66 protein-coding genes and 1 tRNA gene (2 of these 67 running past the window's edge) are annotated in these 54,564 nt (G+C 56.6%); 21 read left to right on the top strand and 46 right to left on the bottom strand.

Annotation, left to right across the window (positions count from 1 at the left end; translation table 11 throughout):
* The 8 genes from QMG15_RS01190 to QMG15_RS01155 form a co-directional block, all read right to left on the bottom strand.
* On the bottom strand, window positions 1-431 hold the start of the coding sequence (locus QMG15_RS01190) for a tripartite tricarboxylate transporter substrate-binding protein (protein WP_281789102.1). Its footprint begins 550 nt before the window's first position; only the first 431 of its 981 coding nucleotides appear in the window; its start codon is at window positions 429-431; its stop codon lies beyond the left edge, outside the window.
* A 107-nt stretch (window positions 432-538) separates the two neighbouring features.
* Window positions 539-1,783 (bottom strand): AMP-binding protein, encoded by a 1,245-nt coding sequence (locus QMG15_RS01185; RefSeq protein ID WP_281789101.1) that lies wholly within the window; start codon window positions 1,781-1,783, stop codon window positions 539-541.
* 14 nt (window positions 1,784-1,797) lie between these two features.
* Complete coding sequence (locus QMG15_RS01180; protein WP_108360223.1) at window positions 1,798-2,607, bottom strand: ABC transporter ATP-binding protein; 810 nt, start codon at window positions 2,605-2,607, stop codon at window positions 1,798-1,800.
* Between the two features lie 116 nt (window positions 2,608-2,723).
* Window positions 2,724-4,061: an ABC transporter substrate-binding protein gene (locus QMG15_RS01175; protein WP_108402162.1), complete on the bottom strand. Its 1,338-nt coding sequence runs from the start codon at window positions 4,059-4,061 to the stop codon at window positions 2,724-2,726.
* Between the two features lie 41 nt (window positions 4,062-4,102).
* Window positions 4,103-5,179, bottom strand: a complete 1,077-nt coding sequence (locus tag QMG15_RS01170; protein WP_281789100.1) for a branched-chain amino acid ABC transporter permease — start codon at window positions 5,177-5,179, stop codon at window positions 4,103-4,105.
* Between the two features lie 12 nt (window positions 5,180-5,191).
* On the bottom strand, window positions 5,192-6,121 hold the full coding sequence (locus QMG15_RS01165) for a branched-chain amino acid ABC transporter permease (protein WP_281789099.1): 930 nt from the start codon (window positions 6,119-6,121) through the stop codon (window positions 5,192-5,194).
* A 10-nt stretch (window positions 6,122-6,131) separates the two neighbouring features.
* Window positions 6,132-6,914, bottom strand: coding sequence for an ABC transporter ATP-binding protein (locus tag QMG15_RS01160; protein WP_108360227.1), 783 nt, complete (start codon window positions 6,912-6,914; stop codon window positions 6,132-6,134).
* On the bottom strand, window positions 6,911-8,857 hold the full coding sequence (locus QMG15_RS01155; protein ID WP_108360228.1) for an AMP-binding protein: 1,947 nt from the start codon (window positions 8,855-8,857) through the stop codon (window positions 6,911-6,913). Before QMG15_RS01155 ends, QMG15_RS01160 begins: the two co-directional genes overlap by 4 nt.
* Window positions 8,858-9,030: 173 nt before the next feature.
* Between QMG15_RS01155 and QMG15_RS01150 the strand changes: the two genes are divergently transcribed.
* The 4 genes from QMG15_RS01150 (at window position 9,031) to QMG15_RS01135 (ending at window position 13,440) form a co-directional block, all read left to right on the top strand.
* Window positions 9,031-9,738 carry a Crp/Fnr family transcriptional regulator gene (locus tag QMG15_RS01150; RefSeq protein WP_281789098.1) on the top strand — a complete coding sequence of 236 codons (708 nt, stop codon included), beginning with the start codon at window positions 9,031-9,033 and terminating at the stop codon, window positions 9,736-9,738.
* 12 nt (window positions 9,739-9,750) lie between these two features.
* Window positions 9,751-10,608, top strand: a complete 858-nt coding sequence (locus QMG15_RS01145) for a pseudouridine synthase (RefSeq protein WP_281789097.1) — start codon at window positions 9,751-9,753, stop codon at window positions 10,606-10,608.
* A 95-nt stretch (window positions 10,609-10,703) separates the two neighbouring features.
* Window positions 10,704-12,689 carry a molecular chaperone HtpG gene (gene htpG, locus QMG15_RS01140; RefSeq protein ID WP_281789096.1) on the top strand — a complete coding sequence of 662 codons (1,986 nt, stop codon included), beginning with the start codon at window positions 10,704-10,706 and terminating at the stop codon, window positions 12,687-12,689.
* Between the two features lie 19 nt (window positions 12,690-12,708).
* Entirely contained in the window at window positions 12,709-13,440 is a 732-nt protein-coding gene (locus QMG15_RS01135; RefSeq protein WP_281789095.1) for a haloacid dehalogenase type II, read from the top strand.
* Between the two features lie 6 nt (window positions 13,441-13,446).
* Here the strand turns inward: QMG15_RS01135 and QMG15_RS01130 are convergent, their stop codons facing one another.
* From QMG15_RS01130 to rplN, 21 genes are all read right to left on the bottom strand, one after another.
* Window positions 13,447-14,478 carry a serine/threonine protein kinase gene (locus QMG15_RS01130; protein WP_281789094.1) on the bottom strand — a complete coding sequence of 344 codons (1,032 nt, stop codon included), beginning with the start codon at window positions 14,476-14,478 and terminating at the stop codon, window positions 13,447-13,449.
* Window positions 14,444-14,785, bottom strand: coding sequence for a DUF1840 domain-containing protein (locus tag QMG15_RS01125; RefSeq protein WP_281789093.1), 342 nt, complete (start codon window positions 14,783-14,785; stop codon window positions 14,444-14,446). Before QMG15_RS01125 ends, QMG15_RS01130 begins: the two co-directional genes overlap by 35 nt.
* An 18-nt stretch (window positions 14,786-14,803) precedes the next feature.
* On the bottom strand, window positions 14,804-15,649 hold the full coding sequence (locus QMG15_RS01120) for an alpha/beta hydrolase (RefSeq protein WP_281789092.1): 846 nt from the start codon (window positions 15,647-15,649) through the stop codon (window positions 14,804-14,806).
* Window positions 15,650-15,703: 54 nt separating this feature from the next.
* Window positions 15,704-15,780: transfer RNA gene (locus tag QMG15_RS01115), tRNA-Met, on the bottom strand.
* Window positions 15,781-15,802: 22 nt separating this feature from the next.
* Window positions 15,803-16,198 carry a 50S ribosomal protein L17 gene (gene rplQ / locus QMG15_RS01110; protein ID WP_108360234.1) on the bottom strand — a complete coding sequence of 132 codons (396 nt, stop codon included), beginning with the start codon at window positions 16,196-16,198 and terminating at the stop codon, window positions 15,803-15,805.
* A gap of 77 nt (window positions 16,199-16,275) precedes the next feature.
* A complete protein-coding gene (rpoA, locus tag QMG15_RS01105; RefSeq protein ID WP_108360235.1) occupies window positions 16,276-17,268 on the bottom strand; it encodes a DNA-directed RNA polymerase subunit alpha in 993 nt (330 codons plus the stop codon).
* Between the two features lie 112 nt (window positions 17,269-17,380).
* On the bottom strand, window positions 17,381-18,004 hold the full coding sequence (gene rpsD / locus QMG15_RS01100) for a 30S ribosomal protein S4 (protein WP_281789091.1): 624 nt from the start codon (window positions 18,002-18,004) through the stop codon (window positions 17,381-17,383).
* Window positions 18,005-18,106: 102 nt separating this feature from the next.
* Window positions 18,107-18,508: a 30S ribosomal protein S11 gene (rpsK, locus tag QMG15_RS01095; protein ID WP_100133809.1), complete on the bottom strand. Its 402-nt coding sequence runs from the start codon at window positions 18,506-18,508 to the stop codon at window positions 18,107-18,109.
* 12 nt (window positions 18,509-18,520) lie between these two features.
* Window positions 18,521-18,886, bottom strand: a complete 366-nt coding sequence (gene rpsM, locus QMG15_RS01090) for a 30S ribosomal protein S13 (RefSeq protein WP_108360237.1) — start codon at window positions 18,884-18,886, stop codon at window positions 18,521-18,523.
* Window positions 18,887-18,911: 25 nt separating this feature from the next.
* Complete coding sequence (rpmJ, locus tag QMG15_RS01085) at window positions 18,912-19,025, bottom strand: 50S ribosomal protein L36 (RefSeq protein ID WP_011481465.1); 114 nt, start codon at window positions 19,023-19,025, stop codon at window positions 18,912-18,914.
* Window positions 19,026-19,094: 69 nt separating this feature from the next.
* Entirely contained in the window at window positions 19,095-20,408 is a 1,314-nt protein-coding gene (gene secY / locus QMG15_RS01080) for a preprotein translocase subunit SecY (RefSeq protein WP_108360238.1), read from the bottom strand.
* A gap of 28 nt (window positions 20,409-20,436) precedes the next feature.
* The gene (gene rplO, locus QMG15_RS01075; RefSeq protein ID WP_104796729.1) at window positions 20,437-20,868 is read right to left on the bottom strand and encodes a 50S ribosomal protein L15; all 432 of its coding nucleotides are present in this window, start codon (window positions 20,866-20,868) and stop codon (window positions 20,437-20,439) included.
* A 10-nt stretch (window positions 20,869-20,878) separates the two neighbouring features.
* Window positions 20,879-21,061 carry a 50S ribosomal protein L30 gene (gene rpmD, locus QMG15_RS01070; protein ID WP_104796730.1) on the bottom strand — a complete coding sequence of 61 codons (183 nt, stop codon included), beginning with the start codon at window positions 21,059-21,061 and terminating at the stop codon, window positions 20,879-20,881.
* A gap of 14 nt (window positions 21,062-21,075) precedes the next feature.
* Complete coding sequence (gene rpsE / locus QMG15_RS01065) at window positions 21,076-21,594, bottom strand: 30S ribosomal protein S5 (protein ID WP_108360239.1); 519 nt, start codon at window positions 21,592-21,594, stop codon at window positions 21,076-21,078.
* An 18-nt stretch (window positions 21,595-21,612) separates the two neighbouring features.
* Window positions 21,613-21,978, bottom strand: a complete 366-nt coding sequence (gene rplR, locus QMG15_RS01060) for a 50S ribosomal protein L18 (RefSeq protein WP_108360240.1) — start codon at window positions 21,976-21,978, stop codon at window positions 21,613-21,615.
* An 11-nt stretch (window positions 21,979-21,989) separates the two neighbouring features.
* Window positions 21,990-22,523: a 50S ribosomal protein L6 gene (gene rplF / locus QMG15_RS01055; RefSeq protein WP_108402155.1), complete on the bottom strand. Its 534-nt coding sequence runs from the start codon at window positions 22,521-22,523 to the stop codon at window positions 21,990-21,992.
* Between the two features lie 24 nt (window positions 22,524-22,547).
* Window positions 22,548-22,943, bottom strand: coding sequence for a 30S ribosomal protein S8 (gene rpsH, locus QMG15_RS01050; RefSeq protein WP_104796734.1), 396 nt, complete (start codon window positions 22,941-22,943; stop codon window positions 22,548-22,550).
* A gap of 17 nt (window positions 22,944-22,960) precedes the next feature.
* A complete protein-coding gene (gene rpsN, locus QMG15_RS01045; RefSeq protein ID WP_108360242.1) occupies window positions 22,961-23,266 on the bottom strand; it encodes a 30S ribosomal protein S14 in 306 nt (101 codons plus the stop codon).
* Window positions 23,259-23,813, bottom strand: a complete 555-nt coding sequence (gene rplE / locus QMG15_RS01040; protein ID WP_104796736.1) for a 50S ribosomal protein L5 — start codon at window positions 23,811-23,813, stop codon at window positions 23,259-23,261. The genes rpsN and rplE overlap by 8 nt, the downstream gene beginning before the upstream one ends.
* 2 nt (window positions 23,814-23,815) lie before the next feature.
* Window positions 23,816-24,136, bottom strand: coding sequence for a 50S ribosomal protein L24 (gene rplX / locus QMG15_RS01035; RefSeq protein ID WP_104796737.1), 321 nt, complete (start codon window positions 24,134-24,136; stop codon window positions 23,816-23,818).
* Window positions 24,137-24,145: 9 nt separating this feature from the next.
* Complete coding sequence (gene rplN / locus QMG15_RS01030) at window positions 24,146-24,514, bottom strand: 50S ribosomal protein L14 (protein WP_053172537.1); 369 nt, start codon at window positions 24,512-24,514, stop codon at window positions 24,146-24,148.
* A 218-nt stretch (window positions 24,515-24,732) separates the two neighbouring features.
* On the opposite strand from rplN, the gene proC reads away from it, so the two are divergent.
* Window positions 24,733-25,563 carry a pyrroline-5-carboxylate reductase gene (gene proC / locus QMG15_RS01025; protein ID WP_281789089.1) on the top strand — a complete coding sequence of 277 codons (831 nt, stop codon included), beginning with the start codon at window positions 24,733-24,735 and terminating at the stop codon, window positions 25,561-25,563.
* Window positions 25,564-25,622: 59 nt separating this feature from the next.
* On the top strand, window positions 25,623-25,844 hold the full coding sequence (locus QMG15_RS01020; RefSeq protein ID WP_281789088.1) for a hypothetical protein: 222 nt from the start codon (window positions 25,623-25,625) through the stop codon (window positions 25,842-25,844).
* 81 nt (window positions 25,845-25,925) lie between these two features.
* Here the strand turns inward: QMG15_RS01020 and QMG15_RS01015 are convergent, their stop codons facing one another.
* Genes QMG15_RS01015 through QMG15_RS01000 form a run of 4 tightly spaced genes read right to left on the bottom strand, consistent with a single transcriptional unit; the run spans window position 25,926 to window position 31,207 of the window.
* Complete coding sequence (locus tag QMG15_RS01015; RefSeq protein WP_281789087.1) at window positions 25,926-26,828, bottom strand: 4-hydroxybenzoate octaprenyltransferase; 903 nt, start codon at window positions 26,826-26,828, stop codon at window positions 25,926-25,928.
* 13 nt (window positions 26,829-26,841) lie between these two features.
* Window positions 26,842-27,807 carry a LysR substrate-binding domain-containing protein gene (locus QMG15_RS01010; protein WP_281789086.1) on the bottom strand — a complete coding sequence of 322 codons (966 nt, stop codon included), beginning with the start codon at window positions 27,805-27,807 and terminating at the stop codon, window positions 26,842-26,844.
* Window positions 27,808-27,821: 14 nt separating this feature from the next.
* Window positions 27,822-29,951 (bottom strand): ATP-dependent DNA helicase RecG, encoded by a 2,130-nt coding sequence (gene recG, locus QMG15_RS01005; protein WP_281789085.1) that lies wholly within the window; start codon window positions 29,949-29,951, stop codon window positions 27,822-27,824.
* 35 nt (window positions 29,952-29,986) lie between these two features.
* Window positions 29,987-31,207 carry a hypothetical protein gene (locus tag QMG15_RS01000; RefSeq protein WP_281789084.1) on the bottom strand — a complete coding sequence of 407 codons (1,221 nt, stop codon included), beginning with the start codon at window positions 31,205-31,207 and terminating at the stop codon, window positions 29,987-29,989.
* Between the two features lie 163 nt (window positions 31,208-31,370).
* Between QMG15_RS01000 and QMG15_RS00995 the strand changes: the two genes are divergently transcribed.
* Entirely contained in the window at window positions 31,371-32,072 is a 702-nt protein-coding gene (locus tag QMG15_RS00995; RefSeq protein ID WP_281789083.1) for a hypothetical protein, read from the top strand.
* 4 nt (window positions 32,073-32,076) lie between these two features.
* On the opposite strand, the gene QMG15_RS00990 is transcribed toward QMG15_RS00995, so the two are convergent.
* Window positions 32,077-32,322, bottom strand: a complete 246-nt coding sequence (locus tag QMG15_RS00990) for a helix-turn-helix transcriptional regulator (protein WP_281789082.1) — start codon at window positions 32,320-32,322, stop codon at window positions 32,077-32,079.
* Window positions 32,323-32,419: 97 nt separating this feature from the next.
* On the opposite strand from QMG15_RS00990, the gene QMG15_RS00985 reads away from it, so the two are divergent.
* From QMG15_RS00985 to QMG15_RS00970, 4 genes are all read left to right on the top strand, one after another.
* Window positions 32,420-33,190, top strand: a complete 771-nt coding sequence (locus tag QMG15_RS00985; RefSeq protein WP_281789081.1) for a hypothetical protein — start codon at window positions 32,420-32,422, stop codon at window positions 33,188-33,190.
* 88 nt (window positions 33,191-33,278) lie between these two features.
* The gene (queA, locus tag QMG15_RS00980; protein WP_281789080.1) at window positions 33,279-34,388 is read left to right on the top strand and encodes a tRNA preQ1(34) S-adenosylmethionine ribosyltransferase-isomerase QueA; all 1,110 of its coding nucleotides are present in this window, start codon (window positions 33,279-33,281) and stop codon (window positions 34,386-34,388) included.
* Window positions 34,375-35,565, top strand: coding sequence for a tRNA guanosine(34) transglycosylase Tgt (gene tgt / locus QMG15_RS00975; protein WP_281789079.1), 1,191 nt, complete (start codon window positions 34,375-34,377; stop codon window positions 35,563-35,565). Before queA ends, tgt begins: the two co-directional genes overlap by 14 nt.
* Window positions 35,566-35,648: 83 nt before the next feature.
* Window positions 35,649-36,986, top strand: a complete 1,338-nt coding sequence (locus QMG15_RS00970; RefSeq protein WP_281789078.1) for a dicarboxylate/amino acid:cation symporter — start codon at window positions 35,649-35,651, stop codon at window positions 36,984-36,986.
* A 25-nt stretch (window positions 36,987-37,011) separates the two neighbouring features.
* Here QMG15_RS00970 and QMG15_RS00965 read toward each other — a convergent pair whose 3' ends face one another.
* The 5 genes from QMG15_RS00965 to QMG15_RS00945 all read right to left on the bottom strand — a co-directional run bounded on the left by QMG15_RS00965 (window position 37,012) and on the right by QMG15_RS00945 (window position 40,611).
* A complete protein-coding gene (locus QMG15_RS00965; protein WP_281789077.1) occupies window positions 37,012-38,283 on the bottom strand; it encodes an FIST C-terminal domain-containing protein in 1,272 nt (423 codons plus the stop codon).
* Window positions 38,280-38,951 carry a PhaM family polyhydroxyalkanoate granule multifunctional regulatory protein gene (locus QMG15_RS00960; protein WP_281789075.1) on the bottom strand — a complete coding sequence of 224 codons (672 nt, stop codon included), beginning with the start codon at window positions 38,949-38,951 and terminating at the stop codon, window positions 38,280-38,282. Before QMG15_RS00960 ends, QMG15_RS00965 begins: the two co-directional genes overlap by 4 nt.
* Before the next feature lie 71 nt (window positions 38,952-39,022).
* The gene (locus QMG15_RS00955; RefSeq protein ID WP_281789074.1) at window positions 39,023-39,517 is read right to left on the bottom strand and encodes a copper chaperone PCu(A)C; all 495 of its coding nucleotides are present in this window, start codon (window positions 39,515-39,517) and stop codon (window positions 39,023-39,025) included.
* 17 nt (window positions 39,518-39,534) lie between these two features.
* Window positions 39,535-40,083: a YcnI family protein gene (locus QMG15_RS00950; protein ID WP_281789072.1), complete on the bottom strand. Its 549-nt coding sequence runs from the start codon at window positions 40,081-40,083 to the stop codon at window positions 39,535-39,537.
* Window positions 40,084-40,230: 147 nt separating this feature from the next.
* Complete coding sequence (locus QMG15_RS00945) at window positions 40,231-40,611, bottom strand: DUF2946 family protein (protein WP_348773320.1); 381 nt, start codon at window positions 40,609-40,611, stop codon at window positions 40,231-40,233.
* Between the two features lie 83 nt (window positions 40,612-40,694).
* Between QMG15_RS00945 and QMG15_RS00940 the strand changes: the two genes are divergently transcribed.
* Together QMG15_RS00940 and QMG15_RS00935 are read left to right on the top strand one after the other, a co-directional pair.
* Complete coding sequence (locus QMG15_RS00940) at window positions 40,695-41,060, top strand: TraR/DksA family transcriptional regulator (protein WP_281789071.1); 366 nt, start codon at window positions 40,695-40,697, stop codon at window positions 41,058-41,060.
* 16 nt (window positions 41,061-41,076) lie between these two features.
* Window positions 41,077-41,448, top strand: a complete 372-nt coding sequence (locus QMG15_RS00935) for a hypothetical protein (RefSeq protein ID WP_281789070.1) — start codon at window positions 41,077-41,079, stop codon at window positions 41,446-41,448.
* 76 nt (window positions 41,449-41,524) lie between these two features.
* On the opposite strand, the gene QMG15_RS00930 is transcribed toward QMG15_RS00935, so the two are convergent.
* Window positions 41,525-42,484, bottom strand: coding sequence for a fumarylacetoacetate hydrolase family protein (locus tag QMG15_RS00930; protein ID WP_281789069.1), 960 nt, complete (start codon window positions 42,482-42,484; stop codon window positions 41,525-41,527).
* Between the two features lie 11 nt (window positions 42,485-42,495).
* On the opposite strand from QMG15_RS00930, the gene QMG15_RS00925 reads away from it, so the two are divergent.
* The 5 genes from QMG15_RS00925 (at window position 42,496) to QMG15_RS00905 (ending at window position 47,386) form a co-directional block, all read left to right on the top strand.
* On the top strand, window positions 42,496-43,578 hold the full coding sequence (locus QMG15_RS00925; protein WP_281789068.1) for a DUF3108 domain-containing protein: 1,083 nt from the start codon (window positions 42,496-42,498) through the stop codon (window positions 43,576-43,578).
* Window positions 43,579-43,637: 59 nt separating this feature from the next.
* On the top strand, window positions 43,638-43,916 hold the full coding sequence (locus QMG15_RS00920; RefSeq protein ID WP_108360301.1) for a DUF3567 domain-containing protein: 279 nt from the start codon (window positions 43,638-43,640) through the stop codon (window positions 43,914-43,916).
* A 72-nt stretch (window positions 43,917-43,988) separates the two neighbouring features.
* Entirely contained in the window at window positions 43,989-44,834 is an 846-nt protein-coding gene (gene purU, locus QMG15_RS00915; protein WP_281789067.1) for a formyltetrahydrofolate deformylase, read from the top strand.
* 6 nt (window positions 44,835-44,840) lie between these two features.
* Window positions 44,841-45,716 carry a LysR substrate-binding domain-containing protein gene (locus tag QMG15_RS00910; protein WP_281789066.1) on the top strand — a complete coding sequence of 292 codons (876 nt, stop codon included), beginning with the start codon at window positions 44,841-44,843 and terminating at the stop codon, window positions 45,714-45,716.
* Window positions 45,717-45,883: 167 nt separating this feature from the next.
* The gene (locus QMG15_RS00905; RefSeq protein WP_281789065.1) at window positions 45,884-47,386 is read left to right on the top strand and encodes an FAD-linked oxidase C-terminal domain-containing protein; all 1,503 of its coding nucleotides are present in this window, start codon (window positions 45,884-45,886) and stop codon (window positions 47,384-47,386) included.
* A 12-nt stretch (window positions 47,387-47,398) separates the two neighbouring features.
* Here the strand turns inward: QMG15_RS00905 and QMG15_RS00900 are convergent, their stop codons facing one another.
* Window positions 47,399-48,115, bottom strand: coding sequence for a YggS family pyridoxal phosphate-dependent enzyme (locus QMG15_RS00900; protein ID WP_281789064.1), 717 nt, complete (start codon window positions 48,113-48,115; stop codon window positions 47,399-47,401).
* Window positions 48,116-48,160: 45 nt separating this feature from the next.
* Here QMG15_RS00900 and QMG15_RS00895 point away from each other — a divergent pair, with 45 nt between their 5' ends.
* The gene (locus tag QMG15_RS00895; protein WP_281790051.1) at window positions 48,161-49,165 is read left to right on the top strand and encodes a type IV pilus twitching motility protein PilT; all 1,005 of its coding nucleotides are present in this window, start codon (window positions 48,161-48,163) and stop codon (window positions 49,163-49,165) included.
* A gap of 85 nt (window positions 49,166-49,250) precedes the next feature.
* A complete protein-coding gene (locus QMG15_RS00890; protein ID WP_281789063.1) occupies window positions 49,251-50,165 on the top strand; it encodes an NAD(P)-dependent oxidoreductase in 915 nt (304 codons plus the stop codon).
* Between the two features lie 57 nt (window positions 50,166-50,222).
* Here QMG15_RS00890 and QMG15_RS00885 read toward each other — a convergent pair whose 3' ends face one another.
* From QMG15_RS00885 to QMG15_RS00875, 3 genes are read right to left on the bottom strand one after another with little or no spacing between them, the layout of a single operon-like run.
* Complete coding sequence (locus QMG15_RS00885; RefSeq protein ID WP_108360263.1) at window positions 50,223-50,903, bottom strand: BON domain-containing protein; 681 nt, start codon at window positions 50,901-50,903, stop codon at window positions 50,223-50,225.
* Complete coding sequence (locus tag QMG15_RS00880) at window positions 50,900-51,499, bottom strand: phosphoheptose isomerase (protein WP_108360264.1); 600 nt, start codon at window positions 51,497-51,499, stop codon at window positions 50,900-50,902. Before QMG15_RS00880 ends, QMG15_RS00885 begins: the two co-directional genes overlap by 4 nt.
* Window positions 51,500-51,514: 15 nt before the next feature.
* A complete protein-coding gene (locus QMG15_RS00875; protein WP_281789062.1) occupies window positions 51,515-51,925 on the bottom strand; it encodes a YraN family protein in 411 nt (136 codons plus the stop codon).
* Between the two features lie 12 nt (window positions 51,926-51,937).
* Between QMG15_RS00875 and rsmI the strand changes: the two genes are divergently transcribed.
* Window positions 51,938-52,849 (top strand): 16S rRNA (cytidine(1402)-2'-O)-methyltransferase, encoded by a 912-nt coding sequence (gene rsmI, locus QMG15_RS00870; protein ID WP_281789061.1) that lies wholly within the window; start codon window positions 51,938-51,940, stop codon window positions 52,847-52,849.
* A gap of 72 nt (window positions 52,850-52,921) precedes the next feature.
* Here rsmI and QMG15_RS00865 read toward each other — a convergent pair whose 3' ends face one another.
* Window positions 52,922-54,205, bottom strand: coding sequence for a TRAP transporter large permease (locus tag QMG15_RS00865; protein ID WP_108360266.1), 1,284 nt, complete (start codon window positions 54,203-54,205; stop codon window positions 52,922-52,924).
* On the bottom strand, window positions 54,202-54,564 hold the 3' portion of the coding sequence (locus QMG15_RS00860; RefSeq protein WP_281789060.1) for a TRAP transporter small permease. The gene runs 153 nt beyond the window's last position; only the last 363 of its 516 coding nucleotides appear in the window; its start codon lies off the right edge, out of view — the gene reads right to left on this strand; it ends in the stop codon at window positions 54,202-54,204. The genes QMG15_RS00865 and QMG15_RS00860 overlap by 4 nt, the downstream gene beginning before the upstream one ends.

The raw sequence follows: 54,564 nt of genomic DNA, 5'->3' as shown, positions 1-54,564 counted from the left end.
ATCCAAGCTTGCAACTCTTTGAAGTTGGTCGCAGGCAAGGTGGGACGACCGATCAAGGTCATGGGCACTTCGTTGACCATGCCCAAGTACTCAAAATCTTCGGTGGTGTTGTAAGGCATCTTGCGGTACAGGGCTGGCGATGTGGCCATGCCGATGTGGTGCAAAAGGATGGTGTGGCCGTCTTGTGGGGCTTTGGCAACCTTGTTGGCGCCAATCGTGCCACCTGCGCCAGCCACGTTTTCGACCACCACGTTGGCGCCCAAAGGCTTGCGCAACGCTTCAGCCAAATCACGCGCGACACGGTCAGTCGGGCCGCCAGCCGTGAACGGCACAACGATGGTGACAGGCTTGTCTTTGATCGGGAAATCGGCGGCGTTTGCGCCAGTCAAAGTGGCCACAGCCAGCAAACTCAAAGCGAATAGTTTTTTCATGAGGTCTCCTTTATGACAGACCATGATAGTAGCGCCCAAGATGCCTTAAAAAACAGCGGGAATTACGTAAGCCCATTGAGCTAGGTCAACCCCGCTGCAGAGGGGTGTCACTGGTAGGTGCGGGCGTCTTCGATGACCTTGCCGTCGTTGGGCAAACTGCCCAGCGCCACCAAGCTCACATCGGCACGCAGCTTGGTGATGTCGCGCACGGCATCCCCAATTTTTTGTGCCAAGCCTTCGGCCTCTGCAGCTTCCACCTTCAACGACATTTGGTCGTTGGCCATTTCGCCCGTCACCACCAAACGCGCACGTTTGATTTCGGGGAAACGTTTGACCACTTCAGCCACTTGGCCGGGGTGCACAAACATGCCGCGCACTTTGGTGGTTTGGTCGGCACGACCCATCCAGCCTTTGATACGCACGTTGGTGCGGCCTGTGGGGCATTGCCCCGGCAGCACAGCCGACAAGTCGCCAGTGCCAAAGCGAATGAGTGGGTAATCAGAATTCAGCGAGGTGATGACGAGCTCACCCACTTCGCCTTCGGGCACGGGATCACCCGTGCCAGGACGGACGATCTCGACGATCACACCTTCGTCCAGCACCAAGCCTTCACGGGCTTCGGTTTCATACGCAATCAAGCCGAGGTCGGCCGTGGCGTAGCACTGGTAACCCGCAATGCCGCGCTCGGCCAACCAATCGCGCAAGCTGGGAGGAAAGGCTTCGCCTGACACCAAGGCTTTGGTGACCGTGGGCAACTTCACGCCCATCTCGGCTGCTTTTTCCACAATGATTTTCAAGAAGCTGGGCGTACCGATGTAGCCCGCAGGCTTCAACTCGGCCATGGCGCCTACTTGCTGTTCGGTCTGGCCGGTGCCACCCGCAAACACGGTGCAACCAATGGCGTGTGCCCCCGTTTCCATCATCGAGCCCGCAGGCGTGAAGTGGTAGCTGAAGCAGTTGTGTGCGAGTTCACCGGCACGGAAACCTGCGGCGTAAATGGCACGGGCCATGCGCCAGTAATCTGGGCGAGCACCTTCAGGTTCATAAATGGTGCCAGGGCTGGCAAACACGCGCGGCATGGCTTTGCCAAAGCCAATGGCAGAGAAGCCGCCAAACACATTGGTGGCACGTTGTTCTTGCTGCTGCGCCAACAACTCGTATTTGCGAATCACGGGCAACTTGGCCAGCGCTTCACGGCTGGTGATGCTGGCAGCGTTCACACCGGCCAATGACTTGGCAAATGCGGGCGAGTTCTTTTGTGCATGCGCCACTTGCGCCGGCAGCGCGGCCATGAGGGCGGCCTCGCGCTCGACGGGGTTGCGGGTTTCGAGTGCGTCGTAGTGCTTGGACATGTGCGAGCCCCTTCTTATGCCAACCAACGCTTGCGGCGCTTGTAGCTCTTGGCGTCTTTGAAGCTCTTGCGTTCGCCACCGCCCATGCCGAGGTAGAACTCTTTCACGTCTTCGTTGTTGGCCAAGTCAGAGGCGGCACCGTCCATCACGATGCGGCCAGACTCCATGATGTAGCCGTAGTCGGCGTACTTCAAAGCCATGTTGGTGTTTTGCTCGGCAATGAGGAAGGTGACTTTTTCTTTCTCGTTCAAGTCTTTGACGATGTTGAACACCTCTTCCACAATTTGCGGCGCCAAGCCCATCGAGGGCTCATCAAGCAACACCATGTTGGGGCTGGCCATGATGGCGCGACCAATCGCACACATTTGCTGCTCGCCACCTGAGGTGTAGGCTGCTTGCGAGGTGCGACGTGTTTTCAAACGAGGGAAGTAGTTGTAGACCTTCTCCAAATTAGCCTCAATCTCGCCTTTGCTGCTGCGGGTGTAGCTGCCGGTCAGCAAATTTTCTTCGATGGTCAAGTGGGCGAAGCAGTGACGCCCCTCCATCACTTGCACCACACCACGCTTGACCAAATCAGCGGGCGTGAGGTTTTCGATGCGCTCGCCGCGAAACTCAATGCTGCCCTTGGTCACCTCACCGCGCTCGCCTTGCAGCAAGTTCGAGATGGCACGCAAGGTGGTGGTTTTGCCTGCGCCGTTGCCACCAAGCAAAGACACGATGCGGCCTTCTGGCACGCTGAGCGAAACGCCCTTGAGCACCAAGATGACGTGGTTGTAAATGACTTCAATGCCATTGACGTTGAGAACGATGTTGTTGGCGCTCATAACTTACCTTGCTAAAAAAACGTTGTTGGGTTGGACCAAACCGCAAGCCCCGTGGGAGCCTGTGGTTTGGTGGCTCGTGAGAGCCACCAAACTGTCACAGCGTGACGACCCTCAAATTACAGCTGGCAATCTGCGGCGCTACGACGCTGGATTTTTTTCTCAGCAGCGTATTTGTCAGCAGCAGCTTTCACCATGGGCTTCATGATTTGTTCGTCGGCTTGGTACCAATCAGAGGACCAAACAAACTTAGAACCATCCCATGTGTGCATGCGTGTCCATGCGCTACCCATGTGGTCTTGGCAGCTGGTCGACAAAGGACGGAGCACGCCTTTGAAGCCCAAGGTGTCCAACTTGGCTTGCGTCAAGTTCAGGTTTTCATAACCCCAACGAGCTTGCTCGCCGGTCATGACCTTGCCTTTACCGAAACGCTCTTGCGCTGCGCGAACACCTTCAATGCCGTACATCGCGGCTTGCACGCCACGCATGTAAAGCACGTCGCCCACTTCTTCAGCAGGGCCTGTGCCTTGCTTTTTGCCGTGCACTTTGGCGAGGATTTCTTTCACAACATCAGACTTCTTCTCTGCGCCGTGTTGCATCATCACCGCGGTGTAACCCTTGGCGCCTGCGCCAACGTCTTTGACGTCTGGCTCAGCACCCGCCCACCACACGCCATACATTTTTTCGCGTGGGTAGCCTGTGGCTTGCGCTTCTTTCAAAGCGGTGGAGTTCATCACGCCCCAGCCCCAGTTCACGACGTAGTCAGGGCGGTTTTGACGAATTTGCAACCAGGTTGACTTTTGCTCAACGCCTGGATGCGTCACGGGCAACAAGCTCAGTTGGAAGCCGTGCAAAGCTGCGCGCTCTTGCAACATGGGGATAGCTTCTTTGCCGAATGGGCTGTCGTGGTACATCAACGCGATCTTTTTGCCCTTGAGTTTGTCAAGGCCGCCTTCACGCTTGCCGATGTCTTGGATGATGGTGTCAGCCGCCACCCAATAGGTGCCAGCCAATGGGAAGTTCCACTTGAACACGCCACCGTCTTGTGACTCACTGCGGCCCAAGCCGGGTGTCAACACGGGGATTTTGTCGATCGGTGCTTTTTCAGTCAGCGCAAAGGTGATGCCTGTGGACAAAGGTTGGAACACGGTGGCGCCGCCGTTCTTGCCCTTCAAGCGCTCGTAACACTCCACACCACGGTCTGTGGCGTACGCGGTTTCACACTCTTCATAAATGACTTTGACGCCGTTGATGCCGCCACGCTCATTGGTGAGCTTGAGGTAGTCAATGAAACCGTTCGCAAAAGGAATGCCGTTAGGGGCATAGGCACCTGTGCGGTACACCAACGCAGGGAAAAACTGCTCTTTGGCTTGTGCAGCAGCTTGCGTGCTCACCAAGCTGCCGGTGATGGCAGCAGCGAACAAGGTCACGGCTGTTGTGATTTGACGAAACTTCATGGGTTGTCTCCTGTTAAAAGTTTTTTAGAGGTCAAGGAAAATCAATGAGGGAAAGGCCACAGGCGAAGCTTTTGTTTGGCAATCGACCACAGCTTTGCCAAGCCGTGTGGCTCAACAATCAGGAACCAAACAATCAGCGCACCAAAGACCATGGACTCCACATGCGACACGGTGGCGGTGGAGATGGCGATGCCAAACACCTCGCCAAACACGGGCAAGAACTGGTTCAAGAAAATGGGCAAGATCACGATGAAGGCGGCACCAAAGAAGCTGCCCATGATGGAGCCCATGCCACCGATGATGACCATGAACAGCAACTGGAAGCTGCGGTCAATCGAGAACGCAGCCGGCTCCCACGAACCCAAGTGAATAAAGCCCCACAACGCACCCGCCACGCCCACGATGAATGAGCTCACGGCGAAAGCACTGAGCTTGGCGTAAACAGGGCGAATGCCAATCACGGCAGCGGCCACGTCCATGTCGCGAATGGCCATCCACTCACGGCCAATGGCCGAGCGCACCAAGTTTTTGGCGAGCAAGCCAAAGACCACGAGGAACGACAAGCAGAACAAATACTTTTCGACAGGGGTGCCCACAGGCAAGCCCATCACGCTCAAGTTCGACACCGAGACCGAGCCTGAGGCGTTGTTGTTGGTGAACCAACCAATGCGCAAGAAAGCCCAATCGCAGAAGAACTGCGCAGCCAAGGTGGCGACCGCCAAGTACAAGCCTTTCACACGCAAGCTGGGAATCCCGAAAAAGATACCCACCAACGTGGCAAAGAAACCGCCGGACAGCAAGGCCAAGATCAGCGGCACACCCTCAATGCGGATGTAGGTGTTGTAAGCCATGTAGGCGCCCACCGCCATGAAGGCGCCTGAGCCCAACGAAATCTGACCGCAGTAGCCCACCAAGATGTTCACACCCAATGCTGCCAACGACAGGATGAGGAAGGGAATCAAAATAGCGCGGTACATGTACTCGTCGACCATCGCCGGAATGCCGATGAAGGCAAAGGCGACGAGCGCCAAAATCACCCAGCGGTCTTGTGCAATCGGGAAGATCTGTTGATCTGCGCGGTAGCTGGTTTTGAATTGACCGTTTTCTCTGTAAAACATTTCTTTTTCTCCTTACACGCGGTCAATGATTTTTTCGCCGAACAAACCTTGTGGACGGAACAACAAGAAGACCAAGGCCAGCACATAGGCAAACCAAATCTCAATGCCGCCACCCACCATGGGGCCGACATACACCTCAGAGAGTTTTTCTCCAACGCCGATGATCAAGCCGCCAATGATGGCGCCAGGCACCGAGGTCAAACCGCCCAAAATAATCACGGGCAAGGCACGCAAAGCCACGGTGGTCAGCGAGAACTGCACCCCCATCTTGGAGCCCCAAATGATGCCGGCGACCAACGCCGTCAAGCCAGCCACAAACCACACGATGACCCAAATGCGGTTGAGCGGAATACCAATCGACTGAGCCGCTTGGTGGTCGTCAGCCACAGCGCGCAGCGCACGGCCTGTGGTTGTTTTTTGGAAAAACATCGACAACACGAACACCAGCAAAGCAGCAATGCAAGCGGCATACACGTCTTCGAGGTTGATCATGACGCCGCCTTCAAAGACTGAGTCAAGCAAGAACACGGGATCTTTGGGCATGCCCACATCAATCTTGTAGATGTCGCTGCCAAAGATGCCTTGGCCCAAACCGTCCAAGAAGTAAGTGATGCCCAAGGTGGCCATCAACAAGGTCACACCTTCTTGGTTGACCAAGTGGCGCAACACCAAGCGCTCGATCGTCCACGCCAACACAAACATGCACGCGCCAGCCAACACAAAGGCAATCACGTTGGCCAAGAACTGGCTGTCAATGCCGAGCCAGCCAGGCACCCACTCGGAAAAACGAGCCATGGCCAGCGCCGCAAACAACACCATCGCGCCTTGCGCAAAGTTGAAAACGCCTGAGGCTTTGAAAATCAAGACAAAGCCAAGTGCGACCAACGAATACAACATGCCGGCCATCAGGCCGCCGAAAAGGGCTTCTAGAAAAAATGCCATGTTCTTGTCCTTAGTGTGAAGTGCCGAGGTAAGCGCTGATGACTTCCTCGTTGTTGCGCACCTCATCGGGGGTGCCATCGCCAATCTTTTTGCCGTAGTCAAGCACGACCACGCGATCCGAAATGTCCATCACCACGCCCATGTCGTGTTCAATCAACACGATGGTGGTGCCGAACTCTTCGTTCACATCCAAAATGAAGCGGCACATGTCTTGTTTCTCTTCGACGTTCATGCCGGCCATGGGTTCGTCGAGCAGCAACACTTGTGGCTCCATCGCCAAGGCGCGGCCTAAGTCGACGCGCTTTTGCAAACCGTAGGGCAGCTGACCCACAGGCGTTTTGCGGTGCGCTTGAATTTCCAAAAAGTCGATGATGTGTTCGACCTTTTCGCGGTGCTCTTCTTCCTCGCGTTGCGCGGGGCCGATGCGCAAGGCTTGCATGAATAGGTTGCTTTTGATGCGCAGGTTGCGGCCCGTCATGATGTTGTCAATCACGCTCATGCCTTTGAACAAGGCCAAGTTTTGGAAGGTGCGTGCAATGCCCATGGTGGCCACTTGGTGGCTGTCCATGTGGTCGAAGGTTTGACCGCGGAAAGTGATGGAACCTTCAGAAGGCGTGTACACCCCGTTGATGCAGTTGAGCATGGAGCTCTTGCCCGCACCGTTGGGGCCAATGATGGCGCGCACCTCGTGCTCGCGCACGTTGAAAGAAATGTCGGTCAGCGCCTTGACGCCACCGAAACGCAAACTGATGTTTTTGACGTCGAGGATGACGTCGCCGATTTTCTTGCTCATGCTGCTTTCCCCACAGGCGCGAAGGTTTTGGCGTCAGACAGTTTGAGCGTGGCGCTCACGCTGCCGGTGCGACCGTCTTCAAACTTCACCACGGTTTCAATGAATTGCTCGGTGGCGCCGTTGTACAGGGCACCCACCAAGGCGTCGTATTTTTCGGCGATGAAACCGCGACGCACTTTGTTGGTACGGGTGAGTTCGCCGTCGTCGGCATCGAGTTCTTTGTGCAACACGAGGAAGCGGCTCACTTGGCTACCGGCCAAGAGTTCGTCAGCAGCGAGATCAGCATTGACCTTCTCAACGCACTCTTTGATCAACTGATACACCTCAGGCTTTTGCGCCAAATCGGTGTAGCCGGCGTAAGGCAGGTTTTGGCGCTCAGCCCAGTTACCCACGGCTTCCATGTCGATGTTGATCATCACGCACACTTTTTCGCGTTGGTCGCCATAGGCCACCACTTCTTTGATGTGCGGGAAAAACTTGAGTTTGTTCTCGACGTACTTGGGCGCAAACATGGCGCCGTCGTTGCTGCCACCTTTGATGCGGCCCACGTCTTTGACACGGTCAATGATTTTCAAATGGCCATGCGCATCCAAGAAGCCCGCGTCGCTGGTGTGGTACCAGCCATCGGCGGTCAACACTTCAGCCGTGGCTGCGTCGTTTTTGTAATAGCCCTTGAGCAAACCTGGCGACTTGACCAAGATTTCGCCGTTGTCGGCCACTTTGATTTCAACGCCGGCACAGGGCACACCCACGGTGTCAGCGCGTGCTTCGTGGTCGGGCTGCAAGCAGACGAACACAGCGGTTTCGGTGGAGCCATAAAGCTGCTTCAAGTTCACACCGATGGAACGGTAGAAGCTGAACAAATCGGGACCAATCGCTTCACCGGCGGTGTAGGCCACGCGCACACGGCTCATGCCGAGGTTGTTGCGCAAGGGGCCATACACAAAGAAATTGCCCAAGGTGTAGAGCACTTCGCCTACCAAACCGATGGATTTGCCATCCATCTTGGTGGGGCCGTATTTGCGAGCCACGTCCATGAAGTAATGGAACATGTTGCGCTTGATGGCGCCAGCGTCTTCCATGCGAATCATCACGCTGGTGAGCAAGCCTTCAAACACGCGGGGTGGCGCGAAGTAGTAAGTGGGGCCGACTTCTTTCAAGTCGATGGTGACGGTGGCGGCTGACTCGGGGCAGTTCACCACATAGCCGCAATACAACCACTGGGCGTAGCTGAAAATGTTTTGGCCAATCCAAGCGGGTGGCAAATACGCCAACACATCTTCGTGCGAGGTGAGCTTGTCAAACAAGGCACCAGCCTCGGCACGGTTGATGAGCGAGTTGTGTGTGTGCACCACGCCTTTGGGGTTGCCGGTGGTGCCCGATGTGAAGAACATCGCGCCCACGTCGTCGGTGTGTGCTTTCTCCACTTCGTCCAAATAGAAGCCTGGGTGTTGCTTAGCAAACACGGCACCAGCGGCCAGTAATTCTTCGAGCGAGGCCAAGCCTGGCTCGTCGTATTTGCGCAAGCCGCGTGGGTCATCAAAAAAGATGTGTGCGATTTGCGGGCATTGCTCACGAATCTCGAGCAGCTTGTCCACTTGCTCTTGGTCTTCCACCACGCAAAAACGCACGTCCGCGTTGTTGAGCGGGAACACGCATTCAGGGCCGGCCGCATCTTGGTACAAAGGAATTGGAATGGCACCCAACGATTGGGCAGCCAACATGGTGGCGTACAAGCGGGGACGGTTGGAACCCACCACCACCATGTGTTCGCCGCGCGTCAAACCGGCTTGGTGCAAGCCGCACGCCATGTGCTCCACCATTTGAGCCATATCGGCCCATGAGGTGGTTTGCCAAATGCCGTATTCCTTCTCGCGCATGGCTGGCGCACTGGGGCGCTCGCTGGCATGCTTGAGTAACAGTCGTGGGAACGTGGTCTGCATTCCTAATCCTTGCTTTGTGTGTCGACAAAAAATCATGACGCGTAGGTGACGCGTTTTGATGTTGGGTGCGATCGTAGGACCGGATTTGACGCCAAGTTGTCGTTTCGACGACAATTTAGGGTAGACACTGAGCAGTGATTACCCGAATAAAACTTTTCTATTGATCAGAATCCATGGCGCAAACACCCACCGTTTACCAGCGACGACGCGCACTGACCGAGCAAGAGCTCAAGCTCATTCCGTGGTTTGGCTTGCTCAAAGAAAACGAGCGCAACCGCATTGAATCTCAGCTGGTGGTGAGCGACCCCATGCCCGGCGACTACGTGTGCCGCATGGGCCGCCAAGCCACGTATTGGTTTGGCGTGGTGGAAGGTTTGCTGAAGATGAGCACGGACAGCGCCAGTGGCCGCACCATCACCTTCACGGGTGTGCCGCCCGGCGGTTGGTTTGGCGAGGGCACAGCCATCAAGCGCGAAACCTACCGCTACAACATCATGGCCTTACGACGCAGCGTGGTGGCAGGCTTGCCGATCGAAACGTTTCATTGGCTGCTAGACAACTCCATCGGCTTTAACCGCTTTGTGATGAACCAACTCAACGAACGCTTGGCACAGTTCATTGAAGCGCGCGAGATTGACCGATCTACCGACCCTGACGTGCGCGTGGCACGCAACTTGGCCACCCTCTTCAACCCCACGCTTTACCCTGGTGTGGGTGAGATGCTGCGCATCACGCAGCAAGAACTGGCTTACCTTGTGGGCCTGTCGCGCCAACGTGTGAATGTGGCCCTCAATCGCCTCGAAGAGCAAGGCGCCATTCGCATTGAATACGGCGGCATGCGCGTGCTGAACTTAGCCGCTTTGCGCGCCAGCGGCACTTAGAATTTGCCCCTTATGTCAGACACCCCCTCAGAACTCATCCGCCTCAACAAACGCATGGCCGAACTCGGTCTGTGCTCACGCCGTGAGGCCGATGCGTGGATTGAACAAGGCTGGGTGTTGGTCAATGGCCGCCCTGCTGAAATGGGCGTCAAGGTCGGCCCCCAAGATCGCGTTGAAGTGGACCCACGCGCCAAGGGCCACCAAGACACACAAGTCACTGTTCTGCTGCACAAGCCCATGGGCTATGTGAGCGGGCAAGCCGAAGACGGGCACGAGCCCGCCATCATGCTGATCAACCCTCGCACACATTGGTCAGGCGACTCGTCCAAACGACGCTTCACGCCCCCCCAGTTGCGCAGCCTCGCCCCTTCGGGCCGACTCGACATCGACTCCACAGGCTTGCTGGTGTTGACGCAAGACGGGCGCGTCGCACGCCAACTGATCGGCGAAGACTCGGAGATGGAAAAAGAATATTTGGTGCGTGTGACCTACACCGGCCACGAAAACACCGCCGCGGCCACCGCCGCCTCTGCCACCTATGGCGGCAGAGCCAACCAACTCAGCGCCATTGGCGACCACGACCGCGTGACCAACAACGTGCAGGCTGTGTTTCCGAAAGCGCAACTCGAACGCTTGCGCCACGGCTTGAGCTTGGACGGCAAGCCTCTCAAACGTGCACAGGTGGAATGGCAAAACCCAGAGCAGCTTCGCTTTGTGTTGACCGAAGGCAAAAAACGCCAAATTCGCCGCATGTGCGAACAAGTCGGCCTGCAGGTTGTGGGCCTCAAACGCATCCGCATTGGGCACGTCCAACTGGGACAGCTGCCTGCGGGACAGTGGCGCTACCTGGGTGCGCACGAGCGCTTTTAAGTTGCGCGCATTTCCCGCGTTTGATGCCTCTTGAAATTGAGGCCCACGCCCCACATCTTGGGGCGTTGTTTTTTGTAATTTAGTTTTTAAAGACCATGACCAAACAAACCCATTCCTTCCAAGCCGAAGTCTCGCAACTGCTGCACCTCGTCACGCATTCGCTGTATTCGAACAAAGAGATCTTCTTGCGCGAGTTGGTGTCCAACGCCTCTGACGCCTGCGACAAGCTGCGCTACGAAGGCCTGAACAACGATGCTTTGTTTGAAGGCAACGCCGACCTCGAAGTGCGCGTCAGCTTCGACAAAGACGCCCGCACCCTGACCATTGCCGACAACGGCATTGGCATGAGCCAAGAAGAAGCCATCGCCCACCTGGGCACGATTGCCAAGAGCGGCACGCGCGAATTCATGGGCAAGCTCAGTGGCGACGACAAAGCCAATGCCAAAGACCAAGGCGCTTTGATTGGCCAATTCGGCGTGGGCTTTTACTCAGGCTACATCGTGGCCGACCGCATCACCGTCGAATCACGCCGTGCAGGCCTGAAAGCCGAAGAAGGTGTGCGCTGGAGCAGCACCGGCACAGGCGACTTTGAGGTGGAAACCATCACCCAAGCCGAGCGCGGCACCAAGATCATCTTGCACCTGCGCGACGATGCCGAGGAATACCTGAGCGCTTGGAAGCTCAAGTCGGTCATCAACAAATACTCTGACCACATCTCTTTGCCCATCCGCATGCGCAAAGAAGAATGGAAAGATGGCGAGCTCATTGAAGGTGACCCCTCCGGTGGTCGCCAACCCGGTGAAATGGTGCTGACCGACGAATGGGAAACCATCAACCAAGCCAACGCGCTGTGGGCACGCCCCAAGAAAGATGTGACGGACGAGCAGCACGCCGAGTTCTACAAACACATCAGCCACGACTTTGAGCCGCCTTTGGCTTGGAGCCACAACCGCGTGGAAGGCAGCACCGAATACACCCAGCTGCTCTACGTCCCAGGCAAGGCGCCGATGGACTTGTTCAACCGCGACAAGAAGGCGGGCTTGAAGTTGTACGTGAAGCGCGTGTTCATCATGGACGACGCCGAGGCGCTGATGCCCTCTTACCTGCGCTTCATCAAAGGCGTGGTGGACTCGGCCGATTTGCCACTGAACGTGAGCCGTGAATTGCTGCAAGAAAGCCGCGACGTCAAAGCGATTCGCGAAGGCAACACCCGCCGTGTGTTGGCCGTGTTGGAAGACTTGGCCAAACACGACAAAGCCCCAATTGCGGGTGACGATAGCGTCACTGACGTGTTGAGTGACGAAGACAAAGCCAAACAAGGCAAGTACAGCCAGTTCTACGCCGAGTTTGGCGCAGTGCTGAAAGAAGGCCTGGGCGAAGACTTTGCCAACAAAGACAAAATCGCCAAGCTGCTGCGCTTTGCCAGCACCAGCACGGACAGCGTGAGTGTGTCATTTGCCGACTACAAGGCGCGCATGAAAGAAGGCCAAGAGGCCATCTACTACATCACCGCCGACACCTTGGCGGCAGCCAAGAACAGCCCCCAACTCGAAGTGTTCCGTAAAAAGGGCATCGAGGTGTTGTTGATGACCGACCGCGTGGACGAGTGGGCTTTGAACTTTGTGCAAGAGTTTGATGGCACAGCCCTGCAATCCGTCGCCAAAGGTGCGGTGGACTTGGGCTCCTTGCAAGACGAAGCCGAGAAGAAAGCCGCTGAAGATGCCGCCGAAACGTTCAAGCCCGTGTTGGCCAAACTCAAAGAAGCACTCAAAGACAAAGCTGACGATGTGCGCGTGACCACCCGCTTGGTGGACTCGCCCGCCTGCTTGGTGGTGAAAGACCACGGCATGTCCATGCAACTGGCCCGCATGCTCAAGCAAGCGGGTCAGCAAGCGCCTGAGATGAAACCCATCTTGGAAGTCAATGCGGAACACGCGTTGGTGAAGAAACTGAGCGGCGACGCCAACCCCAACTTCAACGACTTGGCGCACATTTTGTTTGACCAAGCCTTGTTGGCGGAAGGTGGTTTGCCAGAAGACCCTGCCGCCTATGTGAAACGGGTGAACGCACTCTTGGTGTAAAACTCGGTCCATGACACACATGGACACACCTCACCCCGCGTTGCTAGACGACTTAAAGGCCAACACACACGTGTTGGCCTTTGACATTTTTGGCACCGTGGTTGATTGGCACGGCAGCATCATGCGCGAAGTGCAAGCGCTCTACCCGTCTGTGGATGCCAATGCATTTGCCTTGGCTTGGCGAGCTGGCTACCAACCTGCGATGGCGCGCGTGCGCTCTGGCGAGCTGGGTTGGACGCGCATCGACGAGCTGCACCGATTGATTCTGGATGACTTGTTACCAAGGTTTGGCTTAGCGCATTTGAGTGAAGCCGAACGCGTGCACCTCAACCGCGTGTGGCATCGCTTAGACCCATGGCCTGACAGCGTGACGGGGCTGCTTCGCTTGAAAAAGAAATTCACCATTTGCAGCTTGTCGAATGGCAATCTAGGCCTACTGACGAACATGGCCAAGCGAGCGGGACTGCCATGGGATTGCATCTTGTCCGCCGAAGTGTTTCGCGCCTACAAGCCTGACCCCGCCACCTATCTGGGTGTGGCACAGACCTTTGATTTGCAGCCGCATCAAGTCATGCTCTGTGCTGCGCACCATGACGATTTAGCGGGCGCACGGGCTTGCGGTTTACGCACAGCCTATATCGAGCGACCTTTGGAGTTTGGGGCATCACGCCCCAAAGATGTGTCCCCTCAAACCGGCAACGATTTGCATGTGCGCGACATGCACGCGCTTGCTGACGCGTTGGGTTGCTAAGTCCCGTTAAACGTAGAGCGGCGCTTCTTGCATGGCTTCGCACTGCTCGATGAGCATGTGCACTTGGCCCGCCCAATAGTCACTGCTGCCAAACCATGAAAAGTGTTGCGTGAAGGCTGGATCGTCCTTGCGACGTGCCAACCAAGCGCTGTAGTGAATCAAGCGCAAGGTGCGCAGCGGTTCAATCAAGGCCAGCTCGCTGCGATTGAGTTCACGCATTTGTTCGTAGCCATCTAACAGCATCGACAGTTGTTGTGTGCGTTGCGCACGATCACCACTGAGCAACATCCACACATCTTGAATGGCAGGCCCCATGCGTGCATCGTCTAAATCGACAAAGTGCGGACCACCGTTGGGTAAGTCAGTGGGCGTCCACAAAATATTGCCCGGGTGGCAGTCGCCATGCAAGCGGATGTGCTTCGCAGGATGCGTCGCCAAGGCCTGCGTAGCGAGTTCAATGGCTTGGTCACACACCGCTCGCCATGCAGCCGATTGGTCAAGCGGAATGATGTTTTCTGAGAGCAGCCAATCGCGCGAGTCAATGCCAAATGTTTTGGCGTTCAATGTGGGGCGCGTCGTGAAGTCGTGCTGCGCGCCCACATTGTGAATACGCGCGATGAACCGCCCGATCCACTCCAACACCTCTGCATCGTCGAGCTCAGGACTGCGCCCACCGCGACGGGGGCTGACACTGAATGCAAAACCATGCGCATGGTGCAGCGTTTGGCCATGCAAGGACAGTGGGCCGACCAGAGGCACCTCCTCGGCCATCAACTCTGCGGCGAAGCTGTGTTCTTCCAAGATCTGGGCATCGCTCCAACGCTCGGGGCGGTAAAACTTGGCGACCACCGATGTGTTGTCGTCCAACATGACCTGGTACACACGGTTTTCATAAGAGCTCAAGGCGGTCATCCGCCCGTCTACTGCCAGACCTAAATCAGACAGCGCATCCAACACCACATCGGGTGTGAGCGCATCGTAAGCGTGAGGCGTTGGCGTGTCCTCAAACACCCCAGACCACCTCTTTGTCTTCTGCATGTGCGCGGCGCAACATATCGATGAAAGGAACGACGCGTTGTTTCAAGCTGATGGTGCGCAGCCCATCCGCAGCGGGAACGGTCCCGTCGTGTTCAGACGCCGCTTGTGCCGCGTCTTTGGCTGCTTGATGCGCCAACTCCTCTTGCGCCACGGCGGCATGCAGCGCGTCAATCGCAAGCAGCATTTCATTGGGCAAGATGATGCCTTTGGGGCCCGGCTCTTTGCCAATCAGTCGCAAGATCTGTTTGCCTTGCGGCTCCAACATGATCAGGTCGCCTGTGGCTTTTGATTTGAATTTGTACAGCATGCTTTTATTGTGCGCTCTTCACTGCAGCAACGGATCCACCACTGCATGAAACGCCTCGGGTCGCTCGAACATCACCCAGTGCCCAGCATCAGGCACCACGGTGAACGATGTGAGGCGCGTCAACACCTTTGGCACTTGCGACAACGTTCCTTCGTACAGAGCATCTTGAGCGCCCCAGACGCCATGCACAGGACACGTCCAGCGTGCCTGGGCTTTCGCCAACACATCCGTACGCGCGATACGACGACGGCGCATCCGATCACGGCCCACATTGGCTTGCTGCAAATCGATCACGTCTTCTGTGACGCTGTCTGCATGCGCAAACATCATGGCATTGAGGTTGTGTCGGTGCACGTCGCGCTGTGCTGTCGCATCCATGTCCACTGTCATGCCACGCATCGGCAAAGTTTGTCCAAACAGGCCCAAACCAGGAACCCCCACCAGCACCATGCTGCGAATGCATTCGGGGTGCGCCGCAGCAAGCAATCCGACCGTCATACCGCCAAATGAAAAGGCCATGACATCGACGGCACGACCATCAAATGTTGCTTTCAATATTTCGGCCAGATAAGGCACAAGCCCATCGGCATCCCAGACGTCAGGCGGCACGCTGGAGTCACCAAACCCGGGGATGTCCAACACCCAAACGGGACGATATTGGGCGATGTGTTCCACATTGCGCAGCCAGTGCGTCCAGCTGCCTGAGCCGCCGTGCAAAAGCACCAAGGGCGCCTCATGTGAAGATGCATGTGTAGAGCTCGGAGCCGCCTGATGCGTCCCCCAAACGTGCCACACGACCTCACCCCAAGCGTAGGCTTGAACGATGCGCTGCGATTGCGCCTCAATCCGTTTGATTTCGACCATTTCGAATCTTCCAAGAAAAACGCCCACTGAATAAATTCAGCGGGCGTTTTAAAGTGGTTGCGCGAGTAGGATTTGAACCTACGACCTTTGGGTTATGAGCCCAACGAGCTACCAGGCTGCTCCATCGCGCGTCAAGAGGATTAGTATAACCTATTATGCGGCTGTTTCGGTAGAAGATGCCTCAGAAACTTCTGCGCGGTCTACCAATTCAACATAAGCCATCGGTGCGTTGTCGCCCACGCGGAAACCCATTTTCAAAATACGGGTGTAACCACCTGGACGTGTCTTGAAACGTGGGCCCAATTCGTTGAACAACTTCACGACGCTGTCGCGATCGCGCAAGCGGTCGAATGCCAAGCGGCGGTTTGCAACAGTAGGCTCTTTCGCCAAAGTGATCATCGGCTCGATGACGCGACGCAATTCTTTGGCTTTAGGCAATGTGGTTTTGATGGCTTCGTGCTCAATGAGCGAATTCATCATGTTGCGCAACATCGCCAAACGGTGTGATGTTGTGCGGTTAAGTTTGCGAAGTCCGTGTCCGTGACGCATTTTGATTTCCTTTGATGTTTTGCCGGCCGCCGTATCAGGTACGGCCAGGGGACGTTATGTCAGTGATTATTTTAAGTTCAACGACGCTCTAAACCTGCAGGTGGCCAGCTCTCGAGCTTCATGCCCAAGGTCAAACCACGAGAAGCGAGAACTTCTTTGATTTCGTTGAGCGACTTACGACCCAGGTTAGGGGTCTTGAGCAACTCGTTTTCAGTGCGCTGAATCAGGTCACCGATGTAATAGATGTTTTCTGCTTTCAAGCAGTTGGCCGAACGAACGGTCAATTCCAACTCGTCAACAGGGCGCAACAAGATCGGATCGAACTGTTGGCCGCCGCGTGGTGCAGCTGCTTCCATGATGCCGTTGATGGCGTCGCCTTCCAACTGCGCGAACACAGCCAGTTGCTCAACCAAAATCTTTGAAGAAGCGCGCACAGCGTCTTCTGCAGTGATGGCACCGTTGGTTTCGATTTCCATGACCAAGCGGTCGAGGTCAGTACGTTGTTCAACGCGGGCGTTTTCAACGCTGTAGCTCACGCGGCTCACAGGTGAGAACGATGCGTCCAACACGATACGGCCGATGGACTTGCTTGGCTCTTCGCCATAACGACGCACAGTACCTGGCACATAGCCACGGCCTGTTTCAACTTTGAGTTGAATGTCGATCTTGCCGCCGTGCGACAAATTAGCAATCACGTGCTCAGGGTTGATGATTTCAACATCGTGAGGCACTTGAATGTCTGCAGCAGTGACAGCGCCTTCGCCGTCTTTGCGCAAGCTCAAAGTAACTTCGTCGCGGTTGTGCATCTTGAACACAACGCCTTTGAGGTTCAACAAAATGTTGACCACGTCTTCTTGCACGCCGTCGATGGACGAGTACTCGTGCACCACGCCAGCGATGGTGACTTCAGTCACGGCATAGCCAACCATGGAAGACAACAAAACGCGACGCAGGGCATTGCCCAACGTGTGGCCATAGCCACGCTCAAACGGCTCCAAGGTAACCTTGGCGCGGTTGTGACCCAATTGCTCGACGTGAATATTTTTTGGTTTCAGCAAGTTCGTTTGCATTCAGATTTCCTCTCAATACCCCCGGTTCGTTACACCGGTAAGGCTGGGTGTCTGGACCACGCTGCGCGAGCGGGCAGCGTGGGGTGCGTTAGGTTGAAAACTTCAACCAGGATTAACGCGAGTAAAGTTCGACGATCAGAGATTCGTTGATGTCTGCAGCGAATTCGTCGCGATCTGGGGTCTTCTTGAAGACGCCTTCAGCTTTTTCGAGGTTCACTTCAACCCAAGCAGGCATGCCCACTTGTTTGGCCAACTCGAGAGCTTCCAACACGCGGCCTTGCTTTTTAGACTTTTCGCGCACAGCCACCACGTCACCGGCTTTCACCAAGTAAGAAGCGATGTTGACTTGTTGACCGTTCACGGTAATGGCCTTGTGTGACACCAACTGACGTGCTTCAGCACGTGTTGAGCCGAAGCCCATGCGGTACACCACGTTATCCAAACGTGTTTCCAAAAGGGTCAACAGGTTTGCACCAGTGTTGCCTTTTTGGCGGTCAGCAGCTGCGAAGTAACGGCGGAACTGACGCTCCAACACACCGTACATGCGTTTGACTTTTTGTTTTTCGCGCAATTGCAAACCGAAGTCAGACGTACGCTGACCTGAAGTGCGGCCGTGTTGGCCTGGCTTGCTGTCGAATTTGCACTTGTCGCTGATCGAGCGGCGTGCGCTCTTCAAGAACAAGTCGGTGCCTTCACGGCGTGAGAGTTTGGCCTTGGGGCCTAGGTAACGTGCCACTTGAATTTCCTTATCTAATCAGCTGCTCGCAAGAAGCGAGGAGCCGCTGGGGGTTAGCCAGCGGCGGTGGGCTTGTGGTTAACAGTAAAAAGCGAAAAACGCTTAGATACGACGACGCTTTTGTGGACGGCAGCCGTTGTGCGGCACTGGTGTCACGTCAGCAATCGAGTTGATGCGAATGCCCAATGCGGCCAAAGCACGCACTGAAGATTCACGGCCAGGACCTGGGCCTTTGATCTCGACATCAAGATTCTTGATGCCTTGATCAACGGCTGCGCGACCCGCAACTTCCGAAGCCACTTGAGCTGCGAAAGGTGTGGACTTGCGTGAGCCCTTGAAACCTTGACCACCTGACGAAGCCCATGACAATGCATTGCCTTGGCGGTCAGTGATGGTGATGATGGTGTTGTTGAACGACGCGTGCACGTGCGCGATGCCGTCAGCAATGTTCTTACGAACCTTTTTACGTACGCGTGAAGCTGCGCCGCTTGGAGATTTAGCCATTGTTCAGTCCTATTATTTCTTCAACGACTGGGCTGCTTTACGCGGACCCTTGCGTGTACGAGCGTTGGTACGCGTACGTTGGCCACGCATAGGCAGACCACGACGGTGACGGAAGCCGCGGTAGCAACCGATGTCCATCAAACGCTTGATGTTCATTGTTGTTTCGCGACGCAAGTCACCTTCAATCGTGAATTCAGCGATCTGGTCACGGATCTTTTCGAGGTCCGAGTCAGTCAGATCTTTGATCTTCTTTGCGTAATCAATGCCAGTTGCTTCGCAAATTTTGCGAGCGCGTGTGCGACCAATACCAAAAATGGCTGTCAAGCCGATTTCAGTGTGTTTGTGCGGCGGAATGTTAATGCCAGCGATACGTGCCATGTGCGTCCTCTTTAAACCAGTTCAATCAACCTTGACGCTGTTTGTGGCGTGGATCTGTACAGATCACACGAACCACGCCCTTGCGGCGGATGATTTTGCAGTTGCGGCAAATTTTTTTGACCGAAGCCGAAACTCTCATTTCACTCTCCTAAAACTCATTTCATTTCACACCCTCATTGGCATGAAACACGACTTTTTACTTGGCCCGTTAGAGCGTTGTTTTGAAACTTGCCTTCTTCAACAGCGATTCGTACTGTTGGCTCATCATGTAGTTTTGCACTTGGGCCATAAAGTCCATGGTGACAACCACAATAATCAGCAACGAAGTACCACCGAAGTAGAAAGGCACGTTGTATTTCAAGATCAAGAACTCAGGTAGCAAGCACACAAAGGTGATGTACACGGCGCCCGCAAGCGTGAGTCGAACCAAAATTTTGTCGATGTATTTAGCGGTGTGGTCGCCGGGACGAATACCGGGAACGAAAGCACCGCTCTTCTTCAGATTATCCGCTGTTTCTCGGCTGTTAAAGACCAAGGCAGTGTAAAAGAAGCAAAAGAAAACAATCGCAGCTGCATACAACATCACATAGACAGGCTGTCCAGGTGCAAGTGCTGCAGAAATATCTTTGAGCCAACGCATGCTGTCACCAGAGCTGAACCAGCTCACCACAGTTGCGGGCAAGAGAATGATGGACGAAGCAAAGATGGGAGGAATCACACCCGCCATGTTCAACTTCAAGGGCAAGTGAGACGACTGACCGCCATACACCTTGTTACCCACTTGGCGACGCGCATAGTTCACCAAGATTTTGCGTTGACCACGCTCGACAAACACCACGAAGTAAGTGACCAACGCCACAACAATCACGATGAGGATGGCAGCCAAAATGCTCATCGCGCCAGTACGCACCAATTCAAGCAAACCACCGATAGAACCAGGTAAGCCTGCTGCGATACCAGCAAAAATCAGAATAGAGATGCCGTTACCCAAACCACGCTCAGTGATTTGCTCACCCAACCACATCAGAAACATGGTGCCAGCGGTCAAGCTGACCATGGCTGTCATGCGGAAACCAAAGCCTGGCACGTTGACCAAACCGGCTGACGCTTCCAACGCCAAGGCAATACCCATGGACTGGAACAAAGCCAAGCCCAACGTGCCGAAACGCGTGTACTGAGTGATTTTGCGACGACCTGCTTCGCCTTCTTTTTTGAGCTGCTCCAAAGAGGGCAACACATAAGTCAGCAACTGCATGATGATCGATGCAGAGATATAGGGCATGATACCCAACGCGAACACCGTGAAACGCGACAAAGCGCCACCGGAGAACATGTTGAACAAGCTCAAAATACCGCCCTGCTGACCTTTGAACAGTTGTTGTAACTGGTTAGGGTCGATGCCAGGCACAGGAATGTGCGCACCCACGCGGTAAACCACCAGGGCGAGCAGCAAGAAAACCAGTCGGCGACGGAGGTCGCCGAACTTGTCGGTATTGCCAATCGATGGAGCGGTAGTTGCCACGGAGTGCTATTCCTATTGAATCGAACGATTAAGCGACAGAGCCGCCAGCGGCTTCGATCGCAGCTTTAGCACCGGCAGTAGCGCCGATACCATTGAGCTTGACAGCTGTAGTCAATTCGCCAGTCTTGACAACTTTGACCACGCGAGCGATAGATGCCACGAGGCCAGCGGCCTTCAGTGTCAACATATCAACTTCAGCAGCGCCGAGTTGTTGCAAGTCAGCCAATGTCACTTCGTCGTTGTACTTCAAAGTGGTGGACTTGAAGCCACGCTTAGGCAAACGACGTTGCAAAGGCATTTGACCGCCTTCGAAACCAACTTTGTGGTAGCCGCCTGAACGTGACTTTTGACCTTTGTGACCGCGACCAGCAGTCTTACCGAGGCCAGAGCCAATACCGCGACCAACGCGACGCTTGGCGTGTTTTGCGCCAGGTGCGTGGGTGATGTTATTGAGTTCCATCTTTAACCTTTTACAGCACTTTGACCAGATAGCTGATCTTGTTAATCATGCCGCGCACTGCAGGCGTGTCTTGCAACTCGCTCACAGAATTCAGTTTGCGCAAGCCCAGGCCACGAACGGTGGCGCGGTGCGATTCTTTGGTGCCAATTGGGCTACGCACCAATTGGATCTTGACAGTTTGAGGGGTAGTCATCGAATGCTCCGGAATTAGGCGAAGATTTCTTCGATATTCTTGCCACGCTTAGCAGCAACTTCTGCTGGCGTAGTGGAATTGTTCAAAGCATCCAAAGTTGCACGAACCATGTTGTATGGGTTCGATGTACCGTGGCTCTTTGCCACGATGTCAGTGATGCCCATCACTTCGAACACAGCGCGCATTGGACCGCCTGCGATGATGCCGGTACCCTTAGGTGCTGGAATCATCATGACGTTTGCAGCACCGTGACGACCGTGCACCTTGTGGTGAATCGTGCCGTTTTTCAAAGTGACTTTTGTCATGTTGCGACGGGCTTCTTCCATCGCTTTTTGAACAGCAGCTGGCACTTCTTTCGACTTGCCCTTGCCCATGCCCACGCGGCCATCGCCATCACCGACCACAGTCAAAGCTGCGAAACCGAGAATACGGCCGCCCTTAACCACTTTGGTGACGCGGTTGACCGCGATCATTTTTTCGCGGAGTCCGTCTTCTGGACCATCACCCTGCGCTTTAGCTTGAAATTTAGCCATGTGTAATTTCCAATCCGATTAGAACTGCAAGCCAGCTTCGCGGGCTGCGTCGGCCAAAGCCTTGACGCGACCGTGGTAAGCAAAACCTGAACGGTCAAACGCCACTTTTTCGACGCCAGCTTTTTTCGCTTTTTCAGCGATCAGCTTGCCAATCATTTGCGCCGCATCGACGTTGCCGCCTTTGCCTGTTGCGCCCAGTTGCTTGCGCACATCGGCCTCGGCTGAGGATGCTGTCGCAACCACTTTGGTACCGCAAGCGGAAACCACAGTAGCGTAGATGTGCAAGTTGGTGCGGTTCACCATCAAACGTGCAACGCCTTGGTTGGCGATGCGAATACGTGTTTGACGTGCCCGGCGGAGTCGCTGCTCTTTTTTGGTCAACATTTTGCAGCTCCTTATTTCTTCTTGGTCTCTTTGATCGTGATCTTCTCATCCGAATAACGGATGCCCTTGCCTTTGTAAGGCTCTGGGGGACGAATTGCACGAATCTCAGCGGCCACTTGACCGACGCGTTGACGGTCAGCACCTTTGATGATGATCTCGGTTGGCGCTGGCGTCTCAACCTTGATACCTTCAGGCATGTCTTTGTTGACGGGGTGAGAGAAACCCACGGCCAAGTTCAATTTAGAACCTTGTGCCGCAGCTTTGTAACCCACACCAACCAAAATCAGCTTCTTCTCGAAGCCTTTGGTCACACCGGTCACCATGTTGTTGACCAATTGACGCAAAGTACCGCTCATGGCGTTGGCTTCGCGAGAGTCATCAACTGGCGTGAAAGTCACTTGACCAGCTTCGTTGACAACCTTCACCAATGCGTGGGCAGCAACCGACAGCGTACCGCCGGAACCCTTCACACTGATTTGGGCATTATTAACAGACACATCCACACCTTGGGGGATGGTCACAGGCATTTTTCCTACTCGGGACATTTCAGTCTTTCCTTTAGGCTGCGGTTAAGCGACGTAGCACAACACTTCGCCACCGACACCGGTAGCGCGTGCTTTGCGGTCAGTCATCACACCTTGAGGTGTTGTGACAATTGCCACACCCATGCCGTTCATGACTTGGGGGATAGCGCCGCAGCCTTTGTAAACGCGCAAACCAGGACGGCTCACACGTTCAATGCGTTCGATCACTGGACGACCTGCGTAGTACTTGAGAGTAATCTCAAGCTCAGTCTTGCCAGCGTCTTTTTTAATTTGAAAACCGTCGATGTAGCCTTCGTCTTTCAGCACTTGCGCAATGGCGATCTTCACTTTGGAAGATGGCACCATCACAGTGGGCTTAGCCACCATTTGCGCGTTGCGGATGCGAGTCAGCAAGTCGGCGATTGGATCACTCATGCTCATATTGAATCTCCTGCCTATTACCAGCTGGCTTTGGTGATGCCGGGAATGTTGCCTTGGAAGGCTAATTCACGGATCTTGGCGCGGCCAAGGCCGAATTGGCGGAACGTGCCACGTGGACGACCGGTGATTGCGCAACGGTTACGTTGACGTGTTGGGTTCGCGTTGCGAGGCAACTTTTGCAGACCCAAACGGGCAGCTGCGCGCTCTTCATCGCTACGCTTGAAGTCGGTGGCAATTGCCTTCAACTCAGCATGCTTAGCAGCGTACTTTGCAACCAAACGGTCACGCTTGAGCTCGCGCTCGATCAATGCTTGTTTAGCCACGTGCCACCTCTGTCTTGAATGGGAAACGGAAACCAGCGAGAAGCGCCTTGCACTCTTCGTCAGTCTTAGCCGTCGTGGTGATGCTGATGTTGAGGCCGCGCAGTGCGTCGACTTTGTCGTACTCAATCTCAGGGAAAATGATTTGTTCTTTTACGCCGATGTTGTAGTTGCCACGGCCATCAAAGGCACGGACAGAAATACCACGGAAGTCACGAACGCGAGGCAAAGCCACGGTCACGAAACGGTCCAAGAATTCATACATCTGAACGCCACGCAAAGTCACCATGCAACCGATAGGCTGGCCTTCACGGATTTTGAAACCCGCGATCGCCTTCTTAGCCTTGGTCACCACAGGTTTTTGGCCCGCGATTTTGGTCAGGTCGCTCACAGCGTTGTCCATGACTTTTTTATCAGCCACAGCTTCGCTCACGCCCATGTTCAACGTGATTTTGGTCAAACGTGGAACTTGCATGGGCGACGTGTAACCGAACTTAGCAGTCAGTTCAGCAGCCACTTTTTCGCGGTAGTGTTGTTGGAGTCGTGCCATATTTATGCCGCCTTGATTTCTTCGCCGCTGGATTTGTAGACGCGCACTTTACTGCCGTCTGCCAGGACTTTGATGCCAACACGATCAGCCTTACCAGTAGCAGCATTGAAAATGGCCACGTTGGACTGATGGATAGGCATTGTTTTATCAACGATGCCACCTTGCGTGCCAGCCATTGGATTTGGCTTGGTGTGTTTTTTCACCAAGTTGATACCGTCGACCACCAAGTGGCTGTCATCTTTACGCAGCGACACAACGCCACGCTTGCCTTTGTCACGCCCAGTAAGGACGATGACTTGGTCGCCTTTGCGAATCTTGTTCATTGCTAGCCCTTACAGAACTTCAGGAGCCAATGACACGATCTTCATGAACTTCTCAGTGCGCAACTCGCGCGTCACTGGGCCGAAGATACGGGTGCCGATAGGCTCCAACTTTGCATTCAGCAACACAGCTGCGTTGCCATCGAATTTAACGAGCGAACCGTCGCCACGGCGGATGCCTTTGGCAGTACGGACCACAACAGCGCTATACACCTCGCCTTTTTTGACGCGGCCACGCGGAGCGGCTTCTTTGATGCTCACCTTGATGATGTCGCCCACGCTTGCATAGCGACGCTTAGAACCGCCGAGCACCTTAATGCACAAAACGGACTTCGCACCGGTGTTGTCAGCGACATCTAACCGTGTTTCAGTTTGGATCATTTCAATATTCCCAACTTGCATCAGTCTTGGCGCAACTCGCGTTACACGCAAGACCGATCAGTCTTGGGCCCGTCATCCACATCGCGAACCACTCGCAACGCTTCAACTTGGGGCAGATAAACCCCGCTTTTTTAGCGGAGCCGCAAATTATGCCATAACTTTTCAGGCCGCGTCAAACTATTTTTATGAATCTTTCTGGTTTGACCGACAATTCTTTCATGTCTACACCCTCTAACACCTCTCAAACCCTTGCATTCATTGGCGGCGGCAACATGGCCAGCGCCATCATCGGCGGCCTGATCAAGCAAGGCACGCCCGCCAACCGCATTTTGGTGGTTGAGCCTTTTGAAGAAGCGCGCCAGCGCCTGCAGACGCAATTTGGCGTGCGCGTTTTGGCCGTCGCCGATGCCACCTTGGCCGAGGCAGGCCTTGTGATTTGGGCCGTCAAACCCCAAACCTTCAAAGAAGCCGCCCAACAAACGCGTAGCTTCTGCGCCCATGCCCTGCACCTGAGCGTGGCCGCCGGTATTCGCAGCGACAGCATTGCCAACTGGCTGGGCACCGAGCGTGTGGTACGCGCCATGCCCAACACCCCTGCGCTCGTGGGACTGGGGCAAACCGGCTTGTTTGCCCGTGCAGCCGTGACCGCGGCAGACAAGGCATGGATTGAGCAAGTCGTTGCCACCACAGGCGCACTGCTGTGGGTGAAAGACGAGCCATTGCTTGATGCCGTCACCGCCATCTCGGGCTCTGGCCCTGCGTATGTGTTCTTTTTCATTGAGGCGATGGTTGAAGCGGGCGTGAAGATGGGCCTGACCGCAGAGCAAGCCACGCAACTGGCCATCGGCACGTTTGAAGGCGCGTCACAACTGGCCAAGACAGCCAACGAGCCGCCCTCTGTCTTGCGCGAGCGCGTCACATCGAAAGGCGGCACCACCTATGCCGCCATCACCTCGATGCAAAACGCCCACCTAGGCCAACTGTTCGAAACCGCGCTTAAAGCCGCACAAATACGTGCGCACGAGCTAGGCGACGAGTTTGGCGCGTAAGCTTTTGCAACCCCTCTGGTGAGACAATATTCGTGTTGATTTTTAAACCACTTGATTCCATGAACAAACTTCTTCTTTCTCTCTTGTCGGCAGCTGCATTGGGCTTGCCTTTGACATCTGTGGCGCAAGCCCCTGCCATGCCCGCCGCGCCTGTGGCACAACCGGAGCAAGCCACGGCACCTGCCGTGACCAACACCGACTCAGCCACAGCGAAAAAAGCCAAGAAGGCCAAGAAAAAGAAGCTGAAAAAGAAGAAATCTAAAAAGACCAAAGCTCACTAAGCCAAACGCTTAAAGCTTCAAACAAAAAGCGCTTGCGGCATTCGCCCAAGCGCTTTTTTCATGGCCGCATGGTGCGCACGATCAGCGCAAGGCGTAACTCACCGCAATGCCAGCGAACACGGTGCCGCCCAGCCAATGGTTCAAGCGAAACGCTCTGAAACATCCATCCCGCGAACGATCAAGGATAAGCAAAAAGTGCCACACGGCTTGCAATGCCGCCAAGCACAAGGCGAACGTCCAAGCCCCACCCAGCTTTTCAGACGCCAACAAACCGTACCAGCCGCAGAGATAGACCGCATAAAACGCCATGATCGCCGACACGTCATGGCGACCCAAGGTGATGGCCGAGGTCTTCATGCCAATTCGAAGGTCGTCGTCACGGTCAACCATCGCGTACTCGGTGTCATACGCCAACACCCAAAACAAATTGAACAACATCAATCCCCAAGCTTGCATGGGCACCACATCGTTCAAGGTCTGCAAGTTGATGTCTTGCCACGTCAAACTCGCACCACCCACCGCGACAAACGCCAAAGGAATGCCAAAGCTAAACGCCACGCCCAACACCGCTTGCGGCATCGATACATACCGTTTGGCGTAGGGATAAATCAAGGTCACGGCCAGACCAGCGAAGGACCACACGATGGTGGCAGGGTTGGTGGTGAGCACCAAGCCAAACGCCGCCAGCGCCAGCAAGGCGCCCACCAGCAACGCCTCGCGCACCGACACCGCGCCCCGAGTGACGGGCCGCTCTGCGGTGCGTTTGACGTGACGGTCAAACTCGCGATCGGCGACATCGTTGATGCAGCAGCCTGCGCTGCGCATCAGGACAGTCCCCAGCACAAACACCGCCAGCAAATGCCAGCCGGGCCAGCCATCTGCCGCCACCCACAACGCAGCAAGCGAGGGCCACAACAACAGCAACCAACCGGCGGGACGGTTCCAGCGAATCAAATCTAAATACAAGGCCAAGCGTTCACGCATCACACATACACCTTCAAGACAGACGGGTCACGCCGGGCAATTCACAAGCATAGATGGCGTTGCGCAAAGCAGCAATCGCTTCGTAGCGCGTGAAGCTGCGGCGCCACGCCAACACCACGCGGCGTGTGGGCGGCTCGCCGCCTTTGTCGTCGGTGATGGGCAAATAGCGCACATACGTCTCTTCATTTTTTTTGCGCTTGGCCTGTGTATTCAGCGCTTCTTTGGGCACGCTCAAACGCGGCACCAGCGTGACGCCCATGCCTGCCGCCACCATGTGTTTGATGGTCTCCAGCGACGAACCTTCAAAGCTCTTTTGAATCCCCTCGGCATTGCTAGAGAAACGGGCGAACTCGGGGCACACCTCCAGCACATGGTCTCGAAAGCAGTGCCCATTGCCCAGCAGCAACATGGTTTCGTTTTTCAACGCATCCGCGCTGACTTCCTTCAAAGTCGCCAGCGAATGGTTGCTAGGGACTGCGGCCATGAAGGGTTCGTCATACAAGGGCGCGGTGGCCAAGCCCGTGTCTGGGAAAGGCTCAGCCATGATGGCGCAATCAATTTCGCCGGTACGCAACATTTCCAGCAACTTAACGGTGAAGTTTTCTTGCAGCATCAGCGGCATTTGCGGCGTCCGTGAAATCGCTTGGCGCACCAGGCTAGGCAGCAAGTACGGGCCAATCGTGTAAATCACGCCCAACTTCAAAGGGCCGGCTAGCGGGTCTTTGCCCCGCTTGGCAATTTCTTTGATGTTGGCGGCTTGCTCCAGCACGCTTTGCGCTTGACGGATGATTTCTTCGCCCAAAGACGTGACGGCCACTTCGTTGGCGCTGCGCTCAAACAGCTTCACATCCAACTCTTCTTCGAGCTTTTTGATGGCCACCGACAGCGTGGGTTGCGACACAAAGCAGGCCTCGGCCGCGCGGCCAAAGTGCTTTTCGCGGGCCACGGCCACGATGTATTTGAGTTCGGTGAGGGTCATGTGTGTTTAAGAGGTTAGGCCTTCAAAAAATCCGATTTTCCACCCAACCAGCGGCTCACGTGTCGCTCGGCCAACTCAGGGTACATGTCGAGCATCAACGGCGCCAACTCTCTGGCCCATTGCAGCAGTTCGCCGTCTTCGGCCAAATCCGCAAATCGCAGCAAAGCCGCGCCCGATTGGCGTGCACCCAAAAACTCACCGGGTCCACGAATTTCCAAATCGCGTCGTGCAATTTCAAACCCGTCTGAGGTTTCCACCATCGCGCGCAAACGCTCGCGGGCGGTTTCGCTCACGCGCCCGCTCTCGCCCGTGGCGTACATCAGCACACACGCCGATGCCGCCGCGCCGCGCCCCACGCGCCCGCGCAACTGGTGCAACTGGCTCAGGCCAAAACGCTCGGCGTGTTCAATCACCATCAACGATGCATTGGGCACATCCACGCCCACCTCAATCACCGTGGTGCTGACCAGCACACCCATGGCACCGCTTTCAAACTGTGCCATCACCGCTTTTTTGTCAGCGGGCGGCATGCGCGAATGCAGCAAACCCACCAACACAGGCTTCATACCCGGCGGGTTCAGCGCCTCGGTCAGCAAGGCATGCGTTTCGGTGGCATTGGCCAAATCCAGCGCTTCGCTTTCTTCGATCAACGGGCACACCCAATACACCTGACGGCCTTCGTCGAGCTGATGGCGAATGCGCTCTATCAACTCATCACGGCGTGACTCGGATACCAGCTTGGTCACCACGGGCGTGCGGCCCGGTGGCAACTCGTCCAGCGTGGACACATCGAGGTCGGCGTAATAGCTCATGGCCAAGGTGCGGGGGATGGGCGTGGCACTCATCATCAGCATGTGCGGCTCTTGTTCGGGCATACCGTCGTGCGTGAGCATCTTCTCGCGCAAAGCCAAGCGCTGCGCCACGCCAAAGCGGTGCTGCTCGTCGATGATGGCCAAGGCCAAATTTTTGAACTGCACCTGCTCTTGAATCACCGCATGCGTGCCCACCACCAACGCAGCTTCGCCGCTGGCAATGATGCCAAGCATCTCCGTGCGTTCTTTTTTCTTTTGACTGCCCGTGAGCCACGCCACGCGCTTACCCAGTGGCGTGAGCAACGGTTCTAACCAACCAATCAATTTGCGAAAGTGTTGCTCAGCCAAAATTTCGGTGGGCGCCATCAGTGCGCATTGCCAGCCGCCGTCCATGGCCACCGCCGCAGCCAGTGCCGCCACCACGGTTTTACCCGAGCCCACATCGCCTTGCAACAAACGGTGCATGGGCACTTGGCGCATCAGGTCTTGTGCAATTTCTTCACCCACACGGCGCTGCGCGCCGGTCAAACCAAACGGCAACACGCCCAGCAACTGTTCGTGCAAGCCACCTTTTTTCAGCACCAGCGCAGGTGCGCGCAACTCGTCACGCGCACGCTTGGACTGCAACTGCGACAGCTGCTGCGCCAACAACTCTTCGGCCTTCAAACGCTGCCACGCTGGGTGTGTTCGGTCTTCCAGCTGCGCCAGCGACACATCGGGCGTGGGGTGATGCAAAAAATGCAAGGCTTGTTCAAGACTCCAGGCCTTGCCGCCAACACGCATCGCCGAACGCGGCATGTGCTCTGGCGGAATCGTCTCGACAAACGCGCCATGACGCGCGGCATGCACCAGCCCGCTGTGCACCGCCTTGCGCAAATACACCTGAGGCAAACCCGCTGAGGTGGGATACACGGGCGTGAGCGCATTGGGCAGCTCGCCACCCGCCATGTGAAAGCTGGGGTGCATCATGGTGCGCCCCATAAAGCCGCCCTTCACCTCGCCACGCAAACGCAGGCGGTTGCCCACAGCCAAGGCTTTTTGCTGCGAAGGGTAAAAACTGAAGAAGCGCAACGTGCAGGTATCCGAGCCATCGTCCACCACCACCAGTAACTGGCGGCGCGGTTTGTAGGCAATCTCGCACGACACCACTGTGGCTTCGATTTGCGCCATGTCGCCCTCACGCGTGTCGACCAATCGCACGATGCGTGTTTCGTCTTCGTAACGCAGGGGCAGGTGCAGGGCTAAATCAATGTCGCGGTCCAGCCCGAGCTTGCGCAACGCTTTTTGCGGTGCGGAGAGCGGTTTAGCAGGGGACTGAGCGGCAGAAGACATGTGCTCAGATTGTGCCCCGCCTCAACCCCTGTGAATCAGAACTGATAACCGATGCGCAGCCCCAGGCCGTTGGTGCTGGCAGCGCGGTCTATTTCGAGATATGCGTCTTGCTGGGCAAAGCGACTACGCGTGATTTGAAGGGCGGTAAAAACACCCTGTGCCCAATCTCGGCGCCACGCCAAAGACATGGCGCGCTGATGGTATTGGGCGTAATCAGAGCGATAGGTATAGCCAGGAAATGGCGCGTTGGTTTCAATCCATGAGGTGCTGAAGTCGTAGTTATTCACCGCCAATGCAAAGATGTCTTGGGCACTCATTTGATAGCTCAGCTCCATCGCATTCGAGGTGCGCTTGAGATTCACGCCGCGCCAAATATGCGGCAAGGTGGCCCCTGGGTCAGACACATGTTTGTTCTCTGTCACATGGCGCAAAGTTTGAAGCCGCAAGTTCAGCTTGGGCGTCACGTAAAAGCTCAGGCCCGCAAAAACAATCCCGTATGTTTGTGCCATTCGAAATGGCTCAGCATCCCATGCCTGATTAACCCGCGCCGACTGCTGCGCGCCCAGCACACCCAGTCGAAACTCTGTCGCCGTTTCTAAATTCAAAATACTGAGGGATGCGCCCTGCTTCTTGTTTTTTTCAACGCTGTAGAACGGGTAGTTGATGTTCGAAAACTCGCGTGTGTTGTAGTTCATCAACAGCGGGTTGTACATGCCCGCAATGCCTTGCATGCGATAGATGCCAACAGGGATGTTGACATACGCCTGCACACCCGGTGCACCACCACTCGGCCCGCTGGTGGAGACCACCGTGCAAAAGGGGTCGTTCTCGCGAACCCAAGGTGAATCTATGTCGTACGTTCGGCACCAACTGGTTTTGTAATCGACCACACCAGCTTTCAAACCAAACTTGGGCGAAACCGCCCAATCCGCACTGAGTTCATCCACATGCGATCCCATCGCCTGGTTGCTGCGAGCCTTGAGCGACAGCGTTGTTTTTGGCGACAACATCAACCGCCCATTGAGCACGCCCCATGGGGAAACGGTTTTGTAATGCCACTGCGTATTGGTGGCCATCATCAACAGATGCTCCGGTTTTGCCCCAGCAAACTGCCACGCATCCATCCCCACTTGCGCTGTGTACTCAACTATTGGGTAATCGCCCGCCTCTGTACGACGGGTTTCACTTGCCTGCGCAGCAACAAGCCAGCCCAAACAGAGCCAGCTAACCCACACCTGCATTCCCAAAACCGTCATAAAGAACCTTTGCAACAACACGGAAGGACGCATATTTCTAAGACGCCGCACAAATAATAATATTTAATAGTTATAAATGTAACAATCACACGTCGGTTTTAACCTCTAAAGACGTACAAATCCAATGAAATTTACATTTTTCACATTCGCGATCGGTTTAACCTTGTTACTCACCGGGTGCGGCGGTGGCGGCGAAGACTGGGCCAGCAAAGACCCCAGCGCAAAAGCCGTGTCTGCAAACAGCTTTGATATCCAGATGGCATGGACACAGCTGAACACGGCGCCCAACACCAGCCCAACACTCACTGTGACGGGCTCATGCGAGGGGAACTATGTGCTGTCTAACGCGGCCATACAGAACTCTGAAGAGAGTGGTGTGACTTACCACTACAACAGATCGAATGTGAACAGCAGTTACTTCAATTGCGCCGCGCCATTCCAAGGTGGCGCTAACTACTACACCTCGCTCAACTACTTCGTCCTTGAACAAGGGCAATATAAAAACTACTACGCCTTTGATGACGCGTATGCCTTCATTTGGCGCGCAATGGCCAGCTTTCCCACCTCCGCCAAAGTGGGAGACACCGGCGTCATTGGCATCATCGATAGCTATCAAAACAATGCGCCGGCAGGCGTGGATGAATGGTCTTATGTGATTGAAGAAGACACCTCGTCATCGGTCGTGCTCAACCTCATCGTCAAAGCCTACGACGCATCGCAATTGGCATCTGTCGTCAATTACCAAGACGGTACGCCTTACAAAACTGAGCAATTCAGATATGTCGTCGGACCTTCTGGCAGCACGATCAAGTTGCGCACGTATGACCGCAAAGACGCAAGCGGGTTCACCATTCACGCGCAATAAAGCGTTACTTTATCCTGCTGGCATGCGCCAGCTCGCGCACGCGTTCAAAGAGTTCAAACACCGTAAGCCCTAACGCCACCGCGATCACCTCCATCGCGTTGAGTGTTGGATTAGCTTGGCCGTTCTCAATGCGGCTGAGGTAGGTTTGGTAGAAACCGCACTTTTCGCTGAACTCGACCTGCGTCATGCCATGCGCTTGACGCAGGGCTCGCACACATTGACCGAAGGTTTGTTGAAGTGAAGGTTTCACCCATAGGAATGTCCCAATTTATGCCTAATTCACATACACACTAATTCACATATAAAATCAATTCGAGAAATATCTTCTGACTCAAACGAAAGAAACCATGCGCGTACTAAATTTTCTAGCTCTTGCTTTATCAATCGCATTAACCGCATGTGGTGGCGGGGGCGGTGGTGGTGGCTCACCAGCGACACAACAATCAGCAGAGGGCGTATGGGTAGGTTCAACCACCTCTAGCTCAGGAACAACAACCCCCGCCATTGGATTGATACTTGATAGCGGCGAATACTTCTTCGGCACAGGCTCAGACTACTCAGGCGTGAGTTTTGGAACCGCATCGGTTTCTGGCACAACAATTACGTCTACAAATATGCAGGACTACTATCCTTCGCTCAATGCGCTCATACAAGGCACATTTACGGGATCGGTCAGCACAGGCTCAAACTTAAACGTCAATATTTCAGAAACATACAGCGGCACGACATACACGGGAACCGGTAGTTTCACGTTTGACACGACTTACAACGAACCCTCTGCTCTCGCAACCATTGCTGGCACATACGTAAGCCCCAACGCATTTAGCAGCTCATATACATACACAGTTGACGCTAATGGCGTTCTTACCGGCGCATCCACAAACTGCACATTTGCAGGACAACTAACCGTTCGCAATAGTGCAAAGAATATTTACAACCTGTCCCTCACCACAGCGAATACGACCGGACACACTTGTGTTGTAGGTGCTCGAACACTACAAGGTGCAGCGACATACGTCGTAATGCCAGGACGTACACGACGAGCATTGGTGCTAATTAGCTTAGCAAGCGCAAACAACTATTACTACTGGGTCACAGCCGCTGGTGAAAAACAGTAAAGTTTTCAAAACTGAAAACACCTAAAAACAGCCGTGCGAAAATCACGGCTGTTTTTACTTGGAACGGGCCCGTCCGGCCCTCAAGCGCATGTCACACACTTACACGCTCAGCGATTTCGATTTCCATCTGCCTGAGTCGCTGATCGCCCAGCATCCCGCCTCCGAACGCAGCGCCTCGCGCTTGCTCGATGGCCGCTCGACCCACCTTGTCGACCGCACGTTCAAAGACCTTCCCTGCCTGCTCAAAGCGGGCGATTTGTTGGTGTTCAACGACACCCAAGTGGTCAAAGCCCGTTTGTTTGGCGAAAAAGCCACGGGCGGCAAGCTTGAACTCTTGGTCGAGCGCGTGCTGACCAACCACGAAGTCGTGGCCCACATGAAGGTGAGCAAAAAGCCGCAGGTCGGTGCCGTGATGTACATGGCGGGTGGTTTGCGCAACGGCGGCTTCACCGCCACGCTGCTGGGCCGCTGGCCCAATGAAGACGGCCAATTGTTTCGCTTCAAGTTCAGCGGCGAGCCGCACACGCTGATGCAACAGCACGGCCACATGCCGCTGCCGCCCTACATTGAGCGCCATCAAAATACCGCTGACGCACAGCACGAAACCGAAGCCGACAAAGCCGAGGACGAGCGCCGTTACCAAACCGTGTTTGCCAAGCACCCCGGTGCTGCCGCTGCGCCCACCGCGGCGCTGCACTTTGACGAAGGGGTGTTGCAAGGGCTGGAGGCCCAAGGCGTGTCACGCGCCAGCGTCACGCTGCATGTGGGCGCGGGCACGTTTCAGCCGGTGAAGACCGAGAACTTGGCCGAGCACCGCATGCACAGCGAGTGGTACAACATCCCGCCCGAAACCCTGCAAGCCATTGCCGATTGCCGCGCACGCGGTGGCCGCGTGGTAGCCGTGGGCACCACCAGCGTGCGCACGCTGGAGAGTTGGGCGCAAAGCGGGCAAGCCAGTGGCGACACCCAAATCTTCATCACACCGGGCTTTGCGTTCAAGGTGGTGGATGTGTTGATCACCAACTTCCACTTGCCCAAGAGCACCTTGCTCATGTTGGTCAGCGCGTTTGCGGGCTTCGAGCACATGCACGCGCTGTACCGCCACGCGATTGCCAACCACTACCGTTTTTTCAGCTATGGCGATGCCATGCTGCTAGAGAGAAATTCAGAAAGAAAGACCGCCCATGTTGAAGTTTGACGTTCTCGCCAAAGACACCCCTGCCGCAGACGGCAGCTACGCGGGCAGCCATGCCCGTCGCGGCACGCTCACGCTCAACCACGGCGTGGTGCAAACGCCCATCTTCATGCCCGTGGGTACCTACGGCACGGTCAAAGGCGTGATGCCGCGCAGTCTTGAAGAGATGGGCGCGCAAATCATTTTGGGCAACACCTTTCATCTGTGGATGCGCCCTGGCCTTGATGTGATGCAAAGCTTTGGTGGCCTGCACGACTTTGAGCGTTGGAACAAACCCATCCTCACCGACAGCGGCGGTTTCCAAGTGTGGTCGCTCGGCGCGATGCGCAAGATCACCGAAGAAGGTGTGACGTTTGCCTCACCCGTGAACGGCGACAAACTGTTCATGTCGCCCGAGGTGAGCATGCAAATTCAAACCACGCTCAACAGCGACATCGTGATGCAGCTCGACGAGTGCACACCCTACGAAACCAAAGGCCACCTCACCACCGAAGCCGAAGCCCGTAAGTCGATGGAAATGAGCCGTCGCTGGGCCGTGCGCAGCAAGGACGAATTTGCGCGCTTAGAAAACCCCAATGCCTTGTTTGGCATCGTGCAAGGTGGCATGTTCACCAACTTGCGCCAAGAGTCACTCGACGCGTTGGTGGAGATGAATTTCCCAGGCTACGCCGTAGGCGGCGTCAGCGTGGGCGAGCCCAAAGAGCAAATGCTAGAAATCATGGCGCACACGCCACACCGTTTGCCCGAAAACAAACCACGCTACTTGATGGGCGTGGGCACACCCGAAGACTTGGTGCAAGGCGTGGCAGATGGCGTGGACATGTTTGACTGCGTCATGCCCACACGCAATGCACGCAACGGCACCATCTTCACCCGCTATGGCGATCTGAAGCTGCGCAACGCACGCCACAAGGCCGACCACGGCCCGCTCGACAGCACTTGCACCTGCTACACCTGCGCGGGTCACACACGCCCTGACGGCACCACCAGCGGCGGCTTCAGCCGTGCTTATTTGCACCACCTCGACCGTTGCGGCGAAATGCTCGGCCCCATGCTGACCACCGTGCACAACCTGCACTATTACCTCAACCTCATGCGCGAAGTGCGTGAGTCATTAGAGGCGGGTCAGTTCAGCGCATTTCGCGCCAAGTTCAAGGAAGACCGCGCGCGCGGCGTCTGACGCACGGTGACCATGTGGAAACCCACATGAGAGGCAAGGGTTTGGAGGGTTAAATTCCTAGGGTTAACACTTAGGAATTTCACATGTCCACCGCGCCCACCCAAAAACCCATCTACAAATCGCTCTACGCCCAAGTGCTATTCGCCGTGGTCGTCGGCGTTTTGCTTGGCCACTTCTACCCACAAGTCGGCACAGACATGAAGCCTTTGGGCGACGGCTTCATCAAACTCATCAAGATGATCATCGCCCCCATCATCTTCTGCACCGTGGTGGTGGGTATCGCCGGCATGGAAGATATGAAGAAGGTCGGCAAGACCGGTGGCTTGGCGCTGCTGTACTTTGAAGTGGTCAGCACTTTGGCGCTCGTCATCGGCTTGCTCATCGTCAACTTTGTGCAGCCCGGCGTGGGCATGAATGTGGATGCCTCAACGCTCGACACCAAAAGCATCGCCGCCTACACCGCGCCCGGCAAGATGCAAGGCACCGTGGACTTCTTGTTGAACGTCATCCCCACGTCGGTGGTCGATGCGTTTGCCAAGGGCGAAATTTTGCAAGTGTTGTTGTTCTCTGTGTTGTTCGGTTTTGCGCTGCACAAGTTTGGCGGCCGCGGCACGATGGTGTTTGACTTCATCGAAAAGCTGTCGCACGTCTTGTTTGACATCGTGGGCATCATCATGAAAGTGGCGCCCATCGGTGCGTTTGGCGCGATGGCCTTCACCATTGGCAAGTACGGTGTGGCCTCGTTGTTCTCGCTCGGCAAATTGATGGGCACGTTCTATCTGACGTGTTTGATTTTTGTGTTCGTGGTGCTTGGGCTCATCAGCAAGTTGCACGGCTTCAGCATCTGGAAGTTCGTGAAGTACATCAAAGAAGAGTTGCTGATTGTGTTGGGCACCTCGTCTTCTGAATCTGTCTTGCCACGCATGATGGAGAAAATGGAAAACCTTGGCGCACGCAAATCAGTGGTGGGCTTGGTGATCCCAACGGGCTATTCGTTCAACTTGGACGGCACTTCCATTTACTTGACGATGGCCGCTGTGTTCATCGCGCAAGCCACCGACACCCCCATGAGCCTGACCCAACAGCTCACCTTGTTGGCGGTGTTGTTGCTCACCTCCAAAGGCGCTGCGGGCATCACGGGCAGTGGTTTCATCGTGTTGGCCGCGACCTTGTCAGCTGTCGGCGGCGTGCCTGTGGCAGGCTTGGCGCTCATCTTGGGCATTGACCGCTTCATGTCTGAAGCACGCGCCTTGACCAACTTGGTCGGCAACGGCGTGGCCACCTTGGTGGTGGCCAAGTGGACCGGCGACTTGGACATGCAACGCTTGCACGACGGCCTGAACAACCCAAGCCCCGAAGAGCTGGATGCGCCTGAGGTCATCCTCGATCAAAAAGAAGCGCAGATGGCGGCTAAGCACTAAAACCCAACCGAGGCTTAGCGCCTCGTTAAGCCTCGGTGGTGAACACCGTCAAAACGCCGGTGTAGCCATGCAACGCTTGGTGGGCAATTTCACCACCCGCAAAGAAGCCCACCAGCGGCACATCGCCCAAAGCGCGACGGACGATGTGCATCTCGGCGCTCGGCCCACCAAAGTGGGGGCCGCCTCGGCCAGCACAGCTCACATAAATGGCGCCCGCCATTCGGCGTGCTGGGTGTGGGTTGATGTTGGTGTCTGCACTCAGCGCACCCGCCAAATCGGCGGTCATTTCTTCGGGCTCTAGGGCCTCCCGAATTTCGGCACAGATGCGTGTCAGATCGGCACGCGCAGCCGCTGCATTGCGCTGGCAAAACGTGAGGCGCATGCCCACGTCCACGGGTTGCGCCACGGCCACCGCTTCACGCGCGGGGTCGATGCCGATGATGTGGCGCACCAGCACCGCATCGTCAAACTCACCCGTGCGTTTGACAGAGGCGTCATCTTCAGCCGACAAGCCCACCAGCGTCGCGCGCACTTTGGCAATGGCAGGTTGGGTGTCGGTGAGGTTGATCTGCAGGTCGCGTTCCAGCACATCCAGGGCAGGCTCGTTGTCTAAGGTCAGCACCACGTGGTTGTCGGCGCTGGTGATGGTGTGTGCTTTGGCCACGGGCAAGCAGCCTTGCGTGACGCGCGACACCATGGCCACATCAGCATCAAAGGCGACCCCACTCAAACCGCCATGAAACACGCCTGAGGCTTTGCCTTGCCCTGCCATGTTGCCGTCACCATTCAGCGCAAACTGCACCACATCGCGACGGCTGGCGGCCAAACCACCAAACACATAGCCACTGGCCGTGCGCTGCGCCAATTCGGCAATCAACTCGGGCACGTCGGGTGTCTGGGCATCTGCATGCAAGAGCGCGGTGTGCGGCACAAAGTGACTGCCTGTCGTCCCCGCTTGCGCCAATGGCGCCACGCCACTGAACACACGGTAGTGTTCGGGCGCAATGTCGCACAGCATGACGCTGAGCGCGGGCTCATCAAAGTACTCCACGTTGTTGGCCGCAATGCCTACACCCACCGTGCCCGCCCAATCGGTGACCTCGGGCAACTCCGCGCTCAAGTGCGCCAAGATAGCTTGCGCGTGGTTGGCGTAATGGTCGGTGATGTAGAGCAACCCCAAGTGCGGCGCACTGGCGTATTCGGGCAATGCCATGTGCGCGCGCAACTGCGCGAGCACCAACCCTGCAGCCATCTCCCACTGCGGATGTGTGGCGTGGCCGTAGGGAAAGAGTTTCATCGTTTCGCTTTAGCAGCGGTTTTGCGTGCAGGCGTTTTACGTGCCGCTGTTTTAGGCGCGGCAGACTTGCGCGCAGCTGTTTTGGCGGCTGTCTTTTTGGCAGCAGGTGCAGCGGTCTCTGTCGCCGCATGCGCTTGGGCGCGGTGGGCCATGTCCGTCATGGCTTGAGCAGCAATGTGCTGAAACTGGTCGGTCAACGCACCCCACCAATGCGAAGGGTCTACCCCCGAAGCCTCTGCTTTTTTGCTGCGCGATTTGCTGGCTTTGGGCTCTGCCTTGGGTGCCTCAGGTTCAGGCGCTGCCTGGGCTGGTTCAGCTTGTGTGAATGCGTATTGAGACGCCGCAGGTGCTGCCTCTTGCGGCTTGACCTTGAGCGATTCGGCCAAATCGTTGAAGCTCATGTTCATGCCCTTGAGGGTGGCCAACGTCATGCGCTGCACCTCCAACGCTTGAATCGTGGCCCCCACGGCTTTGGCGTTTTGCTCTAGCCAAAACTGCACGGTCTTGAGTTCTTGAATGCGCTTTTCCAACTCTTCTGGGTCGAGTGTGGGGGCGACCCATCCTGGGGCCGTCGCCGAAGCCGACGACGCGTTACCAGGCGTTAAGTTCTTTAGGAAGTCAAAGCCCGGTACGAACTTTGTGAAATCAAAACCGGTGGGGTTGGTCATGGCTGTCTCCTGTTGGGTTGTTCACACACATTAAACCAAAACAAAACCACCGCCGGTGTGCGATGTGCAACTCAGTGCTTGTGATCAGCGTGGTTGTGTTCCATCTGTTTTTGATGTTGCATCATGGGCGCTTGCATCCCCACTTGCACCTTAAGCTCCACCTTTGATTTCACACCTTTGACATCTTCAAACATCAAGGTCACAGGCACGGTGGTGTCTTTAGCCAAGGGCGCTTTCAAGTCCATCAACATCACGTGGTAACCGCCGGGTTTGAGCTCCACCGCTTTGCCAGCGGGCAGGTCTAGACCGTTGGGCAAGGCGTTCATGCGCATCACGTCTTTGTCCATTTTCATTTCATGAATCTCGGCCACGCCTGCGACGGGGCTGCTCACGCCCACCAATTTGGCGTTGTCTTTGGCGGTGATTTTCATAAACGCACCGGTGGCCTTTTGGCCTTGCACGGTGGCGCGTGCCCATGCGTCGGTGACGGTCACGTTTTGGGCGAAGGCACTGACGGCACACACGGTGGTGAATACGGCGGCGATGAGGTGTTTAGCGAATGGCATGTAAAAACTCCTTGGGATTAATGGTGGTGTTCGTGTTTGGGTGCGGCTTGCACGTCCAGCAGCGCAGCGGGTTGCTTCAAACCGCGCGTTGAGGTGCCACTGGCAGGTAGGTCTGACCAGTCATTTTGACCGCGCTCGCAGGTTTGCAAAATCTTCACCCACAAAGGGCCGGCTTGATCGGGTAAGCGGCCCATGAACGCGAACTCGTCAAACTGCGCATCGGGCAATGCCGCGTCTTGGCTGGCAGTCCACTGCAAAGTCACCACATCCTCGGTCACCGTTTTGCCGTGGCTGTTGTAGGGCTGCGCGAGCTTGGCTTTTTGGACCGCCAGCGTCCAACCCACTTTGGGCTGAGGCTTGGCGGCTTGAAACCCAGCAGGCACATGCACCGTGATGCCCGTGGTGGCGGCCCCGTTGCAACCGTGGCCCACACGCAGCGTGGCTTTGTAATAGCTGCCCGCCACCGCTTGTGGCTCGGCTAAGGTGATGTGGGCGTGCGCTTGCAGCGCCACGCATGTCACGCTGACCAGCACGCACTGCGCTAGTGTTTTGAAATGTTTCGTCATCTTGTCTTCCATTGCTTATTCGGTCATTGCATCCTCGACATGAGGCATACATGACCTGTGTCATCTCGAGGGCGGCATGTGCGCCAACGCGCAGCACGACACCCACACACCAGGTCGAGGCAAAAGCCTCAAACCCGCAGAAGAGAATTAAAGGAAGACAGCAGGTGGGCCGCGCGAGGGCAGCGGAGGCGCCGTGGTGGCCGCAATGTGCGCTGCAGCCGGCGGCTGCATGGCATGAGCCAAAGGAGAAGCTTGCGTCAACGTGGTGTTGAGCGCAGGCGGCGGGGCGCTGATGGATGCACACAACGGACAGTCCAGCGTGTGGCTAGACGCAGCCACATCATCGTCACCCGGCATCACCAACTTCATGCTGCCGGTGCTGGTACAGACGAGGTCCATGCCGTGTGGGTTGACGACAGGCGATGCCATGGCCACGCCCACCGACAAAGCAAACCACACCAGCACAAAGCGGGTGAGTTGGATGGCGTGGCGCAAGCGTTGCATGCGTTTGATTATGTCGTATCGCACGGATAAGCCGTCGTTTCTTGACCTCTGTCAATGAATCACGGGCAAGATGCGCGCAACATCAAGTTAAACAAAGAGGAGCCCTGATGGACGCACAACATGCCACCGCCTTCAAGCAAAAGCTGGAAGCCCAACGCGCCGACTTACTTGCACAAATTGCACAGCAACGCGGCGGTAAAACCAGCCGCGCTGACGTGGCGGCTGAACACTTCGCGCACAACGAAGACTCAGACGCACAAGTCAACACGGCACGCGACCTAGAGTTCGCCATCAACGAACACGAAACCGCAGAGCTCGCCGCCATTGACGAGGCCTTGGCCCGCTTAAATGCAGGCACATACGGCCACTGCACCGACTGCGACGTCCTGATTCCCGAAGCACGTCTGAACGCAGCGCCCGAAGCCGCGCGCTGCATTGGCTGCCAAGAAAAAGCTGAACACAACCACCACTAAGAGAGAAAGAAAACACATGACCACTTTTCACGCCGTTGTTTGGATGGACCACCAAGAAGCCCACGTGTTGATGTTTGACCGTGAGCATGTGGAGAGCCAACGCGTCAAATCACGCACCCACCACAAGCACCAAGGCAAGCAAAACGACACCGCCACGATGTATGCAGACATCGCCAAAGCCCTCGAAGGCACGCACGAAGTGTTGGTGACTGGCCCCGGCATTGCACGCGACGAGTTCCGCGATTGGTGCAAGCAACACCACGCCCATGTGAACGTGGTGGACAGCGTGTCGAGCGACCACCCCACCGACGCACAAGTGGTGGCCATGGCGCGTCAATATTTCAAGAAGCTTGACAACATGGGCGCTGACCCCGCACTCGTCAAATAAGACGACGCGGCCTCAACGCCGCCCACAAAAAAGCCCGCTCACTCACGTCAGCGGGCTTTTTGTTGTGCCGAAAGACTCAAGCGTTCAACGGGGCCAGCTCTTGGTCAATCGCACCAAACACGCTTTGGCCATCTTTGCCCTTGGCTTCGATGCGCACGGTGTCACCAAACTTCATGAAGTCGGTGGTGGTTTTGCCATCCAATGCGTCTTCCATGGCGCGCTTTTCGGCAATGCAGCTGTAGCCCTTGGGCCATTCTTTTTTGCCGTTTTTCTCAAAGCCTGCGTTGCTGACCGTGCCGCTGCTCACGACCGTGCCTGCGCGCAATGCGCGGGTTTTGCTGGCGTGCGCCACGAGCTGACCGAACGCATACGTCATGTCTGTGCCCGCGTCGCACATGCCCACTTTGCGGCCATTCCAGGCCACTTGCACCGTCAGGTGCACGCAGCCGTTGTCCCAGGCGTCGCCCAATTCGTCAAGCGTCACGGCTACGGGGCTGAATGCGGTGGCGGGCTGACTTTGCACGCGGCTGCCCACGTTGCGCAGCGTGATGTCGTTGGACAACATCACCAAGCGAATGCCTTCTAAGGCATCGTCTGCTGATGCACCTAGTGCCACATCGCCGGTGACGACGGCGATTTCGGCAGAAAAATCGACGCCTAAGTTTTCGTTGGCGCACACCACGTGGTCTTGCGCGCCCAGCAGTGGGTCGCTGGCAGCTTGGTGGACCGCCAAGTCGACCTCAGCATCACCCAGCAAGGTCGCGTGGTTGGCGTAAGCCTGGCCTTTCAAGCGTTGGTAGGCGCGTGGCAGCGGGGCCATGCACAAAGCGGGGTCAAACGGAAAAGCGTGACGCGCTTTGCCGTTGTTGAGGGTTTCATACAAGTCTTGCAGCTGCGGGGCCATGAAACCCCAGTCATCCAGTGCTTGCTGCAGGCGCGAGACAATGCCCGTCGCATAATGCGCGGTGCTCAAATCGCGAGACACGACCACCAGTTGTCCGTCGCGTGTACCGTCTTTGTATGTGGCTAATTTCATGCCACGATTCTATGAAAGTTCGCTCCGTCGTCATGCACGCCCGTGCCCTACCCGCCCGTCTGCCTCATTTGCAACGCAAACATGCGGTGCTGCTGGTGGCTGGCGTGTTGTTGTTGCACCTTTGGCTCTTGGCGGGCGCGCCCTTGTGGCTCGCACCCGAGTCGGGCAAACCCTTGCGCACACAAGCGTTGGTCACACGCCAAATTGAAGTCGCGGCGCCGCGTGCGCCCCAAGTGCCCAAGCCCGTGCCACCCACGCCTTCCAAACGAGCCCCCGCCCCCACAGAGGAAGCGCCAGCCGAAGCCAGCGCAGCCACCCCGCCGTTGAAGTTTGACGACCTTGGCCAAGACCTCAGTGCCCCGGTGGGCCTGCCAGCGCGCAGTGCCACAGGTGTGGACCTGCCGCCCTACAAACGCGCAGGCAGCGAAGGTTTGACAGACGTCACCGCCTTCAAAGCACCCGACTCGGCTTTGCTCAAATACCAAGTGCAAGGCCAAGCCAAAGGCTTCAGCTACTGGGCCTCTGCCGAGTTGCAGTGGCTGCAAGACGGCAAAGACTATGAAGCCCGTTTAGAGGTGAGTGCCTTTTTGTTGGGCTCACGCGTACAAATCAGCAAAGGCACGTTGGGCGCGGAAGGCCTCATGCCTACCCGCTTTGGCGACAAAACCCGCAGCGAGCAGGCCGCGCACTTTCAGCGTGACAAAGGCCTCATCACCTTCAGCGCCAATTCACCCGATGCGCCACTGCTCAAAGGCGCGCAAGACCGCTTGAGCGTGGTGTTGCAGCTCAGCAGCCTGCTGGCGGCTGACCCCACGCGTTTTCCAGCGGGCACCATGTTGTCGTTCCAAACCGTGTCGCAGCGCGAAGCCGAGGTGTGGCAATTCTTGGTGGAAAAAGAAGAAATGTTGCAATTGCCCTTTGGCGACATCAGCGCCATCAAGCTCAACCGCAAGCCGCGCCGAGAGTTTGACCAGCAAATTGAACTCTGGTTCGCCCCCACGCTGGGTTATTTGCCCGTGCGTTTGCGCATCACCAACGCCAATGGCGACTTTGTGGACCAACTTTTAAGCAAAGCCGAAAAGCCCAGCCCTTGAATTTGAGCTTTTGAATCCGATATGCTTAGATGCAATTCGTTTTCCGCCGAAAGATTCCTATGGACATGCTCTACAACTCCGACACGTATTCGGTCATGCACCTGCAGGTGGATGACGCGTTGGTGCCTGTGCGCCCCGACGTGCCTGCCTTGGCCCGCCATGGCTTTGAGATCGTGGACAAGCGCTCAGGCAAAGAGATTTACCTAGAAGGCTCATGGGCCGAGCAGTTCCAAGCCCATTTGCGCGCTTGGCAAGAAAACGCCCCCACCCAAGAAGAGGTGGAAGACACCTTGGCTGGCTACGCCGAACTGGCCCAGAACCCGGTCGTGGTGCACTGAGCCTGCGCAGGCAAGACACCTAGGGCGCTTCGGCGCCCTTTTTCATGCCCAGTCCTACCTACAATTGCGCACATGACTGCATACATCCTTAATTTGTCTTGCCCCGACCGTCAGGGCATCGTGCACGCCGTATCTGGCTTTTTGCTGGAGCGCAAAGGCAACATCGAAGAAGCCGCCCAGTACAACGACCACGACACCGGCCTGTTCTTCATGCGCGTGCAGTTCGCCTGCGATGCCGTGGGCCAAGACGAGTTACGTTCGCAGCTCGCCACCTTTGCTGACACCTTTGGCATGAAGTGGACCCTGCATGACACCACCCAACCCATGCGCACGGTGTTGATGGTCAGCAAAGAGGGTCATTGCTTGAACGACTTGTTGTTCCGCGTCAAAAGCGGCCTGCTGCCTTTGGACATTCGGGCCATCATCAGCAACCACCGCGAGTTTTACCAACTGGCGGCCAGCTACAACGTGCCGTTCCACCACATCCCCGTCACGGCAGCGACCAAGGCGCAAGCCGAAGCCAAAGCGTATGAAGTGATTGAGGCCGAAGGCGCTGAGCTGGTGGTGCTGGCCCGCTACATGCAAATCTTGAGCGACGACTTGTGCAAGAAATTGTCAGGCCGCGCCATCAACATTCACCACAGCTTCTTGCCCAGCTTCAAGGGTGCCAAGCCTTATTACCAAGCGCACGACCGTGGCGTGAAACTGATTGGCGCCACCGCCCACTACGTGACCGCCGACTTGGACGAAGGCCCCATCATTGAGCAAGACGTGGCCCGCGTGGACCACAGCAAAACCGTGGAAGACTTCACCGCCCAAGGCCGTGACACCGAAAGCCAAGTGTTGGCCCGCGCTGTCAAGTGGCACAGCGAACACCGCGTGCTGCTGAACGGCCACAAGACCGTCATCTTCAAATAAAGCGACATGACCAGCCGCATCCCGCCCATCCAGTGCTTGCTCACGTTTGAGGCGTTGGCGCGGTTGCGCTCGGTCACCCAAGCCGCTGAAGAGCAATGCGTGACCCCCAGCGCGGTGAGCCACCGTGTGAAGCAGCTGGAACAGTTGTTGGGCGTCAAACTCTTTGGCCGCGCCGACTTTTCGCTCACCACCGAGGGCAGCGAATATCTGGCCCATGTGCGCGAAGGCTTGTCTATTCTTGAGCGCTTTCCTGGCAAAGACGGCAGCGCCACACCCGGCAAACGCAAACTGCGCTTGGCCGTGACACCCACTTTTGCACGCTCCATCTTGATGCCGCGCCTGCGCCAGTTTGCCGACGCGTACCCCGAGATTGACATCATCTTGCAGGTCAGCATTCCGCTGCTGGACGTGGTGGCCGAAGACGCCGACCTGACCATCCGTTTTGGCACTGGCCGCTACGCCGATGTCGAGCATGTGTGCATCATGAAAGACGACGTGACGCCCATGGCCTCACCCGCCTACATCCGCGAACACGGCCCGTTTGAGACACCCGAAGACTTGGCCGACGCCACCTTGTTGCGCAGCCCCTTGGAGCCTTGGCGCACGTGGTTTGCCGCGCACGACCAAGACTGGCCAGAGCCCATTGACGGCAGCAGCTTCAACGACATTGGCTTGATGTGCGACGCCTCCGCGCAGGGCTTGGGCGTGGGCCTGGTGCGCTTAAAGTTAGGCGCACCGTGGCTAGAAAACGGCACGCTGGTGCGCATCTTCCCGCGTCAAGTGCCTAGCCCGCATGGGCACTACTTGTGTTGGCGCACGGGGGCCATGGACCGCTGGGAATGTGCGGCGTTTGCTGACTGGTTGAAGAAGGCTGTTCCTTAATTTCGTTGCGTTGTTTTCTCTCGCTGTGAATGTGAGGAGCCGGTACCGCCACACGGCTTACATCGCTGCTCACTTGACGCGAACGAAGTAAGCCAACAAAACCTTTTCAAAACAAGCTGTAACTTTCTTCACACGCCAACCCCAAGTTTTGCCGTAAAGTCCCTGACATGAACGCTCCACTGTCAAACGACCAGCAAACCACCCTTGCCCGGGCCGAGCGCCAAGCTCAAGTGGTGCAAGCCCTGCTGCAAGTGCTGCCACAGCACGCCCTGCTCTACACCACCGAGGACACCGTGCCTTACGAGTGCGACGGCCTCACCGCCTACCGCGCCCGCCCCATGTGCGTGGCCTTGCCCGAGACGGTGGACCAAGTGCAAGCTGTGCTCAAGGCCTGTTATGCACTAGACGTGCCCGTGGTCGCACGCGGTGCTGGCACTGGCCTCTCGGGTGGCGCGATGCCGCACACGATGGGTGTGACGCTGTCGCTGGCCAAGTTCAACCAAATCCTCAACATCGACCCCGTCGCCCGAACTGCCGTGGTGCAGTGCGGGGTGCGCAACCTCGCCATCAGCGAAGCGGTGTCGCAATACGGGCTGTATTACGCGCCCGACCCATCGAGTCAAATTGCCTGCACCATCGGCGGCAACGTGGCCGAGAACTCGGGTGGCGTGCATTGTTTGAAATACGGCCTCACCGTGCACAACGTGCTCAAGGTCAAAGGCTTCACCATTGAAGGTGAGCCGATTGAGTTTGGCAGCGATGCACTCGACACACCGGGTCTCGACCTGTTGCCCGTGGTCGTGGGCAGCGAAGGCATGTTGGCGGTGACCACGGAGGTGACCGTCAAGCTCGTGCCCAAGCCACAACTGGCTCGCTGCATCATGGCCAGCTTTGACGATGTGCGCAAAGCGGGCGACGCGGTGGCTGCAGTGATTGCCGCAGGCATCATCCCCGCCGGCTTAGAGATGATGGACGGCCCCATGACTGCCGCCGTGGAAGACTTTGTGCACGCCGACTACGACCTGAGTGCCGCCGCGATTTTGCTGTGCGAGAGCGACGGCACACCCGAAGAGGTGGAAGAAGAAATTGGCCGCATGAGCGAGGTGTTGCGCGGCTGCGGTGCGACGGCCATCACCGTGAGTCGCGACGAAGCGCAACGCATGAAGTTTTGGAGCGGTCGCAAAAACGCGTTCCCCGCCTCGGGCCGCATCAGCCCCGATTACATGTGCATGGACAGCACCATCCCGCGCAAGCGTTTGGCCGACATCCTGCAAGCCATTCAAGAGATGGAAAAGAAATACCAGCTGCGCTGCCTGAACGTGTTTCATGCAGGTGATGGCAACTTGCACCCGCTGATTCTGTTTGATGCCAACGACCCAGACCAAATGCACCGCTGCGAACAGTTTGGCGCCGATATTTTGGAAACCAGCGTGGCCATGGGCGGCACGGTGACGGGCGAGCACGGCGTGGGCATCGAGAAGGTGAACAGCATGTGCGTGCAGTTCAGCGCCGAAGAAAACGAACAGATGTTTGGCGTCAAGCGCGCCTTTGACAGCAAAGGTTTACTGAACCCCGGCAAGGTCATCCCCACCCTGCACCGCTGTGCCGAATACGGCAAGATGTTGGTGCGCGCGGGGCAGATCAAGCATCCGGATTTGCCGCGGTTTTAATTTGTTGCGCTTTTAAGCGGCGTAACTTCGCCCACCAAAAATCGCCGTCCCCACCCGCACCATCGTGCTGCCCGCGTGGACGGCGGCCTCTAAGTCGCCCGTCATGCCCATCGACAGGGTGTCGAACTGGGGCAGGCTCAGCGCAGCTTTCACCTCGTCAAACAAGGCGCGTGCTTTGGCGTGTACGGCCACTTGGCGCTCAAAGCCCTCCACAGGGTCAGGAATGGTCATGAGGCCGCGCAATACCAAGCGCGGCAGCTTAGCTACTTCTTGAGCCAGCGCCAGCACATCGACGGGGTCAATCCCCGATTTGGTTTCGCCACCATCAATGTTGACCTGCAAACACACGTTCAACGGCGCCAAGTGCGCAGGGCGTTGGTCACTCAAACGCTGCGCGATTTTGAGGCGGTCCACGGTGTGCGCCCAATCGAAGTGCTTGGCCACCAGTTTGGTCTTGTTGCTTTGGATGGGACCAATGCAGTGCCACACCAACGTGGGTGCGACACCTTGCAAAGCGGTGATTTTGTCTACCCCTTCTTGGATGTAGTTCTCTCCAAAATTGCGCTGACCACAGGCCGCCACTTGGCGCACATCGTCGGCGCTGAACGTTTTAGAAACTGCCAATAGTTGCACCGCATCCGCAGGGCGGCCACTCGCGGCACAAGCCGCTGCAATGCGGGTTTGCACAGCTTGGAGTTTGTCGTGTAGCACGTGGTCTGGCGTAGTCATCTTGGGTACAACTTTAACAAGGAGAACGGCATGCCCCACACAGCGCTGACTTTGAATGAACTCCTCACCCAAGCGGTGGCGCAACACGCGTCTGATTTACACCTGTCGGCAGGGTTGGCGCCCCAGGTGCGCGCGCAAGGCGTGTTGACGCCGCTGCAAGGCCCCACCACGTCTCACCCGCTCGCGCATGAAGCGCTACAAAGAATGTTGACTGACTTGATGGACGAAGCGCAACACACGCAATTCATGCAAGGCCATGAAGTTGACTTCGCATTTGCCGTGCCCGAGCTGGGGCGTTTTCGGGCGAATGCCTTCATGCAACAACACGGCTGCGGCACGGTGATGCGCCACATTCCCAGCGGCACGCCCACGCTGGCGGCGTTGCACGCACCGCGTGTGCTGCCGGACTTGCTCAAGCAAGTTGGTTTGCTGTTGGTGACAGGGCCAACGGGCTCTGGCAAATCCACCACCTTGGCCGCGATGGTGCAACACCTGAACACCAGCACGCAGCAACACCTCGTGACGCTGGAAGACCCGATTGAGTTTGTGCACACCAGCGATCAATGCCTGATTACCCAGCGCGAAATTGGCACGCATAGCCACAGCTTTGCGCACGCGTTACGCGCCGCCTTGCGCGAAGACCCCGACGTGATTTTGGTGGGTGAGCTGCGCGACCTAGAAACCATTCGCCTCGCCCTCACAGCCGCCGAAACCGGGCACTTGGTGCTGGCCAGCCTGCACACGCGCAGCGCGGCGGCCACGGTCGAGCGCATGGTGGATGTGTTTGACGCACACGAAAAAGCCTTGGTACGCACCCAACTCAGCGATGCGTTGGTGGGCGTGGTGTCGCAAACACTCTGCCCCACACCAACGAAAGATGGCCGCGTGGCGGTGTTTGAAACGCTGGTGGCCACCCCCGCCATTCGTCACCTGATTCGCGAGGGCAAAACCGCACAGATGCAAAGCACCCAGCAAACAGGTGCCGCGTACGGCATGCAAAGCATGGCCCAAGCGCTTCAAGACGCCCGCCACCAAGGACTGATCTCCTAAGCACATCCAAGGTTGCCCGCGTGACACCAAGGACTGCGCTGAACCCCTATGATTCAGCGCAGTTCAACCCTCTACTGAAATAACCATGTCCAGCATCAACGCCAAAACCTACGAACCCACCGCCTCTGCCCACGTTGCCTTCATCGGCATGGGTGTGATGGGCTACCCCATGGCCGGCCACTTGGCCACGGCAGGTCACGCGGTGACGGTGTACAACCGCTCACCCGCCAAGGCTGAAGCTTGGGTGAAAGAGTTTGCAGCCAGCAAAGCCCCGAAGAGCGCACTCACCCCACGCGAAGCCGCCAAAGGCGCCAGCATTGTGTTTTGCTGTGTGGGCAATGACAACGACTTACGCTCGGTGGTGTTTGGCGCCGACGGCATACTGGCAGGCATGGAGCCGGGCACCGTTTTGGTGGACCACACCACCGCCTCTGCCGATGTGGCCCGCGAGATTTACACCGCAGCCAAGAACCTCGGCATTCACTTCATCGACGCGCCGGTGTCGGGTGGTCAAGGCGGTGCGCAAAACGGCTTGCTGACGGTCATGTGCGGCGGCGATGCGCCCGTGTTTGAGCGCGTCAAGCCTGTGGCCATGGCCTTCTCTCGTGCGTTCACCTTGATAGGTGAACCCGGTGCAGGCCAACTGACCAAGATGGTTAACCAAATCTGTATCGCGGGCTTGGTACAAGGCCTGAGCGAAGCCATTGCCTTTGGCCAAAAAGCGGGCCTCGACATGAACCTCGTGCTCGACGTGATTGGCAAAGGTGCGGCGCAGAGCTGGCAACTGGACAACCGCGGCAAGACCATGGTGGCCGACAAGTTTGATTTCGGCTTTGCGGTGGATTGGATGCGCAAAGATTTGGGCCTGGTGTTTGACGAAGCCAAGCGCAACGGCGCAGTGTTGCCTGTGACGCAAATGGTCGACCAGTTCTACGGCGACGTGCAAAAAATGGGTGGCAACCGCTGGGACACGTCTAGCTTGATCAAGCGTTTGCGCTAAGCCTGATCGCCCACAAAAAAGTCCCGCATGCGGGGCTTTTTAATTGGTCATGCGCGATTATTTGATTGGCGTCACAACGGGTTGCTGCGAAGCATTGGATTTCGGCGCATTCAGGTCCACTGACTGTGAATCGCTGCGCTTGGGCTGCATGGCACGCAGCTCGTCTTCGGTGATGTACTCAAACACACGCACCACACGCTTGACGCCACTCACGCCACGCACCACATCGGTCGCGCGTTTGGCTTCGCGTTGGGTCACGCGGCCCATCAGGTAAACCGTGCCGCGCTCGCCTACCACTTTGAACACGTTGGCAAACACGTCTTCGCTGTCGACCATGGCAGCTTTGACCTTGGCCACCAACAGCACGTCGTTGGAACGATCACCCATGCTGGAAGCTGGGCCAATGACCAGCTCGTTCACCACAGAGCGGACGTTTTGTACGCGGCCAATCAACTGCTCGGTTTGCGAACGCACGGTGTCGTTGGACACTTCACCCGTGATCAACACTTGGCGGTTGTAGCTGGTGATGTTGATGTGCTCTTTGCTACCGAAATTTTCGCGGATGGCTGTCGCGCTGCGTTGTTCAATGCCTTCGTCTTCCACCTGGATACCTGCGGTGCGACGGTCGCTCGCCACCATAGCGCCACCAATCACACCACCGAACATCAGAGGTGCACACGCAGACAACTGCAAAGCGGCCAACAGAGCCAATGCGGCTTTTACAAATTTAGATGTCATTCTTTACTTTCTGAGTCGCCAAGCAGTTGCGCGTCCACACCATCGCAAATGCAATGGATGGCCAGCAAGTGCACTTCTTGAATACGCGCAGTGCGGTCGTGTGGCACACAAATATGCACATCGGTTTCGCGCAAAGCTTGGCCCATCTTGCCGCCGCCTTTGCCGGTGAGGGCGACGACCGTCATGTCGCGCTCATGCGCGGCTTGAATGGCCGCCAACACATTGGGCGAGCTGCCACTGGTGGTGATCGCCAGCAACACGTCACCCGACTGACCAAGGGCACGCACTTGCTTAGAAAAAATTTGTTCGTAGCTGTAGTCGTTGGCGATGGCTGTGATGATGGAGCTGTCCGTGGTGAGGGCGATGGCTCCCAGCTCTGGACGTTCACGCTCAAAGCGGCCCACAAACTCAGCGGCAAAGTGTTGCGCGTCGGCGGCAGAACCACCGTTGCCGCACGCCAGCACTTTGCCACCACTGGTGACACTGGCCAGCACGGCAGACACGGCTGCAGCGATGGGTTTAGACAAGACTTGTGCCGCCTGATATTTCAGGTCGGCAGAGTCGATGAAGTGTTGTTCAATTCGTTGCTCAAGCATGGTGCAATGATACCTTTAAGCATTAAAAGCGGCTTTAAACCAGTGCAAATCCTCGCCCTCAACCGCCACGATGTCAAACCTACATGGTGGTATTTGGCGCAATTTCAATAAGAAATGACGGGCGGCAAACACAATTCGCCGTTGCTTGGTCGGCGTGATGCTGGCTAAGGCTCCGCCGTGGTCTTGCCTGCCGCGCTGGCGCACCTCGACAAAAACCAGCGTGCCATCGGCGTCGCGGACGATCAAATCTATTTCGCCGCCGCCTCGCCCAGGCGTCCGATAATTGCGTTGCACCAGTTGCAGACCCTGCGCCTGTAAATGTTGCAACGCGCGGTCTTCGGCCGCATCTCCTTTTTGCTTGGTGGTTGATTGCAGTTGCACACGCGCTAGTTTTTGCGCTGGCCTTTGACCATCGGGTTTGTTCACAGCATCTCCTTGATGAACGCTAACTTTGATTCCGCCTTGTCTGCCGCGCACGCCGCCGCCGCAAACCAAAACCACCCGGCAGGCACGCTGTATGTGGTGGCCACGCCCATTGGCAATTTGGCCGACATCAGCTTGCGTGCCTTGCATGTGCTGAGTCTTTGCGACACGCTGGCCTGTGAGGACACGCGCCACTCACAAACTTTGCTGCGCGCCTACGGCATCGATAAATCCGCGTCCCATTGGCTGGCCGTCCATCAGCACAACGAAGCCGAAGCCGCCGAGGAAGTGATTCGCCGTCTGCAAGCCGGGCAGCGCGTGGCCTATGTGAGCGACGCCGGCACCCCTGCCGTGAGTGACCCCGGCGCACGCTTGGCGTGGCAGGTGCAAAGCGCAGGTTTGCGTGTGATGCCTTTGCCAGGCGCCAGCAGCGTGACGGCCCTGTTGAGTGCCTGCGGCACGCCCGCACATGACTCGTCTGGTTTTGTGTTCGTCGGTTTTTTGCCCTCCAAAGCCACCGAACGCGGCCACGCGGTCGAGGTGCTGGCCCAAGAGCCACGCACCCAGGTGCTGCTGGAAGCGCCGCATCGCATCGAGGCGCTGGCCACCGCCTTGGGCGTGCTGGGCGAGCGCCCCGTGACGGTGGGCCGCGAGTTGACCAAACAGTTTGAAGAAATTGCCACGGTGGCGGCGCAAGATTTGGCAGCTTGGCTACAGGGCAATGCACAGCGCACACGCGGTGAATTTGCCCTGGTGGTCCACGCGCAAGCACAAGAGCGCGCGGCGGGCACGGACAACGACCGCTTGCTCAAAATTTTGATGCAAGAGCTGCCTCTGAAAACAGCGGTCAAAGTCGCAGCTGAAATCAGCGGCGAAGCGAAGAACGCGCTGTATGACCGCGCGTTGGAATTGAAAGCCAACACGTAAACCGTCAGCGATGCTCCAAACAAAAAGGCTTTGCATTGCTGCAAAGCCTTTTTTGTTGGACTTCCGTTTGGCTTAGAAGCCCAAGGTGTGCGGCAGCCAGGTGGAGAGCTCAGGCACAAAAGTCAGCAACACCAACACCACAAAATGCGCCAGCAAGAAGGGCGGCAATTCGCGCGTCAGATCGGCCATCGACACGCGTGTCGCCACCGCGGTGACAAACAGCAAGCCACCCACTGGCGGCGTGATCATGCCCAAGGTCAAGTTGACGATGACCACCATCGCAAAGTGCGTGGGGTCAATGCCCAAAGCCAAAGCCACGGGGGCCAAGATGGGCACCAAAATCATCACGCCTGGCAAGGGCTCCATGAAGATGCCAAACACCAGCAACAAAATGTTCACCACGATGAGGAAGGCCACGGGCGAGAGGTTCCATTCCACGATGGTTTGCGACACCTGCTGTGGCACGCCCTCAACGGTCAACACCCATGCAAATGCCGCCGAGGTGGCCATCACCAACAACACCGAAGCCGTCAACAACGACGAACGCGCAGCAATGCCGGGCAATGCTTTCCACTCCAAGGTGCGGTAAATCCATTTGCCGCAAATCAGCGCGTAAAACACCGCCACCACCGAAGCCTCGGTGGGCGTGAAGATGCCGAAACGAATGCCCACCAAGATCAACACAATCAACATCAACGCGGGAATGGCTTTGAAACTGGTGACCAGCATTTCACGCGCGGAGGGACGTGGCTCGGTGGAGCGGTAGTTGCGCTTGCGACAAATGCGCCAGTTCACAAAGGCCATGGCCAGCGCGATCAAGATGCCAGGGATGAAACCGGCCATGAACAAGCCGCCCACTGACACCTGTTCGTCCTGCATGGCATAAATGATCATGCTGATGGACGGCGGAATGATGGGGCCCACAATGGCTGTGCTCGACGTCAGCGCCGCCGCATAGGCACGTGAGTAGCCTGCTTTCTCCATCATCTTCACCATCATGGAGCCGGGGCCTGCGGCATCTGCCAAAGCCGAGCCGGAGATGCCGGAAAACAAGGTGAGTGACAGCACGTTGGCATAGCCCAAACCGCCGCGCAAATGCCCCACGAATTGCGACGCAAAGCGCAGCAGCACCAAGGTGAGTGCGCCGCCCGACATGAGCTCAGCGGCCAGAATAAAAAACGGCACAGCCATCAGCGGGAAGCTGTCAATGCCTGTGAACATTTCTTTGAACACCACCAACTGCGGATAGCGCCCGCCCACAAAGACGGCGAGCGACGCGGAAATAGCGAGTGCAAATGCCACGGGGAAGCCGAGGGTCATCAGCACAACGGCTGCGATGAAAAGTGTGAGGGTCATAGTGAGGCTGCGGATTCAGCATCCATCTCGTCTGAAGTGATGTAGTTGCCGTGGCCGATGTAACCGCGCACGATGAAAAGCAAATGCACAAAGAGCAACAAAAAGCCAACAGGCATGGCGGCATAAATCCAAGCAATCGGAATGTCAGTTGCCGCCGTAGTTTGAAAGCGCGTCGCCCAGACGTAGAGAATGGAGAAGTACATCATCACCAAAAAGAAAGCACCCAGACCCAGCGCCACGATCGCGCGCACCACGCGTGCGCCCTGCTCACCCACTGCGTGATGAAAGTTGTCAATGGCCACATGGCCACCAAAACGCAACACCAAACCAGCCCCTAAAAAGGTGACCCAAATCATCAT

This window comes from Limnohabitans sp. INBF002 (assembly GCF_027924905.1).
Taxonomy (GTDB): domain Bacteria; phylum Pseudomonadota; class Gammaproteobacteria; order Burkholderiales; family Burkholderiaceae_C; genus Limnohabitans.
This window is presented reverse-complemented; position numbering and strand designations above follow the sequence as displayed.

Coding starts and splice junctions, on each gene's coding strand:
- QMG15_RS01185 (WP_281789101.1), bottom strand. CDS start 1,783: ATGTCCAAGCACTACGACGCACTCGAAACCCGCAACCCCGTCGAGCGC.
- QMG15_RS01180 (WP_108360223.1), bottom strand. CDS start 2,607: ATGAGCGCCAACAACATCGTTCTCAACGTCAATGGCATTGAAGTCATT.
- QMG15_RS01175 (WP_108402162.1), bottom strand. CDS start 4,061: ATGAAGTTTCGTCAAATCACAACAGCCGTGACCTTGTTCGCTGCTGCC.
- QMG15_RS01170 (WP_281789100.1), bottom strand. CDS start 5,179: ATGTTTTACAGAGAAAACGGTCAATTCAAAACCAGCTACCGCGCAGAT.
- QMG15_RS01165 (WP_281789099.1), bottom strand. CDS start 6,121: ATGGCATTTTTTCTAGAAGCCCTTTTCGGCGGCCTGATGGCCGGCATG.
- QMG15_RS01160 (WP_108360227.1), bottom strand. CDS start 6,914: ATGAGCAAGAAAATCGGCGACGTCATCCTCGACGTCAAAAACATCAGT.
- QMG15_RS01155 (WP_108360228.1), bottom strand. CDS start 8,857: ATGCAGACCACGTTCCCACGACTGTTACTCAAGCATGCCAGCGAGCGC.
- QMG15_RS01150 (WP_281789098.1), top strand. CDS start 9,031: ATGGCGCAAACACCCACCGTTTACCAGCGACGACGCGCACTGACCGAG.
- QMG15_RS01145 (WP_281789097.1), top strand. CDS start 9,751: ATGTCAGACACCCCCTCAGAACTCATCCGCCTCAACAAACGCATGGCC.
- htpG (WP_281789096.1), top strand. CDS start 10,704: ATGACCAAACAAACCCATTCCTTCCAAGCCGAAGTCTCGCAACTGCTG.
- QMG15_RS01135 (WP_281789095.1), top strand. CDS start 12,709: ATGGACACACCTCACCCCGCGTTGCTAGACGACTTAAAGGCCAACACA.
- QMG15_RS01130 (WP_281789094.1), bottom strand. CDS start 14,478: ATGCAGAAGACAAAGAGGTGGTCTGGGGTGTTTGAGGACACGCCAACG.
- QMG15_RS01125 (WP_281789093.1), bottom strand. CDS start 14,785: ATGCTGTACAAATTCAAATCAAAAGCCACAGGCGACCTGATCATGTTG.
- QMG15_RS01120 (WP_281789092.1), bottom strand. CDS start 15,649: ATGGTCGAAATCAAACGGATTGAGGCGCAATCGCAGCGCATCGTTCAA.
- rplQ (WP_108360234.1), bottom strand. CDS start 16,198: ATGCGTCACGGACACGGACTTCGCAAACTTAACCGCACAACATCACAC.
- rpoA (WP_108360235.1), bottom strand. CDS start 17,268: ATGCAAACGAACTTGCTGAAACCAAAAAATATTCACGTCGAGCAATTG.
- rpsK (WP_100133809.1), bottom strand. CDS start 18,508: ATGGCTAAATCTCCAAGCGGCGCAGCTTCACGCGTACGTAAAAAGGTT.
- rpsM (WP_108360237.1), bottom strand. CDS start 18,886: ATGGCACGTATCGCTGGCATTAACATTCCGCCGCACAAACACACTGAA.
- rpmJ (WP_011481465.1), bottom strand. CDS start 19,025: ATGAGAGTTTCGGCTTCGGTCAAAAAAATTTGCCGCAACTGCAAAATC.
- rplO (WP_104796729.1), bottom strand. CDS start 20,868: ATGGAACTCAATAACATCACCCACGCACCTGGCGCAAAACACGCCAAG.
- rpmD (WP_104796730.1), bottom strand. CDS start 21,061: ATGACTACCCCTCAAACTGTCAAGATCCAATTGGTGCGTAGCCCAATT.
- rpsE (WP_108360239.1), bottom strand. CDS start 21,594: ATGGCTAAATTTCAAGCTAAAGCGCAGGGTGATGGTCCAGAAGACGGA.
- rplR (WP_108360240.1), bottom strand. CDS start 21,978: ATGTTGACCAAAAAAGAGCAGCGACTCCGCCGGGCACGTCAAACACGT.
- rplF (WP_108402155.1), bottom strand. CDS start 22,523: ATGTCCCGAGTAGGAAAAATGCCTGTGACCATCCCCCAAGGTGTGGAT.
- rpsH (WP_104796734.1), bottom strand. CDS start 22,943: ATGAGCATGAGTGATCCAATCGCCGACTTGCTGACTCGCATCCGCAAC.
- rplE (WP_104796736.1), bottom strand. CDS start 23,813: ATGGCACGACTCCAACAACACTACCGCGAAAAAGTGGCTGCTGAACTG.
- rplX (WP_104796737.1), bottom strand. CDS start 24,136: ATGAACAAGATTCGCAAAGGCGACCAAGTCATCGTCCTTACTGGGCGT.
- rplN (WP_053172537.1), bottom strand. CDS start 24,514: ATGATCCAAACTGAAACACGGTTAGATGTCGCTGACAACACCGGTGCG.
- proC (WP_281789089.1), top strand. CDS start 24,733: ATGTCTACACCCTCTAACACCTCTCAAACCCTTGCATTCATTGGCGGC.
- QMG15_RS01020 (WP_281789088.1), top strand. CDS start 25,623: ATGAACAAACTTCTTCTTTCTCTCTTGTCGGCAGCTGCATTGGGCTTG.
- QMG15_RS01015 (WP_281789087.1), bottom strand. CDS start 26,828: ATGCGTGAACGCTTGGCCTTGTATTTAGATTTGATTCGCTGGAACCGT.
- QMG15_RS01010 (WP_281789086.1), bottom strand. CDS start 27,807: ATGACCCTCACCGAACTCAAATACATCGTGGCCGTGGCCCGCGAAAAG.
- recG (WP_281789085.1), bottom strand. CDS start 29,951: ATGTCTTCTGCCGCTCAGTCCCCTGCTAAACCGCTCTCCGCACCGCAA.
- QMG15_RS01000 (WP_281789084.1), bottom strand. CDS start 31,207: ATGACGGTTTTGGGAATGCAGGTGTGGGTTAGCTGGCTCTGTTTGGGC.
- QMG15_RS00985 (WP_281789081.1), top strand. CDS start 32,420: ATGCGCGTACTAAATTTTCTAGCTCTTGCTTTATCAATCGCATTAACC.
- queA (WP_281789080.1), top strand. CDS start 33,279: ATGTCACACACTTACACGCTCAGCGATTTCGATTTCCATCTGCCTGAG.
- tgt (WP_281789079.1), top strand. CDS start 34,375: ATGTTGAAGTTTGACGTTCTCGCCAAAGACACCCCTGCCGCAGACGGC.
- QMG15_RS00970 (WP_281789078.1), top strand. CDS start 35,649: ATGTCCACCGCGCCCACCCAAAAACCCATCTACAAATCGCTCTACGCC.
- QMG15_RS00965 (WP_281789077.1), bottom strand. CDS start 38,283: ATGAAACTCTTTCCCTACGGCCACGCCACACATCCGCAGTGGGAGATG.
- QMG15_RS00960 (WP_281789075.1), bottom strand. CDS start 38,951: ATGACCAACCCCACCGGTTTTGATTTCACAAAGTTCGTACCGGGCTTT.
- QMG15_RS00955 (WP_281789074.1), bottom strand. CDS start 39,517: ATGCCATTCGCTAAACACCTCATCGCCGCCGTATTCACCACCGTGTGT.
- QMG15_RS00950 (WP_281789072.1), bottom strand. CDS start 40,083: ATGACGAAACATTTCAAAACACTAGCGCAGTGCGTGCTGGTCAGCGTG.
- QMG15_RS00940 (WP_281789071.1), top strand. CDS start 40,695: ATGGACGCACAACATGCCACCGCCTTCAAGCAAAAGCTGGAAGCCCAA.
- QMG15_RS00935 (WP_281789070.1), top strand. CDS start 41,077: ATGACCACTTTTCACGCCGTTGTTTGGATGGACCACCAAGAAGCCCAC.
- QMG15_RS00930 (WP_281789069.1), bottom strand. CDS start 42,484: ATGAAATTAGCCACATACAAAGACGGTACACGCGACGGACAACTGGTG.
- QMG15_RS00925 (WP_281789068.1), top strand. CDS start 42,496: ATGAAAGTTCGCTCCGTCGTCATGCACGCCCGTGCCCTACCCGCCCGT.
- QMG15_RS00920 (WP_108360301.1), top strand. CDS start 43,638: ATGGACATGCTCTACAACTCCGACACGTATTCGGTCATGCACCTGCAG.
- purU (WP_281789067.1), top strand. CDS start 43,989: ATGACTGCATACATCCTTAATTTGTCTTGCCCCGACCGTCAGGGCATC.
- QMG15_RS00910 (WP_281789066.1), top strand. CDS start 44,841: ATGACCAGCCGCATCCCGCCCATCCAGTGCTTGCTCACGTTTGAGGCG.
- QMG15_RS00905 (WP_281789065.1), top strand. CDS start 45,884: ATGAACGCTCCACTGTCAAACGACCAGCAAACCACCCTTGCCCGGGCC.
- QMG15_RS00900 (WP_281789064.1), bottom strand. CDS start 48,115: ATGACTACGCCAGACCACGTGCTACACGACAAACTCCAAGCTGTGCAA.
- QMG15_RS00890 (WP_281789063.1), top strand. CDS start 49,251: ATGTCCAGCATCAACGCCAAAACCTACGAACCCACCGCCTCTGCCCAC.
- QMG15_RS00885 (WP_108360263.1), bottom strand. CDS start 50,903: ATGACATCTAAATTTGTAAAAGCCGCATTGGCTCTGTTGGCCGCTTTG.
- QMG15_RS00880 (WP_108360264.1), bottom strand. CDS start 51,499: ATGCTTGAGCAACGAATTGAACAACACTTCATCGACTCTGCCGACCTG.
- rsmI (WP_281789061.1), top strand. CDS start 51,938: ATGAACGCTAACTTTGATTCCGCCTTGTCTGCCGCGCACGCCGCCGCC.
- QMG15_RS00865 (WP_108360266.1), bottom strand. CDS start 54,205: ATGACCCTCACACTTTTCATCGCAGCCGTTGTGCTGATGACCCTCGGC.